Here is a 57,671-nt window from a genome sequence, read left to right on the forward strand (position 1 = left end):
AGTTGCGTAGTAACTTTCATCGTTGAGTACAATAATTTGAAGTTAGTAACTATAACTACAAAAATATCAATTATTCAATACTTTGCGAAAGTCCTGTGCTGTTCTATTTGCGCCTTGAGCTAGTAACATTTCAACGATTTTTTTATTGCCTTTACGAGATGCATAATGCAGAGGCGTGAAGTTATATACTGGATCTACTTCATCATAGTTTAATGATTGACCGCTATCCATCAAGTCACGAATAACACCGGTATATCCATCCTTAGCAGCCCAATGCAATGGACTTAAGCCTTCATAATCTTTTTCGCCACAACGACCAAGATGTATTAAGAGTATTTCTAAGATGGATTTATCTATATCTATATCCATCAAATTATAATATAATTTATAATTATGTGTTCCACAGAATCTAATATGAGCTCCAGCCTTAAGCAACAATGTAACAAGTGCTTTATTATTCACGTCAATAGCTGCATCAAGCGGATAATATCCATTTTCATCCGGAATATTTGGATTGGCTCCAGCCTCAAGCAGTAACCGAGTTATTTCTGGATTATTATTTTCAATAGCAGTGAGTAGTGCTTCAGCATTTTTATTTAAATCAGCTCCAGCATCTAATAATGATTCTACTAGGTTTAAATCATTATTTTTAATAGCCTCGCATAATTCATCTGTAAGGCAACCATTTGGCCTATTCTTTTTTTGTAGAGATATTTCATTTGAATATGATTTATTAGTAGCATTAAAAGATGTATTATCTAAATATGATTCATTAGATATATTACCTTCTGATAAATTTAATGGTAAGCAACTATGCTGCTTGCATCCTTTGTCATAACTAGGCTTGATTTTGCCAGCTAGAATGTCACTAGAATCATTTTTATTAGCTAGAATGTTACCAGTTGTTTTTCCTTTACCAGAATCATTTCCACAATTAGATCCAAGGCATAAAATGCCTATAAGGGATATATATTTTGTATTAATCATAAACATAAATTGTTTTTTTGATGTATAGTATACTATTGCTGCGATAATCTTTTCGAAGATCTATTTCACCAGATAATACTATTTGATAGTGAATTAAAAAATATATGATGCCTAGATAGGCTAAGTAGCTTTCTTACGTTTATATTGAAAATAAGTGCTGTAATTTTGTTTTTTATGCATATTATTCTTAATATTTACATTATTCTTGTATGTGTGCAAATTTCTTGCAACGTATTTGTTTAAACATAATTGATTGTTTTTTTTAGTAAGTATAAATAAATATGTTCGATATCAATTAATTATATCATCACATATTTATTTAAGCCTTTAACTTTAAGCCATCACCTTGTGAAAATAGAATTACATAGGAGAGAATGTGTAACAATGAGGTATTCATGCCTAAAGCATCCTTTTTTTAAACAGGAGTTATTTAGGGGAGATTACTTTACAATGAAGACATTCGTTTCCTATGGAATTCTTAACGCTCATATTGAATTATAGTAATTATAAAATTATTATGCAAGTAATGGCTAAATTTTTGGTGGTAGTTTAAATAAATATATGATGCTAAGTTGCCCAAGCATTTCCTTTATTAATACTAGCAATTACTATCATTAATTGCATTTGTGTGATTTTTTAATTGTTTTGAAAAGCAACAAGTTTTTCGAACCAAACGACTGATCCTATGACGAAATAGACAATTAACCCCTTCAGTCATTCTTGTAATATACTCTTTTAAAACTCATATTTTTTTCATATCTTTGGAATGTGCCTTGTTTTGTATTCAAGGCATTATGTTTTATACAATGCTCAAAAGTATCTTTGATATTATGCCTCTACAAAGGATACTATACATTGCAAGTGAAATATCTCCTTTTTTGGAAAATTCTATTGTATCAAGTTGTGTACGTAATTTGCTTGAAGCGATGCAAAACAAGCAAATTGATGTGCGTGTTATGGTACCTAAATTTGGAACTATTCATAACCGAGTAAATCGATTACATGAAGTACTGCGGCTATCAGGCTCTATTGTCTCTATAGATGATATAGGCCATACTATTTCTGTAAAAGTAAGTAGTATACCTAATACGCGTTTACAAGTCTATTTCATAGATAACGAAAGTCTATTTAGTGGAAGAAGATCCGTTTTCAACGATAATAACAATATCTTTTTTGAAGACAATGACATACGTATGATTTTTTTCTGCATGGGTGTTATGGGAACACTTAAAAAGTTAGAATGGGAAGCAGATATTGTACATTGTCATGACTGGATTACAAGCCTAATACCTCTTTTTTGGAAGAAGTTGTACAGTAACAATATCCTCTTTGAAAAGGCTAAAATTATTACTACCATTTATAATAATACTTTTTCACAGCATTTCCCTCTTTTAGCAGCAAAAATTATTAAATTAGGCATTTCAGATAAAGATGCTACATTACTATCTTCTGGAAGTCTCTATGATATACTTAAGGTTGCTATTCAGTATTCTGATGTTGTATTACGTGGCGAAGTGCTTGATTTAGAGCTATTTAATGCGGTCTCTGATTTAAAAACGCCTGATTTAATCAATAATGATGATGCATATAATGATGCCCATCATAAAATATATGAAAATATGTTTCAGGCTGGTAATGCAAAAACGCATTTAGCTTGAACCTCCATGTATACGACAATTATAAGGCATGATATCTATTGTAGATAATAGAAATTATCTGTTCTTTTTAGCGAAAAATTTGTTTTCCAAAACAACAACAGCGATAAACCCTATCCAGCAACGCAACCATGCACAATTTTTGCCATTTACATTGTCATACAGAATATTCTTTACTGGATGGTGCTGCTAAGGTACAGCAATTAATAGCTGCTAATAAACAGTTGGGCATGAATATGTTAGCTATAACAGATCATGGCAACATGTTTGGAGTTCCTCATTTTGTAGCTGCTGCAGCAAAGGAAGGTGTAAAACCTATAATCGGGTGTGAATTCTATATGGCACCCAATATGCACGATCATAAAGATAAAACACGCTATCATCAATTACTACTGGCAAAAAATGCTGTAGGCTACCAGAATATTAGTAAGCTCTGCTCCCTAGGGTTTTTAGAAGGATATTATTATAAGCCAAGAATCGATAAGACTTTACTACGAAAACATAAAGAAGGATTAATAGCTACCACCTGTTGCCTAGGTGCAGAGATTCCTAGAACAATTATCCGACATGGTGAAACCATAGCAGAAAAGCTCTTTCTAGAATGGTTAGAACTGTTTGGAGACGATTATTATATCGAAATTCAAAGACATGGTATTGAAGAACAAGATATTTGTAATGCAGTGCTACTCCATTGGGCTAAAAAATACAATGTAAAAATTATTGCTACCAATGACGTGCATTATGTTACACAACAAGATAGCCTGGCCCAAGATGTTTTACTATGCCTACAGACTGGAAAAGATTATAATGATCCCAATCGGATGCGGTTTAGTAATAACCAATTCTTTTTAAAGTCTCCAGAGGAGATGGCACTACTTTTTGCAGATATACCAGATGCACTCACGAATACAATAGGATTAGCAGAAAAAGTAGAAACACCCTCCTTAACTAGAGATGTACTTTTACCTATTTTTAAATTACCAGATGGTTTTACAGATGCAAATGCCTATTTACGACATTTAGCTTTTTCTGGAGCTATTGCTAAATTCGGCACTATTTCTGCAGAAATAGAAAGCCGACTAAATTATGAATTAGTAGTAATTACCCAAACAGGTTTTGCTGGTTATTTTCTTATTGTCCAAGATTTTATTGATGCAGCTGCAAAATTGAATGTTATAGTAGGTCCTGGAAGGGGATCTGTAGCAGGCTCTTTAGTGGCTTTTTGCATAGGCATTACAAAAGTAGATCCTATACGGTATCAACTACTTTTTGAACGTTTCTTAAACCCAGAACGGGTGTCCATGCCTGACATAGACATTGATTTTGATGATGAAGGGAGAAAAAAAGTAATTGATTATGTGGTAAAAAAATATGGAAAAAATCAAGTAGCTTCTATTATTACTTTTGGTAGCATGGCTGCTAAATCTTCTATCCGTGATGTAGCACGTGTGTTGGGTATCCCGTTAGCAAGAGCCAATTATATAGCAAAACTTATTCCAGATAAAATAGGTATTACATTAGCAGAAGCCTTTGAGGAGGTACCCGAGCTTGCTGAAATAAAAAGAGCTATCGATACAGTAGAAGGGAAAACACTCGCTTTAGCTGAGACACTAGAAGGTGCTGTACGTCATACTGGAATTCATGCAGCAGGAATTATTATTGCCCCCAACGATTTATTGGATTATATTCCTGTTAAAACAGATAAAAACTCTGACCTTTTAGTGACCCAATATGATGGTTCTGTATTGGAAGACATGGGTATGCTCAAAATGGATTTTTTGGGTTTAAAAACCCTGAGCATCATCAAAGAGACCATACACTTAGTGTATCAGAATTGGGATATTGTTATAGATATAGATAAGATTCCTTTAGATGATCCTGCTACATTTTATCTCTATCAAACGGGCAATACAAAAGGAACCTTTCAGTTTGAGTCAGAAGGTATGCGGCAATGGTTGATTAAGCTACAACCCAATACTATGGAAGAACTTATTGCGATGAATGCGCTTTATAGGCCAGGTCCGATGCAATTTATTCCTAACTTTATTGCCCGAAAACATGGTGTAGAGTCTATTGAGTATCCCCATCCACTCTTAGAATCCATATTAAAGCCCACCTATGGCATTATGGTTTATCAAGAACAAATCATACAAACAGCACAAGAAATGGCTGGTTATACGCTAGGTGGAGCTGATTTACTACGCAGAGCTATGGGTAAAAAAAAGGCAGAAGAGATGGCTATGCAACGGGGTATTTTTGTAGCAGGAGCAGCTAAAAAACATGATATTTCTAAAGAAAAAGCATTAGCTATTTTTGATATAATGGAAAAGTTTGCGCAATATGGATTTAATCGTTCTCATGCAGCAGCCTATTCTTTAATCGCTTACCAAACTGCCTATTTAAAAGCCAATTACCCTACAGAATATATGGCTGCTGTATTAACAAATAACCATGGAGATATTGATAAAATTTCTTTCTTTATGGAAGAGAGTCGTCAGCAAGGACTCGCTATATTAGGGCCTGATATAAATGAAAGCCAGGTGAATTTTAGTGCAAATACAGATAAAGAAATCCGGTTTGGGCTAAGTGCTATTAAAGGAGCTGGTGATGCTGCAGTTACGACTATTATAGAGGCTAGAAAACAAAAAGGTCGTTTTAATGACATTTTTGATTTTGTAGAATCTATACCATTAAAAATGGTAAACAAGAAAACTATGGAATGCCTTGCGCTCTCTGGTGCATTTGATGTTTTTAAAGACATACATAGAAAACAATATGTCTATGAAGAGCCTAGAAATGGAGGAAGCTTTATAGAAAAAGTTATAAACTATGGGCATCAAATTAAAAAAGAACGTGCAGAAGCAGTTCAGTCTCTCTTTGGTTCCAGTTCATATAGCCAAATTAAAAAGCCAGAACCAGCTGAGTGCATTCCTTATACATTATTGGAACAGTTATGTATTGAAAAAGAGCTGGTTGGGTTTTATATTTCTGGACATCCGTTAGATTCTTTTAAAAAGGATATTGAAAGTTTCTGTAATGTACATACGCAAAATATATTGTCCTCTAGCCGTAGAGAAGCAACCATAGCAGGTATGCTCACAGAGTGTATCATAAAACAAAATAGCAAAGGGAATTATTTTGCATTATTAACACTAGATGATTATCATGGATCTCTAAAGTTTTCTCTTTTTGGGGAAGACTTTTTAAAACATAAACATTTATTAGAAACAGGAAAGCTACTGTTTTTAACAGGAAATGTTGGAATGCGTTATAACAATAAAGAGATACTTGAATTTAGACCACAAATGATTAACCTACTGGAAGGTATACGAGAAAAAATGGCTAAAGGAATTCATCTAAAGTTGGAGCAACGTAATATAAACGAGCCATTAGTAAACGAATTAGAAACTTGTATAAAACAGTATCCAGGTAGGGCTTTTGTAAAAATATCCATCATAGACGATGAAGCGCAAATATCCATTCCCACATTTTCTAAACAATACCGTGTACAGTTACATAATGAATTATTTACATCACTGAACAAGCTTCATCTTGAGTTTGTATTATATACTTGATGGGTAAGATTTCGAGTCGAGTCTTTCGAAACTAACCTGTAACCTTATGTTTCCGACATTCTGCGTTAAGGATTGAGATTTTTTAGTTGAAATGTCAGATTAAAATCCTTGTAAAACACAATCAGATTGCCCCTTTTAAGTTGTTTTCTTTAACAATAGATATAATTTCCTCTTTAGAAAGTGTAGTAATATCTGCTATGGTATCTATATCTATATTTAATTGTAGCATCTTTAAGGCAGTAGTATAACGTTCTTCTATTTTACCTTCTATTTTCCCTTTTTCTAAACCAATCTTTTCTCCTTCTTCCTTACCTTTTGCTTCTGCAGAGACTAAATAATCATGTTCTTTCATTACAGCATGCATATAAGCGTTATATCTTTCCAGTTCTTCATCTGACATCTTTAATACATTAAGACGCTCTGCTACTTTTTGCATATAAGGTGATTTAAAGTCTTCTTCTACTTTAGAATGCTTCATTACATATAGCCATTCATCCAGTTCCTGTTTTATAACATCATCAAAAAGGGGTATAGATATCACAAAGTATTCAGGGAAAATATTATAGGCATCAAAAGTGCACATGCCTCTGTCCATGAAATGCATGTCTATGGGATGATCCTTGTCTATTTCATGAAATACTACTTTACCATGATGAAGCGGGGATTTAATGTCTTTAAATGAAAAGTATAATAGATTGATATGAAACACCTTCTTTATTTCTAAGAATTTTTGATTGGATCCAAGATGATCCACAATAAGATGGGAGGTATTAAAACAAGCCTTATGTAAAAATGATTTGGTATAGGAACGATCAATTTCTATGATATAATTGTTACCTTGTTCATCTTCTACGATAGCATCTGCAATACTGCGTTTTAACAATTTGCTTTCTCTATTACTTTCACTTTCTAGTAAGGATTTAATTTTAACTGGCTTATATCCCTGAGAACCAATAATAGCTGAAATAAATCCTTCTACTATATCGTAGTCATTTTTATCTTTTAGAAGATACTTGATAGCGTAATCAAAACTTATAATATCTTTCATAAGCATTATCTATTATGTATGGTTATACTAAGATTGCATGTTTTTTATTATAAAGCAAAATTAGTCTATTTTTAACTAAAAATGAATTAAGTTATTAGAGCTTTTTTATGCTCTATAAGATATCATTTATATGTCTAAATAGACGTAGGCTTTACAAGGTTAATAGGAGCAAGTATGATAATATGTCTTCTAATATTTTCTATATAATACTCACTTCCAAAACAAAAATATAAAAACTGATTTGGGCAATTTAGTATCATATAATTTAATCATCTCCTAATTTTATTAGCAGCTTACTCCTAAACCATTAGCACACCACGGTAAGCTTCAATATTTTTTAGTGCAACCGCAGTCCCACGTACAACAGCTTGTAATGGTTCTCCTGCAACATAAACAGGGAGTTTGGTTATATGATGTAGTCGTTTATCTAAACCACGTAATAAAGCCCCTCCACCTGTTAGATGGATGCCATTTTTATATATATCAGACGCTAATTCAGGCGGAGCCATTTCTAATGCTTTAAGTACTGCATTATCGATTTTTACAGCGGACTCTTCCAATGCACCGGCTATCTCTCTGTAATTAATAGATATAATTTTTGGAATGCCTGTCATAAGATCTTTTCCATGCACTTCATAGTCAGCTGGTGGTTCTGGTAAATCTGGCCAAACTGCTCCTATAGCTATTTTAATTTGTTCAGCCGTACGTTCACCGATAAGCAAGTTATGTTGCTTGCGCATGTAATCTAATATATCATTATTAAAAGCATTGCCTGCTATTTTTATAGATTGGTCACATGCAATACCGGCTAGAGCTATAACAGCTATTTCAGTGGTTCCACCTCCAATGTCAACGATCATACAACCAATAGGATCTGCAATATTCACTCCTATGCCTATAGCAGCAGCAATCGGTTCATAGATCATAAAAACCTCTCTAGCACCTGTATGAGCAGCGGAATCTCTAACTGCTCTTTTTTCAACATCGGTTGTTCCAGATGGGATGCAAACTACGATTTTGTTAAAGAATGGGGAAACAAAATTTATCTTTTGCTTGTTGAGCATCCTTATCATACCTTGAATCATCAACTCTGCTGCATGGAAATCTGCAATCACACCATCCTTAAGTGGCCTAATGGTTTTGATATTATCATGCGTTTTCTCATGCATTTGCATAGCAGCTTTGCCTACTGCAATCATCTTATTGGTATTTCTATCTATTGCAATAATAGATGGTTCATCTATAACAATTTTATCATTAAGTATGATTAAGGTATTGGCCGTTCCTAAATCGACGGCAATGTCTTTATAAAAGTAACTAATTAAGCCCATATACTATATACTATATATCAAACAGATTGGTGAATGGAGTAATGATAAAAAATATTTACAATAACAATTTTAAGAAAATAAAAGCGATACACTTAATCGGTTATTTTAAAATTTGCACAATGAGATTTTGAATCCATCAAAACAGCCATATGTATAGTTTGAGATCCAATCTCCAGTATTGCAGTAACTGCTTGCCTCATTGATCTGCTCTATAAATGGAGCATGTGTATGGCCAAATATATAAAAATCATGATGCATAATGGGTTCTATGTTATCTCTACAATATCGAAATATACGGTCATTTTCTATGAAAAACGAATTATCCTTTATAGTATATGTTTTTTTTTTCAAAAAAAAGCACATTGCACCATAGAGCCAATCAGCAGGTATGGCTCTTACAATTGGGAGCAATAAACTATTATTGTATAACTTACGTATCATTTTATACCTGCTGCTAACCCCAATAGTATCGCCATGTCCTATAAAAAACGATTGATTAGAAATCATAATAGATTGGGGATGGTGTAATATTTGGACACCACATGTTTGCGTTAAATAATCTATAGACCAACAATCTCTATTACCAACAAAAAAGTATACAAAAATGTCTTCTTTATAAAATTCTAAAAGCTTTGCTTGGAATTTTAAGCATCCTCTTGGAATAAGGTATTTATACTCAAACCAAAAATTAAAAACGTCTCCTAATAAAAATAATGCCTGCGCCTGTGGTTTGATATAATCAAGCCAATTTACTATTTTATCCTCTTGATATGTAGCAATGCTACTGCCACTTGCTTGGATAGGTAAATGTAAGTCCGATATAAAAAAAACTTTTTTATTATCTTGGAGTTGTTCTATCTGTAGCAAAGTTGATTCAATTTTAAGGTATTGGTTTACGTATTTGATTGCCCACTACTTTGGGCATTTTAATCTTCTTCAGTTCAGCACAATTTTAATTTCGATATTTTTTTGTATGGATCAAAAAAAATGTTCAAAATAATTAAGAACTAAAGAAAAATATTTGTTTAAGTAAATGGGCTTCCACATCAATTATATCCCCAGTATGCCCTCAATTTCGGTGCTTTTTAGCAAAAAATTTTGTTTTTCTGGTTAAAGAATTTTATATTTCCCTGTTCATGTATTAACTTCTACAAGTTTACTTCGCTACTGTTTTTGCATAAGTGATTGATCTTAGGATTACTTGTTGTTTATTCCATGATGTTTTTCGATACTAGTGATAGGATGCTAATTCTTTATAAATTTAATTTATGGCAAATGTTGTTGCAATTGTAGGTAGGTCTAATGTTGGAAAATCTACGTTATTTAATAGATTGATTGAAGAGCGCAAAGCCATCATGGATGGATCTATCAATACTACGCGTGATCGCCATTATGGCTATGCTCAATGGAGTAACAGGTATTTTACTGTTATTGATACTGGGGGATATATTCATGGCACAAATGACATTTTTGAAGAAGGTATTCGTGAGCAAATTCAGCTTGCCCTTAATGAAGCTAATGTGGTTCTCTTTATGGTAGATTGCAAAGATGGTCTAACAGATTTAGATAAAGAGTTTGCCAATGTATTGCGAAAGGTTAATAAGCCTATTTTGTTAGTAGCTAATAAGTCTGAAAGTTTAACAACAACTATGGTTGCACCTAGCTTTTATGCTTTAGGTATTGGTGACCCATTCCCAATAGCAGCCATAAATGGATCTGGAACAGGTGAGCTTTTAGATGCTTTATTGCCTTATTTAAAAGAAGAAATAGCTACAGAGCACATACAGCAATCGCCTGAAGTTCCGAGAATAACCATTTTAGGACGTCCAAATGTAGGGAAATCATCTTTTTTGAATACATTATTAGATGAAAAAAGAAGCATGGTGAGTTCTGTAGCGGGAACCACTAGAGATGCAGTAGACATAGCATATAATCGATACAATAAAAAGTTTATTCTTACCGATACAGCTGGAATTCGTAAAAAATCAAAAGTACAGGATGCCATCGAGTTTTATTCTGTATTGCGTGCAGTAAAGGCCATGCAAGATGCAGATATTTGTTTGATTATGATAGATGCCCAATATGGGATAGAAGCACAAGATATTTCTTTAATTTCACTAGCACAACGCTATAAAAAAGGAATGGTTTTAATTGTTAATAAGTGGGATTTGATCGATAAAGATACAATGACTGCCAATAATTACAGAAAACATTTACTACGTAAGCTAGCACCACTTGACTACCTGCCAATTATGTTTGTTTCTACCTTAAAAAAGCAAAGAATTTATCAAACAATAGAAAAGTCGATAGCTGTTTATCAGAATAAAATAAAAAAAATTTCTACTTCTGATTTGAATAAAATCATGCTGCCTATTGTTGCAAACACGCATCCCCCTGCAGTTAAAGGCAAACATATTAAGATTAAGTATTGTACCCAAGTTACTGGTAATGCACCTACATTTGCCTTTTTTTGTAACCATCCACAATACATCCAACCCAATTACAAAAGTTATTTAGAAAATCAGTTAAGAATCCACTTTGGGTTTGAAGGAGTGCCTATCCAGGTGGTTTTTAAGAAAAAGTAGTATATTGCTACAAATAATTTGCAAAATTGGTTGCAAAAAACTGTACTGCTACTTAATTGTAAATGAATGATTTGAAATAGTGTGTTATAGGTTAAATATTTCATCAATAATATAGTATGTTGAATATGCAGATAAATAAGAGCTATAAGATAGGATTCCTAACCATATGTTGTATGGTTATTTTTTATTATGGCCTTTGGTTTTTAAAGGGACGCAATGTGTTTTCCAAATACAATGCATATCAAGTTTCCTATCCTGTAAATAGGAATTTACCGGTTTCTGCTCCAGTAAAACTCAAGGGCCATGTTGTGGGAATGATTACCAAAATAGAAATTCTCCCGAATGCTAATTACAGTACCCTTGTTACCATTGAAGTAGACAAACAGTTCTCTTTGACAGATAAGTCTAAAGTAATGCTTAATAGTGCTGGTGTAATGGAAGGGAATATTTTAGAAATTGAGTTGTATGATGGTAGGCCCCTAACAAGAAAGGATATTATTGTCGGAGAACTACATCCTGATTTTAGTGATAGTGTCGATCTAAAAGCAATGACGACACAGATTTCTATTATTACGAACAATCTCATAAAAACTTCTGAGAGTGTTAACATAATTTTAGAAACTATTCATAAAACAACGCATTCTCTAGCTAATACGATTAATGTGCTTGAAAATGATCTAACCATCATTACAAAAAACGTTATTCATATTTCTACTCCATTAGCTGACTCCTCAAAAGGTATTCCTAGCCTACTTCCTCCTATGCATAGGATTCTTTCTGAAATTGAAGCTATGCCTATTAAAGATGTGTCTTGTAGAATGGTGCGCGTACTGAGTGATATGGAAAACTTATTGAGAGACATTTCTCACAATAATGGAACTTTGGGGTTATTAATGCATGATCAGGAACTCTATAAAAACCTTAATTCCAGTGCAAAGAACTTAAACACACTGTTATTTGATCTTAGAAAAAACCCATCGCGTTATATGCATTTCTCTCTATTTGGTGCTCATAAGAATAAGCCAAAGAATTTAGAAAAACATTAAAAGATATATGGTGTTGCACAGCAACATATTATTTCTTACCTTCAATGGAGTACATCTTCTAAAATATTAATAAATTAAAAATAGAAAAATCATGAACGATTACGTAAAAGCTTATGGAGCTTCTCGAAAAGTTATCGATAATGGACTTCAACAATATATGGTAAAAGTATATGCTTATGTGGCCTGTTCGCTTTTAATAGCCGCGATAGCTGCTGCTGTTACTTTGGTTTTTTCACCACTGAAGAGCTTACTTTTTACATTTGATATTTTTGGCAATGCTATAGGGCTTACAATGCTTGGCTATATAGTGCTTTTTGCCCCTTTAATTATTTCAGGATATCTGGGAAGGAATTTTTATAGTAGTTCTATAGCAAATTCGAGAATACTTTTAGCTGTTCATGCTGCATTAACGGGAATCTCTCTCTCTTCATTAGCTTTTGTTTATACTATTGATTCTATTCACAAAACTTTTCTCATTACAGCTATTACCTTTGGAACTATGAGTATATATGGATATACAACCAATCGTGACTTAAGTTCTATTGGATCCTTTTGTAGGATGGGGCTTTGGGGCCTCATTTTAAGCTCTTTGATAAATATTTTTTTTGGTAGTGAAGTGATTGATTTTGTAATTAGTTTCGTGGGCGTTATTATATTTATTGGATTTGTTGCATATGATACTCAGAAATTAAAAGCCCTATATTATCAATTTCAAGGATCAAATGTATCTGAAAAAATTGCAGTTATGGGCGCCTTTTCGCTCTATCTTAACTTCTTGAACCTTTTCCTTTTCCTTTTGCGATTTCTAGGACAGACAAGAAGAAGAGACTAAGCGTAGAGAGGAGGTATCTAAAAAATACTAGAATTTGATTCAATGCTTTCATAAAATGATTTTGCTCATGTGCAACTTATATTTATTTTTAGCTATAAAAGAATTAAATCTGAATGTCAAAAGAGGATTATAGATAATAGTTTTAAAATAAATATGCCATACAGTAGCTCGTAGCTTATGGATATTTTTATTTAAAAAAATTGTTATGCAACATAAAACAAACTAAATAAGATAATTCTTTATGTTTTGTATGTATCAGCGATCTAATAGTAGACAATAAAACCCCAGGTGTTTTTAATAGGAAGTCGTGGTTTTTATTAGACAATCAGGTATATACTTCGTATATTGTCCTCCTTTTGGGAAGGAACCAGATAGAATAGATGAGAATGTTTTCATCGATATAATCGAAACCATTCTTCAGTTATACTAATTATTAGGTTAGGTATTTAACCTTATAAAAAGCTATAGTTTTAAATAAATAGAGAAAAACGTCATGAAAAGCGTTTTGCTTGTCTTTTTGATCAAGAAGTGATCTGATTTTTGGGAAAAAGTTACTCCTTACAATAGCATAACTTCATAAATAGTAGCTTCAAGCGTTTAGGATTACAGGGTATAAATGGTGTATAAAGGTATGGACAAAATGCTCAATTCTTTTCTATAGAAATAAATTTTTCGATAAAATCGAGTCAAAAAGTGATCATTCATGCATAATAAGAGTAAGATTGTTTGGGATAAATGTCTTCTGTATATTCGAGGCCAAATAAGCGAGCAAACCTATAAAACTTGGTTTGCGCCTATCTTAGCCAAAGATTTTAAAGATAGCGTGTTAACCATTCAAGTTCCTAGTCAATTTTTTTATGAGTGGCTTGAAGAACATTACTTTTCTTTACTTAAGCAAGCAGTTCAGCAAGAAATAGGCCCTAATGGAAGATTAGAATACGCTGTTGTAATCGATCAAGGAAACAAAAAACAGAAGCCATTAACCATAAATTTACCTACTTATCCAGGACCAGCTTTCAGCGGAGCCATACCTGCTGAAAAAACATCTAACTATGGGAATAATTTTTTTCCCCTAAACCCAAATTATTTGTTTGATAACTTAGTGGAAGGTAGTTGCAATCAGCTAGCAAAATCTGCTGCACAAGCTGTTGCTAGTAATCCAGGAGGTACTGCTTTTAATCCACTTATGCTTTATGGAGGGGTAGGTTTAGGAAAAACACATATATCACAAGCTATTGGTAATGCTGTTAGAGTTGCCTCCCCAAATAAAAGGATAATATATATTTCTTCTGAAAAGTTTACTACACAATTTATAGAGGCATTGCGTAACAATAATGTTAAGTCTTTTACAGAACAGTATTTAGCTACAGATCTACTTTTTTTAGATGACATACAGTTTTTATCTGGTAAAGAAAAAACACAAGAAATATTTTTCCATATTTTTAATCACTTGCATCAATTTAAAAAGCAAATCGTAATTACAAGCGACTGTGCTCCTCGTGACTTAAAAGGACTTCAAGAGCGTTTGTTATCACGATTTAAGTGGGGCTTAACAGCAGATTTACAACGTCCTGATTTTGAAACTCGGATTGCTATTATACATAGTAAAATTGCCGCTGATGGGATAAACTTTCCTGAAAATCTGATTGAATATATTGCTAAACATGTTGACACAAATGTTCGGGAACTAGAAGGGGTGCTTATTTCCATTATAGCACACGCCTCATTGGCTAAGAAAGATATCAATATAGAACTTGCTAAGCAGGTTTTAAAGCATATTGTACAACATCATGCTACTACTAAAACTACTATTGAATTGCTGCAACAACAAGTTGCTGCTCATTTTAATATTTCATTAGACAATTTAAAAGGGAAATCACGTAAAAAAGAGATAGTAGGAGCTCGACAGATTGGCATGCATCTTGCCAAAAAATATACGGCTCATTCTTTAAAATCTATAGGTGAATATTTTGGGGGAAGAGATCATACAACTGTTATGCATGCCATACAGGTTGTAGATGGTCAATTAAGTAAGGATTCCCATTATGTTATGGCATATAGGTCTATTGAAAATCAAATTAAAACACATGCATCTTTCTATTAGATCTGTACAGATCTAATAGAAAACAGTGCTAATATCTCTTAGTAGGCATTTTTTGAACCAAAATAGCTAAGACATCCTCTTTTTATGCGTTTGCTTTGAAGTTTTGTATTTGGTTTCTAATGTATTAAAACGTTGTTTAAAGTGGTTGATATTGTGCTTTAAAGAAATATGAGGAACAGTTTCTGAAGAAGTTATGTCAATAATGTTGATAATACACAAAATTAATAAATACCTAACTCATTTGGAATGAGTTCAGGTTTTTGATGTAGTACAGCACGTGCTAACATAGCACCAAGATACCCATGATACATTAATCCACGTGAACCGAGTGCTGTAAAACACCATATTTTATGATCTAATTGCCCAATCATTGGATAGAGTATACCTGAACTACGATGTACCCGTATACCTGATTTATAACCAAGTATTTTAGTATTTGTTCTAAACCACACGTTGGTTTTACTCAAAATAAGGTTGGTAGCCTCTTCTAGCGAAATTTCTTCTAAATTTTCTCTAGAAGTTGAGCCTATATAACATAGGTTAGGATCTGCACTTAAACTAAAATAACCGTTACCAATAATGCCATACTTAAGTTGTTTTTCACATAATAATACTTCACCCCTTTTTAAAACTAATTTTAGGTTAGGATATAGTTTAGGAAGTTCAGCACCACAGCAAAAAATTACTATATCAAAGTATGCATAGTCCTCTGGACCGAAATCTTTTGATACGAGTTCAGCTCCATTGCGTTGACACAAAAGCCAAAGCCCTTGTAGATAAATATCTGAATACACACTAAAACCTTCAGAAATAAAAATAGATGGTTTAGCAATGCCAATGCGTGATGCTGTATATTTTTCTTCCCACCAGAACACACTAGGGTCATTTTGACATATTTTTTTAAATGTTTGAATTTCTTTTTGGTGCATAATGCAGCGTACCACTCCATTAGCTATATATGTGTCTTTTCCAATAGCTTGAGCAGCTAGCTTGAGTAGTTTTTTAGCAAATTGAATGCCTTCATATTCTTTCCAATGTGGTTGTTCAAGGTTCCCAACATAACCATGTAATAATCCAGCAGCAGCTCCTGATGCACCTGCTCCTATTCTATTTTTTTCGAACAATTTTATCTGAAGGCTACGATCTTTTTCTAGAAGATGATAGCTTGTAGCTAATCCAGCGAAGCCCCCACCTACTATAGCTATACGCATTTGGATTATGTTTCAAGTGTCATGATAGCCTAATTATAAATGATTCGTAAAAATTATTGTAATAGGTAAGTATAACAAAAAATAATTTAATTCTCCAGGAAAATAAAAAGTTTGGTAGTGGTTTTAGTGTGCCAAGAACACAGATGAGATAAGAATCTCCTCTACGGTTCTGTGAGTCACCCAAGTGAAGTTCTGATTTGGCTTACTTATGACACTTTTAGGTTTGTTTTTCGTAAAAAAATGATATTTTTGTATTTAAAAATGGACAATCAAAAGCGTCAAAACTGAAAAATTGTATTCTCGATTCTACATTTATGACAACAAGGAGTTTTTTATATAACATTATTGCGGTTGTGTTATATGCATGTACTGTTAGTTGTAATCAATCAAGTACTCTTTCAGTTAAGCTAAAAAAACCGATAATTAAACAAAAAGAACGGATAGTTAATCTAAAAAAACAGAATGAACATAAAATCATCATAGTTAAAAAGACAAAAACAGACTCTTTTCCATTATTATCTATACTAGATAGAATAAAAAAACATGATTATAAAACATTAGCAGATAGCATAGTATTATCACATAAATCAAAAAATGGCAATTATGATCATAATGATATTATACGATTGTTAAAACAGATGCTTGCAACAGACCATTATTTAGTAGTACTGCAATTAATTATTGACTATAAATCAAATTACACATCTAATGGTCATTGTAATAATATTGAAAAAGACGATTCGGTAGTACTTAAAGAAATAAGAGAAGTAATTAAATATCTGAAATCATATAAGATATCTAGTGACAATTTTAAAGAGATTTATTTACAAGATCTTTACATTATTTATTCAAAAATAGTTAAGGAAATATTATCACATAAAGATATTAATCCGAATATAAGAATAAATAATGAACAAGATACGCTTCTGCATATGGCAGTAAAACAAGGGAAAAAAGACACAGTTGAAATATTGTTGTCTATTGAATCAATTAATACAGATTTGACTGATAAACAAAGAAATACCCCTCTTCATATAGCAGCTGGTAAAGATAATATAGAAATCATTCGAATATTATTAAAAGCAGGAGCAAAGCAAGTTATTTATAATAACAAGGGAGAGTTAGCAATAGATATGTGCACTCCATCTTTGGAATTTGAAAATTTGTTTAGTTCTACCAAAAAGCAGGAAGTAACTCACCAGTTATATCAAGCAAATTTACTAAAATTTCTTAATATTCAGCCAATATTTCAATTCAAAAGATAGAGATGTTCGTGAAGCACGAGTAGAACTGAAATTCAGTAGATTTATTGCGTACGTACCAGACTACCTGAAATAGAAAATCGGGGCTTGCCCTTTATTTCTTCAAAACATTTTAAAGGGCAGCTATACTTTTTTACCAAAAACCTAATCAAATTTTTATGCTCCATAACTTATTACCCAATCTATATATTTGAAAATCAATTAAAATGATTCGAATCGATGGTTTGTTTCGTCATATAGTAAACTACTACTAGATTATTTTCAACAAGTGATCATACCGAATGCTGCACTTAATCAAAAAAAGACCAATGTATTCCTATATCTGCTGCCTTTTTTTGTCCAGGATAGAATGGTGTTGTAAAGTAAGCTTTGGGTTTCATAAGCTCATCATTAATAAAACTATATTTTATAGAAATTTTTAAGTTGCTAATTCTAAAGTTAACGAAAAGATCAATAATCGTTTTACCTTGTACAACGAACTGATTCTGTCTAAAAAATTGTCGTGCAATTATGTCGTAGCCGTCTGCATAATAGAGCTCTTTAAAGTGCAGATTGATACCTGTTTCTATATCTAATTTCTTATTAAATGGCTGATGTGCATAGTAATATCTTCCTGTATACATCCAAGGTGGCATATATCCTCTAAAAAAATGGGTTTTGCTACTAATGTCCTTGAAGAAGGTAATTGAATGATCTAAATGAAAGTAAGAAAAAAAGCAAAAGTCCAAGTTTCCACCATAAGCAAATAGATTAACAGGAGTAGAAGCTTGCATGGGCTTGGAAATACAATGGTCACTTATAGTAGGTATATTTGATTTACTGTAGTAAATATAATTATACATTCTGCTAAAAGATAGCATAGGATTCATTCTAACAAAAGATAAATCATAATCTACTTCTGCAGTAACCTGTTTGGCATGTGGCGGCGAAAAATTATTATTCCATTTACGATAGCGGCTATATCCATACTTTAGTATATAGGGCGTTTTGTGTTTTATAGCATGGTAGCTAACTTTAATAAACCTATTTTCGTAGGCTATACCTAATTTATAATACCATTTGGAAATTTGTTCAGGCAAACATTCACCATATACGTTTACCTTATGGGGTGTATCTTTGTCCTTACTGCAATTAAATCGAGTTTTAAATCCTATATAGTGCTCATTTTCATATATATTTCCCATAATAGATGGGTCCATTGTGCTTTTTTCTTTTCTATTGATCAAACGGATTATCGTGGGATCTGGTATGTTATCGGTTTGTCCGTTAGAAAAATCATATGTTAAACGAATATTTTCTAGTCTATAATATAAACTATAAAATAGTTGTAAGTAGGCGATGTCTCCTTTTATGCCTAATTCATTACCAAGAGCGTGTATGATTACACTACTTTTTTCCGGCTGTTTTTTATTTATTTGGTTTTCGGTAATATTATTTGGATCGGCTATAAAGCTATGTAGGTCATCACTTGTTGATTTAATCTTAAGCAAACTGTTTTTACGATTATAATCAAGCTCATGATATAATTGAAATTGTTCACTAAATTCATAATGGTGATAGATGTAAAAATTACGTCTATGGTCTTTATGAACAACCTGGTTCTCTTTTGGAATTTTATTCTTCATATATTCCTCTTTCAATAGGGAAAAAGAGGATTTATAACGTCGAGCCGGATCTTGTTGCCCAAATGCGAATGCTTCATTTTTGTTGGAAGAACGTACACCTCCTGTTTCTGTAGTCACATATCGCATATTAGAAAAACTGGTGAATAGGTAGTAACGTGCATCTAGAGCGTTAAAATGGGTGAAAATATCAACATGTGGGAGGGCATCAACAATTTTATCATCTTTACTATGAGGCCACTCGTTTTCTGTCATTGCACTGCGTACATGTATGCCTACCTGCCAATTCTCTAACAAACGATGTGTATAGCAACTGTCAAAAACAAAGCTTCCTAAATTTGCCAGAACAATGCTAAAGTGTGCATATGCTTTTGAGGAGGTGTAGTAATAGCATATATCTCTAGGATCTTTAAAGTAAAAGTCATATACCGTTAGGCCATAGGTTGCACCTATACGTTTTGGTAAAGTATAGAATGTATACTGAGCAGCTGTCCAATTATTCCCAAGATTCTGGAGATTATAATTGTACTGTTCTACAACAGTAAAACGATCCATCCTTCTTATTGATCGATCAATAGGGTGATACTGCCTATGATTTTGTTTTACATCATTTGGTGTTATAAAAAAAGTAGTATTTGCTTCTACTTTTTCTTCTGGATCTTTTTCAAAAATATCTTCGGATTTTTCACCATAGCTGCTAAAAGGTAATCCCAAGAATAAAAGAAATAGACTACGTTGTAACCAAATAGGAATGCCCACCATTATTTATATATATCATTTTATATCTACATTTGATGTAAATGTACCAAAAAATCAGGTGGTAATGCAAAAAGTTTCTAAAAAGTGATGGCTTAAACAGATGGATAAGTTTTTATTATGCTGTATACTAATAAATAAATTAAAAATTTAAATGATCTATAACGGTTTGCTCAAAAACTATTTTGTCTGTTTGCATAAACCCTATCTCAATAGGGATATAAAACGTGGGTATGGTTTTTAACAGGTATTTTGTATGGTTGTGTACGAACCTTACACTGTCTTTTTCAGTTGTAACTATTGCCTTTTCTTTATCTGATATGCTTGAGAAAGTATTGGAAATTTTTAAAACATCCATATCATTAAACCAATGATGATCTGGAAATACAAGTTGTGTTACCGAATAACCATTGCTTTCCAAGTATGTTCTTAGTGGAATAGGATTTGCTATGCCAGTAACCAATAATATAGAACGAGGAAGTTGGTTTTTTATATTTCCCCACATTAGAACAGGTTTATTATAAACAATATGTGTAAAAAATATAGGTGGCTTATCTAAAGCATGATAATATTGATTTATTTCTGATCGTATTGTGCGTATTTGTGATTTGGAGAGATTTTTAGGGCTTTTCGTTACCAATATTATGTCAGCACGTGTTACCCCTGTTTTCGGCTCACGTAAATTACCTAATGGTAATAAGTGGTCAGTAAAAAAAGGTTGATCAAAAGTCGTTAACAGCATACTTATTGTAGGGTTTATGCTAAGATGTTGGAAAGCATCATCTAAAAGTACCAATGTTACATCTGGCCTATGCATTATAATTTTTTCCATGCCCTTGACTCTGTCTTCGCAAACGGCAACAACTATATTGCTATTATATTTGAATCTTTGATACACCAGATAGGGCTCATCACCTGCTGTTAGAGGGGTGTCTACCTCATTTATGAGTTTAAATCCTTTTGATGAACGTTTATATCCCCTGCTAAGTACAGCTACTACTTTATGTTTAGAAAAAAAATTTAGTAAAAATATTACTAATGGTGTTTTTCCAGTACCGCCTAATGATAAATTTCCAATGCCAATAACGTTGGGCTTTGCATAATATGTGCGCTTTTTTATTTTCCTTTGGTATAAAAAATTACGCATAGCGACCACTATCCCATAACACCAACTGAGCGTTCGTAACAATAATGTAGGCATTAAATTTCCCGAAATATAAAAAAATAATTTAATCTTACAAATTTACAAATATCAAAAAAATTGTTAATTTTCGTAAATATTCATTCATTTGGATGCTTAAAGGGGTAATTTGGGTAGATAGTTCAAGTAGAAAAAAAACAATATAGTTGAATAAATGTACTTTTTCAGATTGGGATATCTATTTAATGGTATGAAAAGTTTTTTTCCAACTTTGCAGGTGAATGGGTATTTTACCATACGATTTTGCATGAAGAGATGGAACTAATTGGTAAAAGCATTATGGAAATAGAAGATATGGCATATAGTAATTTAATTCCTATATCCGAGGTTGTACATTATTTGGAGCAAACAATACGGTTGTGTTCACATCATGATTTATATCAATCTGGTCTTGTAGTTGGTAACATGCAAAATATAGTAACCGGGATCTTAATTTGCCTAGATATAACAGAAGAATTACTCGATGAGGCTATTGAGAAAAATTGCAATTTTATTATTGCTAATCAGCCACTTTTAATTGATCCTTTACATAAAATAACCCCTGAGACTTATGCTGGAAAATGCGTTATAAAAGCGATACGTCACGATTTGGCTATTTACATTTTTGGTACCAATTTAGACTATTTAGGTTCTGGGGCTAGTCATAGAATCGCAAAGTTTCTTGAGCTTCAAGATACCTGGCCTATAATTTGCGAAAAACAAATATTGTACAAACTTACCACTTTTGTCCCATTTCAGGCTAAAAAAGATCTAATAGCTACTTTGAGTGGAGAGGGCGCTTTATTGAATAACGAAAATGTTATGGATCACTTAAGCGATGCGCTTGTAAAAGGTGGATCAGAATCAGAGTTATTTACCAATTGGAACACTAGGCTTAGTTTAGAAAAAGTAGAAGAAATACAACTTACCTTTACATTTCCTGTTGTTTATAAAGAAAAAGTTATTCAAGCATTATTACGTGCACATCCCTATAGGAAGGTTTCCTATTATCTAGAGCCTATAGAAACAATAGTAGAAAATAGAGGAAGTGGTGTAATAGGGACTTTGCCTGTAGAACTACCAGCAAAATATTTTTTAAAATATGTTAGGACAAAGTTAAATTTAGTGAATTTTCAATTTGCTAATACGCATCATACAAATATTTCAGAAAAGCCTATCAAAGTAATAGCCATTTATGCTGGCAATGGCAGTCAATTGTTAAACAATGCATTAGATAAACAAGTTGACGTTTTTATTACAACGGGTTTGCGTTATGAACAGTTTTTAGAAGCTAGTGGAAGGCTATTAATGATAGATATTGGTTATTATGCTGTCCGTTTAGGTATAAAAAAACTGATTCTTGCACTATTATCAAAAGAATTTAATAATATTGTAATACTACGCTGTAAGACTATTACCAATCCTATTCATTATATTAACGATTAACCTATGGATAAAAACATTGCGATTAAATTAACAAAACTTTCTGATATACAAGAAGTTGATATACATCTTAATGATATTATTAAGCTCAGAGGAACGTTGCCAGATGAGGTGAGTGCATTGCAACGGTATATAAAGAAGATGAGTGAGAAAATAGTAGAAAATGAGGATTTATTGGCTACATTACAACAAGATATTGTAAATAAAAAAGAGTTTCTCAAGACAACAGAAAAAAAGGTTCAGCGATACGAAGCACAACAAATGGAGGTGCGTAACAACAGAGAGTATGATGCGATAACTAAAGAGCTTGAATTGTCTAAATTGGATATGCAGCTTGCAGAAAAATTCTTACGTACTGCTTATGAGAAAATAGAAAAAGGGAATATTGATTTAGAGGAGCTAAATAAGCTTTTAAAAATAAAAGAAAATGAGCTAACTTTAAAGAACCAAGAGCTAGAAACAATTCTAAAAGCAAGTAAGACAGAGGAAGATAAGCTGAATCGAAAAAGAGAGAATATAAAAAATACCCTTGGAGAGATGCTCTACAATACTTATGAAAGAATTAGAACAAACGTTCCGAATAGTTTAGCTGTAGTATCTATTAAAAAAGGAGCTTGTGGTGGTTGTTGTATAGTAATTCCTCCTCAACAGAAATTAGTAATATATGAACGTAATAAGATTGTATCCTGCGAACACTGTGGTAGAATGATTATTGCCTCAGAGGAGGCTACAGATTAGTCATCTTTTTTTTAGTTAGATTACGACATTATTGATTTTTTGAGGTCAATAAATTGACAAAGATCTTTCTAAATATTAACTTAAGGTTTAGTACAGTTAGCAACTGTAAAAAATGGTTATTTATAGTTATACAATGGTGATTAGCAGCGATACAAATAAGCAGTCAATATAAAGATTAATGGTATTGTAAAACTTTTTAAAATTTTTCAACATGTTTTGATAATGAATGGAATGTGGCTTAATAGTTTACAGGCAGTTTCAATCTATCCATTACCTAAACTTTAAGTTAAAAATAATTATGACACAGGAAGCATACTCACCTGAGGATTTAAAATTTTTCCAAAAAATTCTTTTAGAGAAATTAGAAAAAGCTAATCACGAGTTACAAGTTTTAGAGAAAATTTTGAGCCGTCAGGAAGCTGGTCTTGAACCTCCTGGTAAACTATTTGAGGAAAATGCAGAAGTTATAGAAACAGAAAACATAGGTCAATTGGCTGAAAGACAACAAAAATTCATAAAACAAATCGAACTTGCGCTTCAACGTATTAAGGATGGGTCTTACGGAGTTTGTGTATTGACTGGTCAAATAATAGATAGAGAACGTTTAAAAGTGGTTCCACATACTATGTATGCAGTCGATGCTAAATCAAAGATAAAAAAATCATGATATGGGCTGCATGCTGAACCATATATTATGCAAAAGCACTTTGTGAAGAATGCTTCTATATCGCTTATACGATTAAATAAATTTATAAGTAATGCTGGTGTTTGCTCTAGAAGAGAAGCTGATAAATTAATTGTAGCAGGCCATATTACCGTTAATGGCAAAGTAATGTCTACAACAGGAAGTAAAATTCCTGTTAATGCAATTGTTCTATATAAAGGGGTTCGTTTATCTGCTGAGCGGTTTCGTTATGTACTATTAAATAAGCCAAAAGGATACGTTACGACCTTCAAAGATCCAGAAGGTCGAAAAACGGTCTTAGATTTGATTGGTAAAAAATATTGTCATGAACGTGTTTATCCTGTTGGACGGCTCGACTATAATACAACAGGCTTATTGCTATTAACCAATGATGGCTTGTTGGCTCAGAGATTATCACATCCTACTAGTGGTATTACAAAGCTCTATCATGTAGTATTAAATAAAGCTATTAGTACGGAACATTTTAAAAATATTCAAGATGGCCTCTTGTTAGAAGATGGAATTGCTCAAGTGGACAATCTTGCCATAGTTGATCAGGATCCATGTCAGATAGGTATTTCCATTCACATGGGTAAAAACCGAATCATCCGAAGAATTTTTGAACATCTCGGCTATGGTGTAAATAAATTAGATAGGGTAGGATATGCACACCTCACGAAGAAAAACATAGCACGTGGTCAATGGATCTTTCTGAAAGATCAAGATATACTCCGATTGAAAAGTATAGTCAAAAATGTTCCCGTTTGAAAAGATGTTTGTTTGTATAAAACAGATACTTCTGTAGTAAAGAAATAAACGTTTTTATAATGTTGCTGAGAGAATCAAATGTTGATCTGGACAATTATTACACATTACAGGTATATACTTACTTCCTATATGCTTTGTTTCCCAACCCCAAACAATTATCATTGTATTTTTATTTTTAGTAATTATAATTTAAAAAATGCTTCTCCATAACAAGGTAAAATTAGGTATTTCTTTCTTGGATGTAGGCATAACGACATAGCGTCTAGTTCTAAGTTAATTTTCTTTACCAAGAAATGCAACAACGGATTTATTGTGCATGAATCATAATAAACAAATTAGTTGCTAGCTATTGTAGAAAAGCGTATTTTAGTATAAAATGAGTGTATAAAATGCATTTTATGCCTGATCTACTAATTTAACGTTCTATGTTTCGTGTATTCTCTATGTTTATGTGTGACGAGGGCTGCGGCATGTATGTCATATATTAATTGTTGCTGCCAGTAGAAAAATTTTAATAGTCATATCATATAGATTTAATTTGTAGATCATACAAATATATGGATCAATTAGGAAAATATGCGGACTTTGTTTTGTGGAATTTATCTGTAATTTTTATTGTTTAAATATGCGTCGTTTATTACTATTAACCATCTGTTTACTAACTACCCATATCCTCCATGCTATCCCTCGTGATGTTGTCCTAGTGAACCAGCATCAATCTTTTAGTGAAAGAGATAACGAAGCCATTAAAGACTCATTTCTTAAATATGGCCTAAAGCAACAAGAAATGGACCAAGAAGCCACTGAGTGTTACACCTATTGGGGAGCGTGCTTGGGTTATCCATTTGTTTCATTAACAGATAAAAATAATAATATAACAATACAAAAAGAATCTGCTGTAGCGTCTGAAATACGTGGCCTATATGGTATGAAGCTTTGGCGTTTTTCAGGGGAGCTTTTTTGTGGTGTGCGTACACTCCCTTCTTATCTAAATGCAAAAAATGAGAAAGAAACAGACTCTTTGTTGTTTGCAGGTGGGGACATAATGGGTATTATTATAGACAAAGCTAATTTTCAGTTATTTATGCTATTTGGGTTAAAATGGGCATTATTCGAAAATGCAGTTGCCCCAGAATTAGGATTGGGGTGCTTTATAGGAGGTGAGAGACTTGGCATAACCCCTAATGTTACCATTGACCTCATCGCTTTGAATAAAAAACACGCTACTTATACCTGGTCTAGAGCAATCGTTCTTAATCTGGGTATTAGGCATATTATAAAGTCTGTATAAAATTATACTTAGTAAATTATTTAACTATATGAAACATTATTTCAAGCATTTATGTGTTTTTATATTTTGTATAGGCACCTCTGTAGGGCATGCTAAATCACCTAAAGAGGCTACTGTAACTAAAAAACAATTGTGGAAAGCAATTTTAGAGCAGGATATGTCGTTATTGCAGGACAAAAAGATTCCCTTAAAATATTTTAAAGATACCAATAAGGAGCGATATACACCACTGACAGCTGCTATTGACGATACACAAAATGTAGCATTGATACAGGCATTGCTAGAACAAGGGGCTGATCCTAATGCAAAAGACCGCAAAAAAAGGCTTCCTTTGCACCTTGCCGTATTGACGGAACAAAAAGATTGCGTAGAAGTTTTACTTCGGCACAAGGCAGACGCGAATCAAAAAGATGTAGACGGAGATACTCCTCTTGCAGTAGCTATCAAAAAAAACTTGCAAGAGATAGCCTTATTACTGGTAGAACAAGGGGCTGATCCAGAATTGTGTTCAGGTTCATCAGGGGTAACACCATTGCACCTGGCCATTAAAAAAAGAAATCTTACGCTCACTGAGATATTGGTTAATAAATATAAGGTGGATATCAATAATAAAGGGATTGTTGGACTCTATCCTGTAGTTTACGCTGCTTCACACAGATGCCATGATATTATGGACTTTTTGTTGCAAAAAGGAGCCCTTGTTGTACCAAAAGAACCCGCTATTACTATTTTGCATGCCATGAGCATGTATGATTATATCAATTTAAAGCATAATGACGGTGAAGCATTGAAAAAGTTTTATGATAAGTATAAACCTTTTATAGCAGAAGAGGATCTATCGGTTTTCACAGCCCATACCTTGAATGCAGCTCAAAATAAAGATATTACTCCTTATCTAGATCAGATAGATGTACAAACACAAGATGAATATGGGAATACGCCATTGCATTATGCCGTCGAATACAGGTCGTTGTTTAACGTAATCAAATTATTGGAAAAGGGAGCCAGTGTGCATAGTACCAATAACAATTTAGACACACCTTTATATCAGGTTATTATGAATGAAGGAGAAGAAAATGCACTGGATATATTGATGGCAAGAGTATTGCTTGAAAAAGGTGCCAATGTTGACCACTTTGACAGTCGTTATTCTGTGTTAGCAAGGGCTGTTATGAAAAACAAACCTCGACTATGTAAATTGTTATTAGAATATCATGCAAACACAAATCTTGTGGTTTCTCCATTGATCAAACCACATACATTTACATTATTACCGGATGAACGGCCATTTTTAAGTCATGGCAGTGGATTGTTTCATATAGCTGCGATCTACTGTGTTGATTTAGATATTGTCACACAGCTTATACAAGCTGGTGTAAATGTTAATGCAAAAGATTCATATGGGTCAACAGCTTTACACTATGCGGGACATTACGACAATATTCCTTTACTTACCATTTTACTGGCCAATGGTGCCCTCTTGATAAAAAATAAAAAGGGGCATACGCCCTTGACATTTGAAGTCCTTGCGAAAAGAGAGTGGAGAACCGAAACGTATTATATTTGTGGAGACAGAGCAAAGGCGTTCTTAAAAGCATGGATAAAAAATCAGAAAAAAGCTATAAAAGAAGCTAAAAAAAATCCGAAGAATAAGGATGCAGTAACTTCTTAATTTGAATAGAAATAACTACCATCAGGTAACCAAATATAATATTTTACGATAAAGGGATAATAGATTTTAGGCATTGTGATGCTCTACAGGAATGGTAGGTTTTATGAACAGATCTATTAAATTGATTGTGTCAAATGAAAAAAACTGTTTCTATAGTAATAATTTGGTGCAAAAATGGAGTTAATTCCCAAGCATTTGGTTGTTATAGTGGGGCCAACAGCTGTAGGTAAAACAGCACTGTCTATCCAATTAGCTGAATATTTACAATGTGAAATACTATCTGCTGACTCGAGACAGTTTTACTATGACATGGCTATTGGAACTGCACAACCTACTAAAGAAGAAATGCGTGGTATTCCTCACCATTTTTTATCTTTTTTACCCGTTCAAGAATTATATACTGCAGGCAAGTTTGCTAAAGAAGCACGACAAAAGTTAACCAGCCTTTTTATAGATCACGATATAGCCATACTTATTGGAGGATCAGGTCTTTATATAAAAGCGTTATGTGAAGGACTAGCAGATTTCCCTCCTGTAGCACCCAATTTGCGTGCCATGTTAAACCTTAATTTTAAGGAACGTGGGCTTCATTATCTTACTGAAATGCTCGCACAAAAAGATCCAGATTACTATCATATAGTAGATCTAAAAAATCCTAAAAGAATCATTAGGGCTTTAGAAATATGTTTGAGTACAGGGGTTCCCTACTCAACATTACGTAAACAGCTGCCAAGTGTAATAAAGACATTTAACGTTATTCCAATAGGCATCACTCAAGAAAAACATCTACTATATGAAAGAATTGAACTGCGTGTGGATATAATGATGCAGCAAGGTCTATTGCAAGAGGTAGAAAAGCTCCATCCCTATAAAGAACTAAATGCCTTGCAAACGCTGGGCTATAAGGAGTTATTTGACTACATAGATGGAGTGTCTAGATTAGATGAATCTATAAATCAAATAAAAATTAATACAAAAAAATATGCTAAAAAGCAGATAACATGGTTCCAAAAAGATAAAAGTATTGCATGGTTTGCTCCAGATGATATCACAAAAATATATGCATATATACAGTCTATAGTAGAATTGTAATAATGCTATAATTTCAACGAAAAGTGCGCAAGTATTGACATCTATAATTATATACACATTTTTTAAGAAAATGTGTAATACATACACAAAATTGTATTTTTTTATGAAATTTTATATATTACCTTCATAAGGTGAACCTAGTTACTAGGTAGAATTTTTAGTATTATGTATGTTTTTATTCTTGAAATCGAATAGGTTTGTGTGTATAGCAGACTTAAATATAATTCATTATGATTAAATTCAAATTTTATACTTCTTTGAAGCATGTTAAGCGTCTTTTATGTTCCATAATAATTTGGTGGTGGTACAAATATATGATACTAAATTACTCAAACTAGATTTTATATTTTTGTTTTGATAATGAATATTGTATTGATTTTTTTGCATAAATAATTCTATTTTTTGTCTTTGTTAAAGCCATTATTTACTATATCTATGTTAGTGAGGCATTCAGAATAGCTTTCTGTAATGTGTTTGCTTAAAAAAAATTAACCACTTCTTATTAAACGATATAAAATACACTCAAGATCAAATACTTATTCCATCATATATTTGTACCACCACCAATAATTTTAGTACATGGTACTAGCTGTACAGGGAGTTTGGCAGATATGCAGGGCATGAAGAAAGGAGATAATAATAATACCTGTTTAATAGTAAGTGAAGGAGTCAGTTCAATAGATTCGGAATCGGAAGGGAAAAATGAAGAAGTTTCTTCAGAATCAGCAGTATCTATTTTGAGTCGCTTGAGCTGTTTCAGTTTTTTCCGTAGTAATACTAAAAGTAAGGGTATATCAATGGTTAATAATTCAGATGTGTACATATATGTTAATAATACAGATACAACTGCTAATTCTAATGTATGGCATGCTGATCGGAGTGAATCTCGAATAATCTCTGACGGTAATGGTTTTCCGCATATTTTGATTATATAAACGGTAACCCTCTCTGAGTTATTCTGTGATATTTCCACATAACAACATAATAAAGAACACACTATAGTTATAGAAACTACCCAAGTGCCCTATGTTCTGTATAAAAAAAGTATTTTTATAGCTGAATTATAAGTCAGCTATAAAATTATACAGTAAAGCTTTAGTAGCACATTTGCACTAATCGTTTTTTTCAACTCCAACACAAGGTTCCTGGATAGCTACATTTCCCCAAATCCAAAGTCCAATCTCCTGTAAAAAGAATCTTTTTGCAATAATCTATATCCCATGTGCTATCGGAAAAATTACAAACTTATAACTATTGATGCTCAGGCCTCATTTGTGGAAAGAAAATAACATCTTGAATAGAATGTACATTGGTCATAATCATAGTTAAACGATCTATCCCTATGCCAACCCCTACCGTCGGTGGCATGCCATAACGCAAAGCCTTCAAAAAGTCATGATCTACTACCATAGCTTCTTCGTCCCCTCGTTCTCCCAAAGAACGTTGCTCTTCCAGCCTTTGTTGCTGATCTATTGGATCATTTAGTTCAGAAAAAGCATTGCATATTTCTTTCCCATTGCATATAACCTCAAACCGCTCTGTTAAACTTGGATTATCCCTATGTCGTTTGGCTAAAGGAGACATTTCAACCGGATAGTCTGTTATAAAAGTAGGTTGAATAAGATATGGTTCACACTTTTCCCCAAAAATTTCATCTATAATTTTCCCTTTTGCGATGTTGTCCTCTAAAGAGATGTGAAGCTGGTGTGCTATCGTTCGTAATGCTTGTTCATCCATATTGCTTACATCATGGCCTGTAAAATGTTGAATGGCTTCAAACATGGTAAAACGTTTCCATGGTCTCTGAAAGTTAATGGTATGGGCACCAACTTGGATCGTTGTTGTACCATGCAAAGCCAGCGCTACTGTTTCAATCAACTGTTCCATAAAGTCCATCATCCAGATGTAATCCTTGTAGGCTACATAAAGCTCTACTTGTGTAAATTCTGGATTATGAAAACGCGACATTCCCTCATTCCTAAAATCTTTAGCAAATTCATACACCCCATCATATCCACCAATAATCAATCGCTTTAGGTAAAGCTCATTAGAAATACGCAAATAGAGTGGTATATCTAATGCATTGTGATGTGTCTTAAATGGTCGTGCCGATGCCCCCCCATAGATTGGCTGCAGAATAGGTGTCTCTACCTCTAAATAACCCTGTTGGTTTAAAGTATACTTAATGGTATCAATCAATTTTGTTCTTTGTTCAAATACTTTACGAACATCTGGATTGACAATTAAATCAACGTATCGTTGACGATACCGTTGTTCTGAATCTGTAAAAGCATCATAGGTCTGTATGCCTTCTTTCGTAACTGCTTCTTTAACAATAGGTAATGGTGTTAATGCCTTAGTTAATAATCGAAGATGGGTAACATGTACTGCAATAGCACCTACTTGAGTAGTGAAAACAAATCCTTGTACCTCAATGATATCACCTATATCCAGTAATTTTTTAAAAAAAACATTGTAATAGCTTTTATCTTCATCTGGAGCAATGGCATCCCGTTGCACATAAAGCTGAATACGCCCTGTTGCATCTTGTAGTTCTACAAACGAAGCTGCTCCCATAATTCTCCGGCTCATAATACGACCGGCCAATATTACATGGCTATAATCTTCTTTATTTTCTTCCTTATAATTTGCAAGGATTGTTGAAGCCTTTACATTAATGGCATTAACAGAAGCTGGATATGGAAGAATACCCATTGCTTCTATTGCTGCTTTTTTCTGGGTTCTAATAATTTCTTGTTCACTAAGTTGATGCATGGCTTTGAATAAATTTTTACGCAAAATATGTCTTAATTTTCCTGCTCATTAGACTTCTTTCTGTAATTCCATTTCATTATAGTCCTCAAATACACGTCTAAAAATTAGCTTCGAAAGAAGTCTATTATACAAGTGGGTTATGTACATTAAGTTTGTTTCCTAATTGTAAAATTATGTCTAACGTAGTCCTAAAGTGATCTTTGATGCCATATTCCGCCATTAGAAATAATCCTAATTGGATAAATTTAACATATTTTACATTGATAATAAAGAAAATGATAATTATTTATCCTTCTATTTATATTTCTGTCTTGATATAAAGGTATCAAAAATAAGATTTGTATAAAAAAATTCCATACAGGTATTGCTGAAGTGTAACGTCAGTTCGAAATTACATCCGTACTGACGTTAACGAGAAAACATTGGATAAGGAGAGGCTTAATTGGCAAAATTATGTGGTGTTAGATCAAATTTTAACCAATAACATCTCAATGCTATTACTGGGTTCTATTTTTTTTCTTGCCTGGAGAAGCCGCTCTTTTATTATCAATTAATGCTTTCGCTTCCTTATAGTTCTTTTCTGCTTGGTCTAAATAACCTTGAATAGTATGATTAGTCAGGTTTTTTTGAGTATCTTTCGCGGCATTTAAACGAGATAAAAAGTTATTCAAAATACCATTGTTGTTTGCATCCCATTCGGCTAATTTTCGTTTTAGTTGCTCACTTCCATTGGGCATTTTCTCAATTTTCTTCACTTCATCTAACATTCTTTTTGATTCTGTTAAGAGATCACCTGTTTCTTGCTTTTGTTGTGCTTGGTTTTTCAAAAACTCTTTATTATCAATATTTTTTTTGTCCTCTACGGCTTGTTTCGCTTGCGTATAGTTCTTTTCTGCAGATTTTAGATTATTCTGAGCATTTGTTAATAAGGTTTGAATCGTATTAGCATCCTCATCTGTAATTTCTTTAGCTTTATCGGTCAAGCTGTTTTGAGTAGTTTTCGCTGCGTTTAAAGTAGATAAAAAATCATTCAATTTATTCTCATCAGGAATTGTTTTTAACATTCTTTCGGACTCTGTTAAGCATTCTTTTGTACTATTAACGTGGTTTTCATATGCTGAAATTAATGTAGAGAAATCTTGTTTTTGATGGAGGGGGCTTGCAGATGTAGATCCTATAGGTGGTGTATTAGAATTTCTTATAGGCTTTTGATTTTCTTCAGATTCCTTTTTCACAGTTTCTGCATCATTATTATGATAACCATTACCTGTCTTTTCTGTCTTTTTGTTATGTTGAGTATTTCCACTTTGCTGTCTTGTGAAGACATAGGTATGTTTGGTTCCATTGCACCCATCCATAGCCGATATAGTTAAGGTAAATAGAAAGATAGCTATATTAAGCAATAGACTTTTTGTTTTATTTTTTTTCATATAAATATATTTTTTGTGCATTTAAATACTATAACAACCAGATTAAAGCACTAGACATGTGCATATGTGTCATTATTCCCTATGTATAAGTGTAATTAAATTTTGTTTATTTTCCTATTATTTGTTACCTATAATTAATATTTTGAAATCATTAAAAGTGGGGGTTCATGGGTGTTCCCTTTCTGTACAAGAGGAATTTTTCTTGCGGTTATATTGATGCTATAGGTGATTATCTTGCTTTTTTTTATATTTAGCCAGCAGTGATCTATTTGTGTTTAAAATACGTATACAATAAGATGTCCAAAAAAACAATCTACTTCATTTTTCTTTCACTATTTTTAATAAGTCTGCATTTTGCAGTATCCGCTGATGAAAAATCTGTTACTTATACAGCCCAATCTTTAGAAGCCGATTTGTTAAATAATAAGCCTTGTAAACGATTAGAGGGCAATGTGCGTTTTACTTTTCATCAAACTGGCATTGTATTATCCGCAGATAAGGTTTATAAATATGATGATGAAGACTTAATAGAAGCTCAAGGGAATGTCCAAATGGTAGATAAACAGGGCCGTCTTATAAAAGCAGACCGACTAACTTACTATTCAGAAACAAAGCTGGCTACTTTGCAGGATAATGTGATGTTTGAATCTGAAAATGTTACTTGTTATACACAACAATTGGTCTATGATATGGAGAAAAAGCAAAGCAGCTTTTCGAATGGTGTTAAATTATTGCAAAACGAAATGATTTTAACCAGCACAAATGGAATGTATAACGGAATAACCCATACAGCCACTTTTTTAGGAGAGGTTGTCCTTTCAGATCCTAGGTACGTAGTATATTCCAATCAACTGAGTTACCATACCACAACAGAAACTGCTTCTTTTTCAGGACCTACGAAAATTACTGCAGAACAAGGTATGTTGACAACAGCTCATGGAGGAATCTATCAAATAGCTAAAAAATACCTTTTGTTTAACCAGGGGACGCTAGATATTAAGGATCTTTCTCTTTTTGCAGATCGTTTAGAGCTATTTGATGCAAAAGATTGTGTTGCTACAGGACATGTGTCACTTCGTAGTAAAGTACACAATATGGTAATCACTGGAGAAAAAGCTACTTATTCTGCAAAAGACAAGAAAACAGAAATTACTGGACAGCCTTTACTAACAAGTACGATTAATGATGAGCTGATATATCTTCGTGCAGATACGTTTATTGTTTTAGAAAAAGAAAATATAAAAGAAAAGCATAATCCCATTCATGAAATTCATGCATTAAATAATGTTAGGCTCTATCAAGAGCTTATACAAGGCATTGCGGATGGTGCTGTTTATAATTCGAGTGATAATACCATTCGCTTACAAAATAAACCCGTCGTTTGGTGTGGGAATTATCAAATTACAGGGGAAGATGTACATCTAGCTATATTAGAAGATGAACAAGTTAAAATGTTTGTAAATAAAAATTTATTTATGGCATCTGCTGATCCTGTGGGTAACTACAATCAAGTAAAAGGTCATAAGATGACTGCAGATTTCCAGAAAGGAGCCATCGAAAAAATGTCCGTAGAGGGTAATGGTGAAAGTCTCTATTTTATTCTTGCGGAAAATAATGAGCTGGTAGGCATGAATCATATGAAGTGTAATCTCATGGAAATCACTATAAAAGAAAATCAATTAGAACGGATGGAATTTAAGCCAAAACCTAATGGCGTGTTTTATCCAGCAGAGAAAATAAAAGAAGAACAAATGAAGTTAGAAGATTTTGTTTGGTATGGTGAAAAGTGGCCTACTAAAGAAAATATTTTAGCAATGAATCCGTTAAATGAAATATAATCGGTCTTCAAATATTTTTTATGAATATAGTATTGCTAATATCTGTTCATAAAACTTCCTTACTGTAAATCGTCTACTAACAAAAATCTCTTTTTTAGGGGGTAAAAAAGCAAGAAAGAAACCCCTTTCTTCTCAGAAGGAGGATATCTTGTTTGTGTTTATATATTTTATTGGCTGTTAATAAAAAACAGGCTTGCCTTTTTAATTCAGACAAGCCTGCATACAGGATTAGCATTCCAAAAAATATTACCGAAGTTCTATTTCCTCTTGATTTTTATCTAAAAACTTGTAATCCGTTATGGCCATTGAAGAGTCCTTCACTAGTGTAACCCATTTCCCATATTTCAGAAACCATTTGAGGCGTTTAGATAACCAATTTTGTGTAAAATAGGCATAAAGATAAGGATGCAATAAGAGCTTTATATTTTTCTCATTTTGGTTCATTAAGATAAGAGATAAATCTGATTCAATTCTTTCTGATACCAACAAAGAAGCATCTATCTTTCCAGTTCCATTACAAGAAGGACAAAGTTCTCTCGTAACTACATTCATTTCTGGCCTTACCCTTTGTCTTGTGATTTGCATTACTCCAAATTTTGACAATGGTAAGACAGAAGCTTTAGCACGATCTTCTTTCATAAATTCCTTCACCTTTTGATAAAGGAGCTTACGATCTTCAACATCTTTAAGATCTATGAAGTCAATTACAATAATGCCTCCCATATCACGTAAACGTAACTGTCTAGCAATCTCTTTAGCAGCAGCCAAGTTTGCATTTAAGGCAGTCTTTCCTTGTCCTTCCTCATCTAAAGCTCTATTTCCACTATTTACGTCAATGACATGCATGGCTTCGGTATGTTCTATAATTAGATACCCTCCCCCGTCTATGCCAACTGTTTGACCAAATAATGTTTTCAACTGTTTTTCTATACCTAACTGTTCAAAGAGTTTAAACCTACTTTGGTGCAGTTTAAGAATCTTTTCTTTCTCAGGTGCAATGGTATGTATGTACTGTTTGACTTCAGCATAAAGCGATTTATCATCCACTATAATGCTATCGAAAGACTCATTAAGCATGTCCCGAAGAATAGTATAGGTTCTATTTACTTCTCCTATAACTTTTTCGCCAGGAAAGATAGTTGCAAGCTGTTTCATCCCTTTTTTCCACTTATCAACAAGGTCTTTAAGATCCCTATCTAGCGTAGCAACATCGATACCTTTCGCCACTGTACGGACAATTATGCCAAAGTTTTTCTCTTTTATTGAAGCAATTAGGCGATGCAATCGATCGCGTTCCTCAGGATTCGTAATCTTTTTGGAAATACTAATTGTATCCACAAAAGGTATTAGTATCATATAGCGACCAGGGAAAGCTAATTCCGAAGAGATGCGTGGTCCTTTATTAGATATCGGCTCTTTTACTATTTGAACCAATACCTCTTGTCCTTTCATAAGGACATCTCCAACCTTACCCAGTTTATCTATAATGGGCTCAATCGAAAAATTTGCGAGACTGTCTACATTCCCGTGTCGCTCTCTGACAATTTTAATAGCTTTTTGTAGAGAATTGAACTGTGGTCCTAGGTCCAAATAATGCAAAAAAGCATCTTTATGATACCCTACATCCACAAAACAAGCATTTAAACTGGGGACTATTTTTTTAATAATGCCCAGATAAATGTCACCTACTGTAAATCTATTATCTTCTTTTTCTACGTGGTATTCAAATAGATTTCCATCTTTAAGCAATGCTATCCTGCAATCATCATTTATACTATTAATCACTAATTCGTTACCCACGCGTTCATTCTTTGTTTATGTTTTTACAGAAACCTAAAAACAGAAAGCAATTAGTAGCGTATCTAGGCATTATAAATAATCAAGCAAAACAGATAATAATATCTTTTTCACTTAGTGCTATCTATTTTTCTTTTTATGTCTATTCAACCTAAGGCGTTTTTTACGCTTATGTGTAGCTACCTTTTGTCTTTTTCTTTTTCTACCACAAGGCATTTTACTCAGATTTCGTAAGTTAATAATTGTATTACCACCGAACAGCTATTCTCTTTGACAATATATTTCCCTTCAATAAGGAAAAATATACAGCAAACCTTCACCATTATTTTAAAATCAAAAAATAATGCATACAAAAGAATTATATACATTACCTTACTCCCACACTTTAAAAATTTTAGGAGTACATTTTTTCTAATTTACTGTTTTTTTTCTAAATTCCACTTATTGTGATCTGTTCTTTCTTAAAAGAACTTACATTAAATTTGTGATTTTAACTCAGATTGTGTACACATAATATTGTCCTTCTATGAAATGAGATAAACTTGATAAAAAAAACTGTTTTGTAAAGCATATAAAATGTTTAAAACATTAAACGATTAAGTAACATCAGTTAGCTATTTATAGATTTGCATAATGTTTTTGAGGCGATAACAATTTAATGGCTATGAGTACTGCATAAACACCTCAGAACCGCACAGAATGTGTAATGAATGTGGGCGGTTGTTTATTGCATATATGCTTATTATATGTATATAATATAATATTAATGGGAAGAAAATCTAAATCAACAATGCGGTCATATACTTCTAAGGTGTATTTCCAACTTATAGGCAGTATTATCATCGGAATTGTTAGTGTAATAGTCAATTATTCATCTTGTAGTACATTGCATCAATCTGATTTTAGTTCAGATGTAGATGTAAAAGTAGAAGTCCATTTTACACCCGATGACCCTTGTTTGAATATAATTATACATAATATTCTGTCTGCAAAAAAAATGATTTTTGTGCAAGCATACGTTATCACTTCTAAAAAAATTGTGGACGCGCTGATACAAGCACACCTAAAAAAAGTAAACGTTCAATTATTAGTAGACAAGAATGCCCCAACTACAAAGGGCAGCCAAATAAACTTTATATTAGAACATGGCATTCCTGTTATAGTTGATAAAACCATTGGACTTGCGCACAATAAAATTATGATTATTGATGATTCGTGTGTGATTACAGGTTCTTTTAACTGGACACATGGCGCCCAAAATAGAAATGCAGAAAATATAGTCATTATAAGAGGGAAATGTCATAATGAAAAATTTAAAAAAAATTGGTATAGGAGAGCTGCGTTAGGAGAAAAATTAAAAACAAAAAATGGCTTTCATTAGCTGAATGCATGTCATGCATGCTTATTCTTGAGAAGCCTTATCTATTAGTTGTGCATCTAAGATCTTACTTGTACGGGCGCCCAATGTTCTCATCTTTTGTGCTCTAGATACGAGGTTCCCTTTTCCATCATAGAGCTTCTTAGTTGCTTCTGAATAACACTTTTGCGTTAGATCTAATTGACGACCTATATTTTTAAGATCTTCTACAAATCCAACAAATTTGTCATATAGAGCTCCTCCTTGTGCTGCAATTTCTATAGCATTTTGATTTTGATATTCTTGACGCCATAAATTTGCAATAGTACGCAAGGTTGTAATAAGATTTGAAGGGGATACTATAATAACATTTCGCTCATAGGCCTCATTAAAAAGCGTAAAATCTTCTTGCATGGCTAATGAAAATGCTGGTTCAATCGGTACAAACATTAAAATAAAGTCTAATCCTTGAATATTATAAATGGACTGATAGTTTTTTTCACTTAGGGTTTTAATATGGCGCTTAATAGATTGAACATATTGCTTGAGATAACTGCTGCGTTGAAGTTCATTTTCTGTATTAAAAAATTGTTCATAGTGTATTAGAGATACTTTTGAGTCTATGATAATATTTTTATCTTTTGGTAAATTTACAATTATGTCTGGTTGAAGCCTTTGGCCTTCTGCTATTGTAATGGATGGTTGGACTGTATATTCCCTGTTTTTTACCAAGCCAGATCTTTCTAATATTTTTTCTAAAATAAACTCACCCCATCCACCTTGCAATTTAGAATCTCCTTTAAGTGCTTTAGTTAAATTTTCAGCTTCTTGGGTAATTTTTACATTAAGGCTGTGTAATTGTTGTAGTTCTGTGCGTAATGCTACATTCCTTTCTAAACTTTGTTGGTTAGCGTGTGCTACTTGCTTTTCAAAAGCACTGATTTTTTCCCCCAACGGCATTAGGAGACGTTCTATTTGGAGCTGACTATGGTCCGTAAGCTTACGACTTTTCTCCTCCAAAAGTTCATTGGCTAAATTTTTAAAATGAACAGACAATTGTGTTTGAATATGATTCAAAGAATGTCCCTGCTCAGCTATTTTTCCCTCCAAATGTTTATGCTCTGCTAAAGAAATAGCTAGTTCTTTGTTTAAGTCAAGGTATTTGTCTTGATATAATTTAGCTTCTTTTTTAGTTTCTTCTAACTCTTTTTCTAAATGAGTAATGCTGTTTGTTAACAGTGTAGTCGATCCCTTATGCAGAATTTTTGCTATTATCCATCCAATAAAAAAACCAAGCAATAATAAAATTAAGATAAACGTGGCGTAAATAACAATAACCATAGCAGTCATATCTGAATGAAAGTTTTATACTTCTAAAATTACTTATCTATAGTAAGCAAAAAAAGCATATTATACCGAATAATAGTTCTTTTTCTAGATTTATATATTGAAATTGGCTTCTTCAATCTAATTGTGGTATATTTGTCCTATGTCTTTTTGTTGGCTATATAATAAACGCATTTAATCCAATGATATATTTTAACTACAAACATAAGTTACTGTTCTCTTGCCTAGTAGTAGCTGCTAGCCATAATATAACTATGGCAAAAAAGATTGAGGATAATAACGAAACATCTTCCAATGTATCTACATCAAATGGTATAAATAATAATGATGTAGATATGCGTGCTGAACTGGAAGCTGAAAATGCGCTTCGTAGAGCTCGTTTAGAAAAACAACTTTCAGGTATTGTTGATAAGATTGAACGACTTCGTCTTGAAAGAGAACATGCACGTCTGCTTAAAGATGTAGAGGACGAAAAGGTCCGTGAGGAGCATGACAAGGCCATGCGGTTGCTACATATGGAAAAAGAAAGACTTGTCGTTGAAATGGAACTTGAACAGGTTAAGTTCACAAAGCAGATGAAGGTACATCATGTTCAAATCGCTGAACTAGAAATGAAAGCAAATTTAGAACGAAGTCATACCCAACTATTACAAGAACAAAGAAACAGACTACAAGCAGAAATTCATGCTCTACAAACAGCAGTAGATCGGGAAAAGTATACGCACAAAAAGCCTGTTTACCTTAAAGAGCCACTTCGCAAAGCAGATAATATTTTAGTTGTTTCTGATAGATGTATACCGTTAAATGGCAGCATCATGCCTTGGAGTGCCAATCACATTGTAGACCAAATTCAATATTTTAATAACAAAGATAGCAGCAGCCCTATATTTATAATAATTGGAGCATCGCCCGGCGGCTCTGTTGAAGCAGGATACCATATTTTACAAGCCATGCATGCTAGCAAAGCACCTATCTATGTAGTGGTAAAGCAGTATGCGGGTTCTATGGCTGCTATTATTGCTACATTAGCTACTAAATCTTATGCTTGTCCGGATGCTGAGATATTGCATCACCATCCTTCTATGAATTACTTTTTTGATTCCCGAAATCTACCAGTGCTGGAAGAAGACTGTAAAATGCTTAAAGAAATTTGGGAACGTTTAGGGGGAAAAATAGCCAAAAAGATGGGTATATCATTAAAAGAATTCAGCAAAAAATTATATGAGAAATCCGTAACGGGAGATTGGCGTGAGTATGCAGATGGTGCTAAAAAACTTAAATGGGTTGATTATGTTATACATGGTATTGAAGATACAGGTATCAATGCTTTGCCCAACCCAGATAATTATACTTGGAAAAAGTATTTTGAGGATTGCTACGGTTTTGATGCGTCCAGTAACGCCCCATTATCTGCTGAAATAACAGCCTATTATGCATCCGCACCACATGATTTTGACTATAGTTATAGACCAAGCCAGTCTAAACAGAATCAACAAGCTCAGGTTGTAAGTAAACTTAACCATTAGTTGTTGCGCATTTCTGCAGTTTAGGGCAAATTTTCCCATAGTACTAAGTACTATTTCGCTATTCTGTAGAAAATAGAAACATTACGTGGATTCATGGTTAGGTGATATTGTTAGTAATATCAAAAAAGCATATATTGCCCTAATTATGCGGATGTGGGATGGTTCCTTAAATGGTATCTGTTTGTAGCTTTCTAGTTTTTTTATAGAAAATAAAAAAAGTTATTACTTTTTTATTATTATGTATTATTATGCAAACAATGTTATATAAAAATTATTTGTAATATATACCCTCTTATGCTTTTTAGTTTTAAATATTTTAGATCATCCCTCTCAATTATAATTAGGTTTGCTAGGCACGGTTCATCGAGGCTATTTTTATCGACTTTAGTTTACTTAATTGTAAGTGGATTTGGTACAGTACACCCCAATCAAAATGGAGAAATTCTTGGTCGTAGTAACAAAAAAGGATGGAAAAATGATGCGCCAGCTGGCATGGTTTTGGTTCCAAGTGGCACTTTTTTAATGGGTGGGGGAGTTAATCAAGGCGTTATTGAACGAACCAATATTATACAACGCAAGACAATTACTCAATTCTATATGGATGAGACCGCAATTACAAATGCACAATATCGAGAATTTATATCTATTGTTCGTTCTAATCCAGAACTATATGGACTAGATGAAACCTATATCGATGAAAAGTTGATGCCTGATAAAAATGTGTGGAAAAAAGATTTTGGATCTAGGTTTATGGGAGATGAACTTACTGAAAACTATTATGACAATCCCATTTTTGACAATTATCCAGTTGTGGGCATTACTTGGGAAGCTGCTAAAGAATATGCAAAAGTGCGTTCGATCTATAAAAATGAATATTTAAAAAAGAAAGGACTACCTCTTAGTCCTAGTTTTAGGCTTCCCACAGCAGCCGAGTGGGAGTATGCGGCAAAAGGAGGTCAAGAACATGCGCAATATCCATGGGGAGGCCCCTTTGTAAGGGATGAACAAGGTAAATTACTAGCTAACTTTCAGGCGACGAAAGGGAATTTTGCGGAATGTGGTTACACATACACTTCGCCGGTGAAAGCCTTTCCTCCCAATAGCTATGGACTGTATGATATGGCTGGAAATATTGCAGAATGGTGTGAAGATGACTATACCCCTTTACTTGCACAAAAAAGCTGCTCGATTAATCCAGTGTATAGGGAAGACGGCGTTGCTAAAGTAATTAAAGGGGGCTCTTGGAAAGATATTTCTTATTTTTTACAGACAGGTGTTTTTGATTGTGAACACAAGGATAAGTCCCGTTCATTTATTGGCTTTAGGTGCGTTATGCCAGTTATGTAATAAACAGACAATAAAAATATATTATAACTTAAATTCACAATAATGAACAATAATTTTAGTAGTTTTAGAGATAGGTTTTATACCTCTATCATGCCATTTGTATACAATATTGGTGCAGCCATTGTAATTATAGGGGCTATGTTCAAGCTGTTGAATTTACCTGGAGGGTCATTAATGCTGGGGGTTGGGCTCTCTACAGAAGCATTGATTTTTGTTTTAAGTAGCTTTGAACCTAAACATCCAGAAGTAGATTGGACGCGTGTATATCCCGAACTTTCCACTAACTATAGGGGTGATACTCCGCGTCGTAATGAAGTCCCCACACCGGGGATGGCTCAAAAATTGAACGAATGCTTGGAACAAGTAAAAATAGATACTACTTTGCTGGAAAACTTAGCAAATTCTATTCGTGGTTTTTCAGATAATGTTGCAGCAATACCATCTTTTGCACAACTTGGTGAAGTGACAGAAAACTATATCAGAAATGTAGGGCAGGCAACACAAGTCATCGGGGACGTTGCTAACGTAAGTGATTCGATTAACAGCATGCTTCATGGATTTAACAAAATAGCTTCCAAAGATGGATTGGTAAATTATGCCAATCAAATAGAAGAAATGAATAACATGTTGGCTACTATGAATGGGCTTTACAAAAGAAAACTCCATAGTATGGAAGAACAGACTAGTAGTTCTAACCTCTTGCATGAGCATCTAAAAAATGTACTTTCAGAAATGGAAATTGCGGGCAATGAGGTTGTGAATTTTAAGAAAGAATTGGCTTTGCTGAATCAAAAAGTAACTTCTCTTAATGAAATTTATGCGAAAACACTAACTGCTTTTAGAGGTTAACATGTCAAGCAAAATACTTTAGCATAATACATAATTAATTATTAACATTAATGGCAGGAGAAAGGTTAAGTTCTAGGCAGAAAATGATAGGGATGATGTATCTGGTATTAACAGCGATGTTAGCCCTACAAGTCAGTTCTAGTGTATTGGATAAATTTATCTTATTATCTATAAGCATTGATAAAAGTAGGAATTTACAATTGCAACATAATAAAGATGCCATTACTTCCCTGAAACGGATGGTGAGTGATATGGGTAACCGTTTAGGAGATGTCCAAGTATTTGACCAAGTATTAGACATACATAACCATACTTTAGAGCTCGTCCAATATATAGATGGACTAAAGAACCAATTAATAGATTTAGAAGGTGGTATAGATGCTACAACTAAATTGCCAAAAGGGTTAAAAAGTGATGCTCAAGTAGCCCATCTTATGATCAATAATGGAGAAGGGAGTGTTTTAAAAAACAGATTAAATAAATATATAGAACAAGTCTCTTTTGTAACAAAAAAAAAATATCCCTCTATTGCTTTTGATGCAAAAGACCATGATTTCTTTAGTCATGATCCAAATCAATCTGGTAAAGATTTTGTTACATTGAATTTTGACCATATCCCTCTTGGTACAGCCCTAGCAACATTAAGTCAGTTTGCGTCTGAAGTTGTCACTGCAGAAACAGATTCTATTAATATATTGGGTAGTAGTATAGGATCCTCTGATGTTAAATTTGACACACTTAAGTTACTAGCCAATACAAAGTCTCATATTGTTGCAGCTGGAAGTAAATATGAAGCCGATTTGATTTTGGCAGCTTCTTCCTCTGCAGTTTCTCCAGATATGTTTGTGGATGGCAAGCCTATTAGGGTTGAAGATGGAGTCGGAAAAATTGCATTTACAACTACCCCTGGAGCATATAATAATGATGGATTTGCAAAAAAAACCTTCAAGGCTGAGATTAAATTAAAGTCTACCGGAGGTCAAGAGTCCATTATTACAGAAAATATAGAATATCTAGTAGCACAACCCGTTATTCAGATTAAATCAGCTGCTGTACAAGCCTTATATCGAAATTGTGGTAATGATTTAGATATTCAAGTTCCATCCCTAGGCATTGCTTACAAGCCTCGTTTCACTGCATATGGTGGTGAAATAATACTTGGTAATAAGAAAGGAGTTGTTACTATAATTCCTAAAAATAAAGAAGTTAAACTAAGTGTATATAATGGAGACTGTCTAATAGGGACAGAATCTTTTCTAGTAAAGGATATTCCAGACCCAGTAGTCTGTATTACAAGTATGAATAAATCCATTGATATGAAGCTTGGCGTACCGGCACCTGGCCCTAGAAAGTTAGAAGCTAAAGTGATTCCTGATAAATATTTTCAAGAGTTTCTCCCTAAGGATGCTAGATATAAAATATTCGAGTGGGTCGTGACATTAGCTCGTGGTAGTCGTCCTGTAGAAAAGATAGAAGTAAAGGGAGAAGTAGCTGATTTACGTAAAATTTCGTCTTTAGCGAAGCCAGGTGATCGCTTATTGATTGAAATAAAAAAAATAGCAAGAACAAACTTTAAAAATGAAGTTGAAATAACTAGTAACAGGTCTTTCTTTAACATTCCACTGAATTAAATGTATAATTATGTCCCTTAGGAATCTTCTTTTTATATTAAGTATTTGTCTATCATTTTCGTTCGATGCTTCTTATGGAGCAGAAGATGAATTGTCAAATAAGGAAGAAAGTGTGTTACCAAATGGAGGAGAAGATGCTTTATTAGAATCTTACAGTAAAAATGCAACAAGTGCTATACCAAGGGCTTATGTCCTCTATAAGAAAAAGGTTTGGAGAGAAATCTATCTAGATGAAAAACAGAATAGGCCATGCTTTATGCGAGATAAGGAAATTTCTAAAGTGATCATAGATGGTGTGAAAAAAGGCTTACTTGTTCCTTATAAGGATGATAAACTCGTAGAGGTTATGCCCATGTCAGCGTTTTTAAAAAATTTACTTATGGACGAATCAGAAGATGCATCACAAGATACTACTGGACACGAGTTTTATGGGCATGATATTTCTACCCTATGTCTAGTAGAAAATGTTATTTTTAATAAAATTTCATCTAAAAAAGAATATGATATTGAATCTATTCAACTTATTGTTCCTAGTAAAAAAAATTACCCTTTCTTTCAGTTAGATCGTCCAATAGCTACGTTTAAGTATAAAGATCTATTAGCATACTTTAATAAGCTTCCATTAGAAGAAGTATGTTGGTGTAATCCGTCAAATACAGCAGAAACGTTAACATGGATGGATGCTTTTTCACTCAGACTATTTGGCGGTAAAATTATAAAAATTGAAACCCTAGATGACGCTAACTTGGATGCATTATACCAAGATAGTTATACAAAGGAAATAGGTCCAGATGCATCTCAAAAAATAGCTGAAAAAATAGATGTGGAATTTGAATATCTCTTGTATGAATACTAGGTGCAAGTTTTTTATTTACTAAGGTATTCATGTTACATAAACATTACATCAACTTTGCCAAAATATAGTAATCGTGTGTGTCTTAAGTTTATGCTTTAATCCTTAGAATGATTCTGTAAAATTCGTTCAAAATCATTGTATTAGCAATTAGTGTAGTTTTTATATTTGCCATTAGATAATTTTATTTGTAATTTTGTTTAGGGGTAATTTTATCCCTGGCTTTGCCTAGGTTTTTTAGTAAAAAATATGAAGTTAACAAATCAAGATAAAACAAATCTTTTTAAGACTTTTGGATTCAAGCAATCTGAAAAAGATAGTGGCTCACCAGAATCTCAAATTTCTTTATTTACACACAGAATTAAACATTTGACAGAACATTTAAGTGTTAAAAAGAAAGATTATGCTGCAAAATTAGGACTTTTAAAATTGGTAGGCAAACGCAAACGTATGCTTGCTTATCTTAAGGAAGAAGATCTCAATCGTTACAGGAATATTATTACAAACCTTGGGCTAAGAAAATAATTCATTTTTAGTTTTCTTTTTTATTTAAGATCAAAGATTTTCCTATGCATAAAAATGATGGGGAAATCTTTTAGAATTTCATGACTTCCTACTCCAATTGAGGAGAATTAACGCTTTTTTATATTAAGCTCATCATATTATATGCTCAGAAAAATAGTTTCAAAAACAATAACATTACCCGATAATAGGGTTATTACTATAGAAACTGGGAAGTTGGCTACCCAGGCTGATGGTTCGGTTGTTGTTCGGATGAACAATACGATACTTCTAGCAACTGTGGTTGCAAAAGAGGGGCCAGAAGAAGGTTTTAGTTTTTTCCCTCTTTACGTAGACTACCAAGAAAAATTTGCTGCTTCAGGTAAAATACCTGGAGGGTTTTTAAAGAGGGAAGGTAGATTGGGAGACCATGAAATACTAGTTGCTAGGTTGGTAGATCGTGCCATTCGTCCGCTTTTTGACGATAGTCTAAATATTGAGGTTCAGGTAAATATATCTCTTATATCTGCAGATAGTGACATTGCACCAGATGCACTTGCTGCTTTAGCTGCTTCGTCTGCTTTAGCCGTTTCTGATATTCCCTTTAATGGTCCTATTTCTGAAGTACGTGTTGCACGTGTACATGGTGATTGGCTCATTAATCCTTCATCTAGTTTGATGCCGTTAGCAGACATCAACATGATTGTAGCTGCTACAGAAGATGGTGTACTCATGGTTGAAGGGGAAATGAATGAAGTACAAGAATCTGAAATGGTAGAAGCCATCCGCTTTGCACATGAGCATATCAAAGTGCATTGTCAAGTTCAAAGGGAGTTTATGGAAGCTGTTGGTATGCAAAAAAGATCTTTACAGTCTACTGCTACACTAACGAAAGCAATGTATGATCCTGCATTACGCCAAGCTATTTATGCTGACATGTATGCAGTAGCTAAAAAGAATATCCCTTCTAAGCGTTTGAGAAAAGAAGCTTTTCTAGCTGTAGAAACAAATTATAGTGCGCAGCTCTCTACAAACCTAGCAGAAGAAGAAGTGTCCTCTGTGCACCAAGGGGAGTTTCTGCTTGACATACAAAATCAAGCTATTAGAGATCTGATATTGAATGAAGGTATACGTTTAGATGGTCGTAAGTTAGATCAAGTTAGGCATATTGAATCTGAGGTAGATTATCTCCCATCTGCCCATGGTTCTGCCCTTTTTACAAGGGAAGAAACCCAATCACTTACTACTGTTACCCTTGGTAGTAAATTTGATGAACAAATCATTGATCGAGTTACAGAAGATGGGTATAATCGCTTTATGCTTCATTATAATTTTCCTGGATTTTCTACAGGTGAAATTAAGCCGAATAGGGCACCTTCTCGTAGAGAAATTGGACATGGACATTTAGCCATGAGGGCACTAAAATCCGTTTTGCCTCCTGATGAAGAAATTTTATATACTATACGTTTAGTTTCTGATATTCTTGAGTCCAATGGGTCTTCTTCTATGGCAACGGTTTGTGCTGGCTCTTTGGCACTTATGGATGCTGGCATTCCTATTAAATCCCATGTTGCAGGTATTGCCATGGGGCTAATTACAGATCCTGTTACAGGAAGATTTGCTGTGTTGTCAGATATTTTGGGAGAAGAAGATCATGTGGGAGATATGGATTTTAAAGTAACGGGCACATGTAACGGTATTACAGCATGTCAGATGGATATGAAAGTTGCCGGTATATCTTATGAGGTATTGGAAACAGCCTTATTGCAAGCAAAAGAGGGCCGGTTACATATTTTTCAGAAAATGGTTGAGACCATTGATGTTCCTCGGTTACAACGTAAAGAACATGCTCCAAGCATTATGAGTATAGAAGTAGAAAAAGAAATGATTGGGGCTATTATTGGCCCTGGAGGAAAAATTATTCAAGAAATTCAAAAAGAGACAGGTACAGATATTGATATTGTTGAAAAGAATAATGTAGGTATTGTTACAATATTTGCTGGTAATCAAAATACGCTACAAAAAGCGCTTAGTAGAGTAAATGCTATTGTTTCCAAACCAGTGGTTGGTGAAATCTATACGGGTAGAGTGAAGGCGGTGCTCAAGTATGGTGCATTTATAGAATTTATGCCTGGTAAAGATGGATTATTGCATATTTCAGAAGTTCGTCATGAAAGAATTGAAGATTTAGAACAGGTATTAGAGGTGGGAGAAGAACTCCAAGTAAAACTTATTGATATAGACTATAAAACAAGTAAATATAAGTTATCACGAAAAGCCTTACTACCTTCTAAAGAAGCTGCTAAAGCAGCCTCCGGTGGGTAGGTTATAGCCATTCTATAGGAAAAATAAATTATGCATGTTCGTTTAACCTGGTAAACATATGAGACAACTTAAGATAAGCAAGCAAATTACAAATCGTGAAAGTCAGTCATTAGATAGGTATCTCCAAGAAATTGGTAGAGTTCCTTTACTTAGTCCAGACGAAGAGGTGGAGCTTTCCAAAAAAATTAGAATGGGAGATAGGGCAGCCTTTGAAAGGTTAACCAAAGCAAACCTTCGTTTTGTTGTTTCTGTTGCTAAGCAATACCAAAATCAAGGGTTATCTTTAAGTGATTTGATTAATGAGGGTAATCTTGGTTTAATTAAATCTGCTCAACGATTTGATGAAAAAAGAGGATTTAAGTTTATTTCTTATGCCGTCTGGTGGATTAGACAGTCTATATTACAGGCTTTAGCTGAACAAGCTAGGATTGTTCGATTGCCATTAAATAGAATTGGTTCTCTGAGTAAAATTTCCAGAACTTTCTCTAAATTGGAACAAAAGTATGAGAGAGAACCAACAGTAGAAGAACTTGCTGAGTTTTTAGAAATAGATCCAGAGGAAGTGAGAGATGCCTTAAAAGTCGCAGGGCGTCATATATCTATTGATGCCCCTTTTGTTCAAGGGGAGGAAAATAGTTTATTGGACGTTTTAGAAAATGATGTAGAAAAAAAGCCAGATAGTGAGTTAATGAATGATTCTTTGTGTAGAGAAATTCAACGCTCATTGATGGTGCTTACACCTAGAGAACGTGATGTATTATGTTCTTATTTTGGTCTTAATAATACGCCAATATTAACCCTAGAAGAAATAGGGGCTAGTTTTGGGTTAACTCGAGAACGTGTTCGTCAAGTAAAAGAAAAGGCTATTAAAAAATTAAAAGCAACACTTGGTCACGAAACATTAAAATGTTATCTAGGGTAGGTAATCAATTATAAAACATTCATTTTTAGCTATAAAAAATTTATACGTTTATGTATAGTGTGCATAAACGTATAAAACTTGCAAGTTAAAGTTTTTTTTAGTTAGCTATAAATATAAAACCAGCATTTTGCAGGAAAATAGGGAAAGAAAATAGGTGTAAAAATACAACTAGCGTCAGATGCTTGTTTTAAACTACAAAAGAGCCTATTTAGTTGTCTCCAAATTTTTATACAGATTTTAGCATTTATCTTATTTTTAACACTATACTATGCTAACTCAACCTACGCAACTAATTATTATTGGAGGAGGACCAGCTGGTTATACTGCTGCTATCTATGCTGCTCGAGCAGGTTTAAACCCTGTGGTATATACAGGACCACAGCCAGGTGGGCAATTAACCATTACGGGGGATGTAGAAAATTATCCTGGATATAGAAATGGGGTACTAGGTCCATCTATGATGGAAGACTTCAAAGCTCAGGCAGAGCGATTTGGAACAATTATTAAAGAGGGAACTATAGTTAAAGTAGATTTTTCTGTTTACCCACGTTTATTGATACTGGATAATGGTCAACAAGTTACAGCACAAGCCATTATAATTGCTGCTGGTGCATCTGCAAAATGGTTGGGATTACCCTCAGAAAAAAGACTTTATGGTAGAGGGGTCTCTGCATGTGCTGTTTGTGATGGCTTCTTTTTTAAAAATGAAACTGTTGTAGTAGTGGGAGGTGGAGACACGGCTGCTGAAGAATCATTGTATCTATCTAAACTTTGTAAAAAAGTACATCTCCTTGTGCGAAAAGGTCAAATGCGCGCTTCAAATATTATGCAGAACCGTGTCAGTAGCAAAGAAAATATTCAAATATGGTTTCATACAGAAGTTAAAGATATCTTAGGACAAGAAACTGTAGAGGGCGTACAGGTTATCCATGTCAAATCCAACCAACTTGATGTAATAGATGCTACAGGTATATTTGTCGCTATCGGTCATCAACCAAATTCGGCTCCATTTTTACCCTACATAGCGGTAGATGATCATGGATATATTCAGGTAACGCCAGGAAGAACGCATACCAACATTTCTGGAGTATTTGCAGCTGGAGATATTCAAGATATTCGATATAGACAAGCCGTAACAGCTGCTGGAACAGGTTGCATGGCAGCACTAGATGCGGAACGTTTTTTACAAGACCAATCTGTAGATTCTATATTTAAAAATCTTTAAAATTGACAATGCATCCACAGCAAAACAATTATTGTCAATCATTAGTTTGGTTATTTTTTAGTATGCTTTCAAGTTGCTTAAATGATGTGGTTACCAAATATTTAGCAGTAGGGCTAACCTCTTATCAGATCTGTTTCTTTCGATTTGCATTTGGCAGCTTGTTCTTGATACCTATTATGATATATCATAAAGGAATCCATGCGTTTAAGACGAAATATTTGGTGCTTCACTTCTTCCGTGGTACATTTTTGGCTATTGGTATGGGGCTATATTGCTATGGCCTTACCCAGGTGGAGATGAGTACAGTTACTGTAATAGGGTTTACCAATCCTATCTTTATACTTATTTTAGCTAGAATTTTTCTTAAAGAACGGGTCGCGTGGCCAATATGGTTGGCTACATTATGTGTTTTTATTGGCATGTCCTTGGTATTTCGTCCTGCTGTAATAGGGTATAATACGCCTGTTTTGGGCTGTATACTATCAACTATTTTTTTTGCATCATTAGATGTTATTAACAAAAAATTTGTAGCGCATGAGGCAATCCTTTCTATGCTCTTTTTCTCTAATTTAATGGCCTCTTTTTGCATGTTACCAGTAGCAGGTTATACCTGGCATACACCAACCTTGTACCAACTATTGGTGTTAAGTATATTGGGTATTGGTAGCAATTTGATCTTATATTTTTTATTAAAAGCATTTCAATTAGTAGATGCCTCTACTTTAGCGCCTTTTAGATATACAGAACTTATATTCTCTATTTTATTTGGTTATCTATTTTTTCATGAGTGGCCAGCTTTTACCACATGGCTGGGTGCTGGAATTATTATTTCTTGTACTTGTTTTATTGCCTATTATCAAAATAAATAATCTATAGTTGATAATTATTTAGTATAAAATAGTTTTAGTTTCTATTTTAGTGTAATTTTATTTATTAAATATTAATAAAGATGAAAATAAGATTCTTTCAAATACCATTATGTATCATATGGTTGTTTTATACATCTCCATGCCTTTTTGCAAAAACCAATTATAAATCAACCACTATACAAAATGCTAAACAGTCTATTGTTGCAATTAACGTACAGACTTCACTAACGGCATATACGCCTCCTAATAATTGGCTAGCAAATGGTATAGTAGCAAATAAAGAAAAAGGGTATATACTAACACTTAGCTATAGTCCAGTAACTGTTAGTACCTATACAGTTACATTTTTTGATGGCCAGCAAACAGATGCAAAGTTTTTGTATTACGACCCTTGGATAGGTTATGCTTTCTTAAAAGTAGATCCGAAAACCATTCCTGAGGCAGTATCCCAAACGATTTGGAGTAGCGAAGGGGCATCTCTTAATCAGGCCATTTTTACTTTTAATAGTGGAGAAAATCATCAACATACCCTGCATGAAGGAACTATTAGTGCAATAGAGACTTGGGATTTTCCAATGCCACAAGAATCCTTTATTGTCAATACAGATTCAACACTACGGAAATCGAGTGGAGTTGCAGTATGGAATCGTAAAGGAGAAGCACTAGGGTTGGCTTATGGTTCTATGGATACTTCTATTGTAGTTTTACAAGGAATTTACATAAAATATGCCCTTTCTTTTTTGGAAAGAGGAGAGATACCTATTCGAAAACATATAGGGGTTCTGGTTGCAGATTATCTCTTGACAGAGGCAGTACGGTTTGATGGATTTCCTAATGAAAAGGTGAAAGCTTATCGAAAAAAATTCCCTACAGCCAATGATAAAATTTTACGCGTTCATACTACATTGCATGGCTCTCCTGCAGCAAAGTTTCTACTATCGGGAGATATTATATGGGAGGTAGATGGAAAACAAATAGGGCATCTTATTGACTTTGATATGGCTATAAATGCTGCTACGAAAGAGACTGTCCGTCTTACTCTTTTTAGAAAAGGAGAGTGGCATAATATAACAATTCCCATCTATGATCTAGAAACCCATAAAATAAAAAAAATGGTTCAATTTGGCGGAGTTACGTTTTTTGAGCTAGATGACCCATCTAGTAGATATACAGGTATGTCTGCAGGAACTGTAGTCTTTTGTGCAGGACATCCAAGTAATATATTCAAGTCTATATGCTCACTAGAGCTAGAAAAAGACTCCATCTCTTTCTTCAGAAGCCAATTGTTAACTTGTGCGGATCAGCCAATAGCTACTTTAAATGATATGGTTAGATTGGTCCCAATTTGCATGGCGAAAAAGTATTTTACGATCGAGTATATCAATTATTTACATACTTCAACTCCTTTTGGTCCTGTTACAGGACATAATCGATATAAACAAAATATAACCTATGATGAAAATAGTCCAGAACCTAAATTACTCACCTGGGATGCTATTCATTTAGAATGGGTGGTAACCTCTATTATTGGTAATTAAATAAAAACACTATGAAACGAAATTATAATCGGTATGTAATATGGATATGCTTCCATATGCTACTCTCTGTTTGTGCTCAAACAGCTTTTGCTAAGCCTTCTATTACCCCTACCGTCTTAGAACATGCAAAAAAATCAGTTGTTACCATACAAGTAACAACTTCATTATCAGCTTATCAACAAGAAAGTAAATGGTATGGGACGGGTTTTGTGATTGATCGAGAAGCAGGATATATTCTTACAAATCAACATGTCATTGGCGCTGCTGTAATAGGGACGTACGAGGTTACCTTCTACAATGGAATACGGATGCAAGCAAATCTAGTATATTATGATCCTTGGTTGGATTATGGATTCCTAAAGGTGGACCCTAAAATGATTCCTAATGACGTAAAAGCATCCTCTTTTAGCCTAATAGACCCCTGTCCAGATCAGCCGATTTTTATCATTGGAAACAATGAGGGTAACAGTCTTTCCCTACATACGGGTACGGTAGCGAGTATATATCATGTTATTGGAGCCATGCCCCAGCATGCTATTCGGTTAAGTCTTAATACAAGAGGTGGATCCAGTGGCTCTCCTGTTTTTAACAGTAAAGGACAAGCAATTGCTTTAAATTATGCAGGCAGTAATACATTCGCCTATGCATTGCATCCAGCCTATATTCGCTATGCTTTACCTTTTATTAAAAAAGGACATACCCCAATCCGAAAACATATAGGAGCTTTTGTAGATACCTATTCATTAACAGATGCTATGCGTTATAATGATTTCCCTGTATCAAAGCAACAAGCATACTTAAAACAGTTTCCAAATTCTTCTAGTACTGTTATTCAGGTCACAAACACATTGGCAAATACACCAGCAGCCTCTCAACTGCTACCAGGAGATATTCTTTGGGCTATTAATGGAAAAGAGATTGGTCCTAGTTTAGTAGATTTTGATCTAGCCTTGAATAGGGTCAACAAAGGAGATACAATACAGCTGCTTATTTTTAGAAAAGGCCAATGGAAGGAATTGACTTTACAAGTGTATGACCTAGAGGAACATAAAATTAAGAAAATGGTCCGATTTGGTGGAACTGTCTTTTTTGAAAGCGATGATTTTTTTAGTCACCAGGGGGGCGAAGTCCCTAAAACGCTTACATTCGCGTTTACAGAACCTTATACTATATTTCATCAGGTAAAGCACTGGGCAGGATATGGACAAAGATGTTTTAGGCTAAAAGTCCTATCTTTTGATGGAATTCCTGTAAAAAGTCTAAATGATTTAGTGCAACGAATTCCTCTATTGATGGCTAAAAAATATTTTACTATGGAATACATCAATACAGCTCCTATTTGTACATATGGTTCTTTTTTTAGTGATTATCAAACAGGCCATAATCATTATATAAGTAATGTAGCTTACGATAGTGGTCTTGCTGAACCCACTTTATATATATTTGATAATCAAGAGATGCAATGGGTAAAAAAAACTATTAAATCTGTTGTGCGTGTTGGTGCTGGGTCTTGACACACTATACCACTACCAATAATTTTCTCATTCAAGAACCATTTTTTTGCTTTTTCGAACTTAATTTCGGTTATTTGTATTTAGACAGTTATGGGAATTCTTGATCCAGATCCAGGTTGTGGACATGTAATGTTTTATGGTGAATGTAGCTCAGTTGGTTAGAGCATTGGTTTGTGGTGCCAAGGGTCGCGGGTTCGAATCCCGTCTTTCACCCTCGCTTTTCCATGGTATGTTATATTCTAATTTACCTGCTTTCTATTAATATTCAGTTATATGTATTTTTCGCTTAGGGCTACATGCCTCTTGAGTTTCCATTCAAGTATAAGGAAGGAGTATCTACAAGACTGCTGTTTTAAAGCGTATCTCGGGAGTATGTAATTTATGTAAACCATACATATATTTTATATATTGATGTAAATGCTGATCATAATCCTTAAATTTCCTAAATTTAAATACATAGAATATCATCAATTATTATTGATTGCACAGTACGATAAGAGGTTGAAAAAATGCATTATGGATTTTGCATGTTAGATCTAAGATGGGATTGTCTAAATAGATACATGCCCTTCTTGCATTTAAATTGAGTTTTTCAGAAGTATCAACACATCCATTACATACCATTGTAGCAATGAATAAAATTCATATTTTATCTGACTTACTGATAAACCAAATAGCAGCAGGAGAAGTAGTACAACGTCCTGCTTCTGTAGTCAAGGAGTTGCTAGATAATGCCATAGATGCAGCAAGCAAAACAATAAAAATTATTATAAAAGATGCTGGAAAACAACTTATACAGGTTATTGATGATGGTATAGGCATGAATGAAATAGATGCACGTATGTGTTTCGAAAAACATGCAACTTCTAAAATTTCCACTACAGATGATCTATTTCAAATTCAAACAATGGGTTTTAGAGGAGAGGCAATGGCTTCTATTGCAGCTGTAGCACAAGTAGAAATGCAAACAAGGCTACATGACGAAGTGATTGGAAATGCTATAATTATAGAAGACGCAAATATCAAGAAACAAGAACCTGTTGCAACAGCAGTAGGAACAAATGTAAGCGTTAAAAACTTGTTTTATAATGTTCCGGCACGGAGAAACTTTTTAAAATCCAATCCCGTAGAGTTTAAACACATTTTAGAAGAAGTACAACATGCAGTACTTGCTAGGCCAGACATATCTTTTATACTTTACCACAACGATACAGAAATATACAGATTGTCACCAGAGAAATTAAGTCATAGAATTGTACACCTCTTTGGAGATAATTATAAGAAACAGCTGATTCCCTGCAGTGAAAAAACCAATATAGTAACTATAGAAGGCTATATAGGCATGCCTGAACAAGCAAAAAAAACCAGAGGAGAACAGTTTATATTTGTTAATCAGCGTTTTGTTAAAAGTGCATTTCTCAATCATGCTATTAAAAACGCATATAACTCCCTTTTACCAACAGATAGTTTCCCTTTTTATGTTATCTATTTGACCATAGATCCCAAGTTAATGGATATAAATGTACACCCAACTAAAACGGAAATTAAATTTCAAGATGAAAAAACACTTTATGCTATTTTAAAAGCTGTAGTAGTAAGAAGTTTAGCTACACATCATGTGGGTAATGCTTTAGACTTTGAGCAAAATATCAACGTATTTCCCCTTCAGTTGAGTACTCCAGTTAAAGTAACAACGAGCAATGCTAAAGAGAGAGACTATACACATTTTAAAGATGATACACATTCATTTTCATCTCAAAATTGGCAAGCTTTATTTCCAGAAAAGTCACCGACAGATCCCCTTTTATCTCGTAAACTATCAGAACCATATAAAAATGAAGTGGGGCAAGCCGTTCAGCTGTATGCTAGTTATATTGTTACCCAGGTTCAATCCGGCTCTCTTCTTATCGATCAGCAAGCCGCACATGAAAGAGTTCTGTATGACAAATTTATAAGCCACTTTAAAAATAGCAGCGGCGTATCTCAACAATTACTTATTCCTGAGCAAGTAACTTTAAGCCTTATAGACTGTACTGTTTTATTAGAGTACAAAGAAATTTTGAGGACCTTGGGGTTTATTATTGATTCCTTTGGCCCATCTACGATCATTGTACACGGTTGTCCAGCAGAGCTAACTCAATATGCACTTAAATCACTATTGGAAGGCCTTATAGAGCAGTTTAAGTTGAACAATGACAAACTAACAGTTCCCATTGCAGAAAGCCTAATAAGAGCCCTAGCTAAAAAGGCAAGTATTCCTCATAATAAAAAACTAGATGCTATGGAAATAGATTCCTTATTGGCCCAGCTATTTTCTTCTAGTAACACTATGTATACTCCAGATGGAAGAAAAATATGTGTTATGTTATCACAACATATTTTAGAAGATCTGTTTAAGTAGATATAACAGATGAGTGATGGTTAAGTTATGTTATGAAATAAACATTTGATATTGATTTTGATTCGTTTTAAACAAACATGTTACAGAAATCTGTTCTAAATGGAGATCTGTGCAAAAGCCTCTTTTATACCCCTTTATTTCTTGTTTTCCCTTTCCGTGTAGTTGTTTTATTGGATAATACAAAATCCCCATCTTTACGTTCAAAATATTGCTTATTATCTTGTAAAAACCTTAAGCTATCATTGCTTTTTTTGCGTTTTACTACTATAGAGGATTCATTTATATTGCGATGGTTAGGGTTTTTATTGATTGTTTGCGTATCAAAAATGCAATTCAATCCCATATTGATCACCCTTTTATAATCTTTATGATATTTTTTATCGTAGTTTCTATCTTCTATTTGTTGCAACGCTTCATTAGCACTTCCATTCTTTTTTAGTTCTAAAATATAAACGGTTTTATGATTATGGTCATTAATTACTATATCCGGACGTCCACTACCTGAATGTTCTTCTACAGAAACCGTTATGCCATCTTTATCATGACAAGCACCAACTAAGAATAAATAAAGCGCACGATGAAAACTTTTTTCTTCATTTTCAATAAATAAATAACTGGTATTAGAAAAACAACGATTATATAACATCAGTAAAAAATCATGCCACTTTTCTTTATGTAAGCTCTTTAAAATGCTGTCGCTCCATTCGGCACCATATTCTTTTTGTTTCTTCAAAGCAACCTTT

42 protein-coding genes and 1 tRNA gene (1 of these 43 running past the window's edge) are annotated in these 57,671 nt (G+C 33.6%); 30 read left to right on the plus strand and 13 right to left on the minus strand.

Features of this window, described 5'->3' with window-relative positions:
• Positions 1–66 precede the first annotated feature (66 nt).
• Entirely contained in the window at positions 67–987 is a 921-nt protein-coding gene (locus tag CCPUN_RS00005; protein WP_165941857.1) for an ankyrin repeat domain-containing protein, read from the minus strand.
• 806 nt (positions 988–1,793) lie between these two features.
• Here CCPUN_RS00005 and CCPUN_RS00015 point away from each other — a divergent pair.
• Entirely contained in the window at positions 1,794–2,645 is an 852-nt protein-coding gene (locus CCPUN_RS00015) for a glycogen/starch synthase (protein ID WP_165941858.1), read from the plus strand.
• 128 nt (positions 2,646–2,773) lie between these two features.
• Positions 2,774–6,217 (plus strand): DNA polymerase III subunit alpha, encoded by a 3,444-nt coding sequence (dnaE, locus tag CCPUN_RS00020; protein ID WP_133281544.1) that lies wholly within the window; start codon positions 2,774–2,776, stop codon positions 6,215–6,217.
• A gap of 121 nt (positions 6,218–6,338) precedes the next feature.
• Here the strand turns inward: dnaE and CCPUN_RS00025 are convergent, their stop codons facing one another.
• The 3 genes from CCPUN_RS00025 to CCPUN_RS00035 form a co-directional block, all read right to left on the minus strand.
• On the minus strand, positions 6,339–7,265 hold the full coding sequence (locus tag CCPUN_RS00025; protein ID WP_133281545.1) for an Rpn family recombination-promoting nuclease/putative transposase: 927 nt from the start codon (positions 7,263–7,265) through the stop codon (positions 6,339–6,341).
• Positions 7,266–7,564: 299 nt separating this feature from the next.
• Positions 7,565–8,596, minus strand: coding sequence for a rod shape-determining protein (locus CCPUN_RS00030; RefSeq protein ID WP_133281546.1), 1,032 nt, complete (start codon positions 8,594–8,596; stop codon positions 7,565–7,567).
• Positions 8,597–8,701: 105 nt separating this feature from the next.
• Positions 8,702–9,463: a UDP-2,3-diacylglucosamine diphosphatase gene (locus tag CCPUN_RS00035; protein ID WP_165941859.1), complete on the minus strand. Its 762-nt coding sequence runs from the start codon at positions 9,461–9,463 to the stop codon at positions 8,702–8,704.
• Positions 9,464–9,864: 401 nt separating this feature from the next.
• Between CCPUN_RS00035 and der the strand changes: the two genes are divergently transcribed.
• The 4 genes from der (at position 9,865) to dnaA (ending at position 15,163) form a co-directional block, all read left to right on the plus strand.
• Entirely contained in the window at positions 9,865–11,181 is a 1,317-nt protein-coding gene (gene der / locus CCPUN_RS00040; protein ID WP_133281548.1) for a ribosome biogenesis GTPase Der, read from the plus strand.
• 125 nt (positions 11,182–11,306) lie between these two features.
• Positions 11,307–12,227, plus strand: coding sequence for an MlaD family protein (locus CCPUN_RS00045; RefSeq protein WP_204594620.1), 921 nt, complete (start codon positions 11,307–11,309; stop codon positions 12,225–12,227).
• 91 nt (positions 12,228–12,318) lie between these two features.
• Entirely contained in the window at positions 12,319–13,059 is a 741-nt protein-coding gene (locus CCPUN_RS00050; protein WP_133281550.1) for a Bax inhibitor-1/YccA family protein, read from the plus strand.
• Positions 13,060–13,762: 703 nt separating this feature from the next.
• On the plus strand, positions 13,763–15,163 hold the full coding sequence (gene dnaA, locus CCPUN_RS00055; RefSeq protein WP_133281551.1) for a chromosomal replication initiator protein DnaA: 1,401 nt from the start codon (positions 13,763–13,765) through the stop codon (positions 15,161–15,163).
• A 221-nt stretch (positions 15,164–15,384) separates the two neighbouring features.
• Here dnaA and CCPUN_RS00060 read toward each other — a convergent pair whose 3' ends face one another.
• Positions 15,385–16,374 (minus strand): FAD-dependent oxidoreductase, encoded by a 990-nt coding sequence (locus CCPUN_RS00060; RefSeq protein WP_133281552.1) that lies wholly within the window; start codon positions 16,372–16,374, stop codon positions 15,385–15,387.
• Positions 16,375–16,688: 314 nt separating this feature from the next.
• Between CCPUN_RS00060 and CCPUN_RS00065 the strand changes: the two genes are divergently transcribed.
• Complete coding sequence (locus tag CCPUN_RS00065) at positions 16,689–17,639, plus strand: ankyrin repeat domain-containing protein (RefSeq protein WP_133281553.1); 951 nt, start codon at positions 16,689–16,691, stop codon at positions 17,637–17,639.
• Positions 17,640–17,926: 287 nt separating this feature from the next.
• Here CCPUN_RS00065 and CCPUN_RS00070 read toward each other — a convergent pair whose 3' ends face one another.
• Entirely contained in the window at positions 17,927–20,020 is a 2,094-nt protein-coding gene (locus CCPUN_RS00070; protein WP_133281554.1) for a putative porin, read from the minus strand.
• Positions 20,021–20,156: 136 nt separating this feature from the next.
• A complete protein-coding gene (gene lpxK / locus CCPUN_RS00075) occupies positions 20,157–21,215 on the minus strand; it encodes a tetraacyldisaccharide 4'-kinase (protein WP_133281555.1) in 1,059 nt (352 codons plus the stop codon).
• Between the two features lie 255 nt (positions 21,216–21,470).
• Here lpxK and CCPUN_RS00080 point away from each other — a divergent pair, with 255 nt between their 5' ends.
• The 7 genes from CCPUN_RS00080 (at position 21,471) to miaA (ending at position 28,883) form a co-directional block, all read left to right on the plus strand.
• Positions 21,471–22,640 (plus strand): Nif3-like dinuclear metal center hexameric protein, encoded by a 1,170-nt coding sequence (locus CCPUN_RS00080; RefSeq protein WP_204594622.1) that lies wholly within the window; start codon positions 21,471–21,473, stop codon positions 22,638–22,640.
• 3 nt (positions 22,641–22,643) lie between these two features.
• Positions 22,644–23,375 carry a zinc ribbon domain-containing protein gene (locus CCPUN_RS00085; protein ID WP_133281557.1) on the plus strand — a complete coding sequence of 244 codons (732 nt, stop codon included), beginning with the start codon at positions 22,644–22,646 and terminating at the stop codon, positions 23,373–23,375.
• Between the two features lie 298 nt (positions 23,376–23,673).
• Positions 23,674–24,042, plus strand: a complete 369-nt coding sequence (locus CCPUN_RS00090; RefSeq protein ID WP_133281558.1) for a TraR/DksA family transcriptional regulator — start codon at positions 23,674–23,676, stop codon at positions 24,040–24,042.
• A gap of 27 nt (positions 24,043–24,069) precedes the next feature.
• Complete coding sequence (locus CCPUN_RS00095; protein ID WP_240034328.1) at positions 24,070–24,828, plus strand: pseudouridine synthase; 759 nt, start codon at positions 24,070–24,072, stop codon at positions 24,826–24,828.
• A gap of 625 nt (positions 24,829–25,453) precedes the next feature.
• Positions 25,454–26,119 (plus strand): hypothetical protein, encoded by a 666-nt coding sequence (locus CCPUN_RS00100; RefSeq protein ID WP_133281559.1) that lies wholly within the window; start codon positions 25,454–25,456, stop codon positions 26,117–26,119.
• A 28-nt stretch (positions 26,120–26,147) separates the two neighbouring features.
• The gene (locus CCPUN_RS00105) at positions 26,148–27,791 is read left to right on the plus strand and encodes an ankyrin repeat domain-containing protein (RefSeq protein ID WP_133281560.1); all 1,644 of its coding nucleotides are present in this window, start codon (positions 26,148–26,150) and stop codon (positions 27,789–27,791) included.
• Between the two features lie 174 nt (positions 27,792–27,965).
• Positions 27,966–28,883 (plus strand): tRNA (adenosine(37)-N6)-dimethylallyltransferase MiaA, encoded by a 918-nt coding sequence (gene miaA, locus CCPUN_RS00110; RefSeq protein WP_133281561.1) that lies wholly within the window; start codon positions 27,966–27,968, stop codon positions 28,881–28,883.
• A 544-nt stretch (positions 28,884–29,427) separates the two neighbouring features.
• Here miaA and CCPUN_RS00115 read toward each other — a convergent pair.
• The 3 genes from CCPUN_RS00115 to CCPUN_RS00125 all read right to left on the minus strand — a co-directional run bounded on the left by CCPUN_RS00115 (position 29,428) and on the right by CCPUN_RS00125 (position 33,088).
• Positions 29,428–29,856, minus strand: coding sequence for a hypothetical protein (locus CCPUN_RS00115; RefSeq protein ID WP_133281562.1), 429 nt, complete (start codon positions 29,854–29,856; stop codon positions 29,428–29,430).
• A gap of 278 nt (positions 29,857–30,134) precedes the next feature.
• Entirely contained in the window at positions 30,135–31,658 is a 1,524-nt protein-coding gene (lysS, locus tag CCPUN_RS00120) for a lysine--tRNA ligase (RefSeq protein ID WP_133281563.1), read from the minus strand.
• A gap of 497 nt (positions 31,659–32,155) precedes the next feature.
• Positions 32,156–33,088, minus strand: a complete 933-nt coding sequence (locus CCPUN_RS00125) for a hypothetical protein (protein WP_133281564.1) — start codon at positions 33,086–33,088, stop codon at positions 32,156–32,158.
• A 296-nt stretch (positions 33,089–33,384) separates the two neighbouring features.
• Between CCPUN_RS00125 and CCPUN_RS00130 the strand changes: the two genes are divergently transcribed.
• Complete coding sequence (locus CCPUN_RS00130) at positions 33,385–34,926, plus strand: OstA-like protein (protein WP_133281565.1); 1,542 nt, start codon at positions 33,385–33,387, stop codon at positions 34,924–34,926.
• A gap of 246 nt (positions 34,927–35,172) precedes the next feature.
• Here the strand turns inward: CCPUN_RS00130 and CCPUN_RS00135 are convergent, their stop codons facing one another.
• A complete protein-coding gene (locus tag CCPUN_RS00135) occupies positions 35,173–36,726 on the minus strand; it encodes an Rne/Rng family ribonuclease (protein ID WP_133281566.1) in 1,554 nt (517 codons plus the stop codon).
• Positions 36,727–37,513: 787 nt separating this feature from the next.
• On the opposite strand from CCPUN_RS00135, the gene CCPUN_RS00140 reads away from it, so the two are divergent.
• Complete coding sequence (locus CCPUN_RS00140) at positions 37,514–38,104, plus strand: phospholipase D family nuclease (protein ID WP_165941862.1); 591 nt, start codon at positions 37,514–37,516, stop codon at positions 38,102–38,104.
• A 21-nt stretch (positions 38,105–38,125) separates the two neighbouring features.
• On the opposite strand, the gene CCPUN_RS00145 is transcribed toward CCPUN_RS00140, so the two are convergent.
• On the minus strand, positions 38,126–39,430 hold the full coding sequence (locus CCPUN_RS00145) for a DNA recombination protein RmuC (protein ID WP_240034329.1): 1,305 nt from the start codon (positions 39,428–39,430) through the stop codon (positions 38,126–38,128).
• Between the two features lie 251 nt (positions 39,431–39,681).
• Here CCPUN_RS00145 and CCPUN_RS00150 point away from each other — a divergent pair, with 251 nt between their 5' ends.
• The 14 genes from CCPUN_RS00150 (at position 39,682) to mutL (ending at position 56,928) form a co-directional block, all read left to right on the plus strand.
• Complete coding sequence (locus CCPUN_RS00150; protein WP_165941863.1) at positions 39,682–40,953, plus strand: ATP-dependent Clp protease proteolytic subunit; 1,272 nt, start codon at positions 39,682–39,684, stop codon at positions 40,951–40,953.
• A 294-nt stretch (positions 40,954–41,247) separates the two neighbouring features.
• Positions 41,248–42,300, plus strand: a complete 1,053-nt coding sequence (porK, locus tag CCPUN_RS00155) for a T9SS ring complex lipoprotein PorK/GldK (protein WP_133281569.1) — start codon at positions 41,248–41,250, stop codon at positions 42,298–42,300.
• Positions 42,301–42,342: 42 nt separating this feature from the next.
• The gene (gene porL / locus CCPUN_RS00160) at positions 42,343–43,149 is read left to right on the plus strand and encodes a type IX secretion system motor protein PorL/GldL (protein ID WP_133281570.1); all 807 of its coding nucleotides are present in this window, start codon (positions 42,343–42,345) and stop codon (positions 43,147–43,149) included.
• Between the two features lie 50 nt (positions 43,150–43,199).
• The gene (porM, locus tag CCPUN_RS00165) at positions 43,200–44,780 is read left to right on the plus strand and encodes a type IX secretion system motor protein PorM/GldM (protein ID WP_133281571.1); all 1,581 of its coding nucleotides are present in this window, start codon (positions 43,200–43,202) and stop codon (positions 44,778–44,780) included.
• A gap of 10 nt (positions 44,781–44,790) precedes the next feature.
• The gene (porN, locus tag CCPUN_RS00170) at positions 44,791–45,636 is read left to right on the plus strand and encodes a type IX secretion system ring subunit PorN/GldN (RefSeq protein WP_133281572.1); all 846 of its coding nucleotides are present in this window, start codon (positions 44,791–44,793) and stop codon (positions 45,634–45,636) included.
• 246 nt (positions 45,637–45,882) lie between these two features.
• The gene (gene rpsO, locus CCPUN_RS00175; RefSeq protein ID WP_133281573.1) at positions 45,883–46,158 is read left to right on the plus strand and encodes a 30S ribosomal protein S15; all 276 of its coding nucleotides are present in this window, start codon (positions 45,883–45,885) and stop codon (positions 46,156–46,158) included.
• Between the two features lie 141 nt (positions 46,159–46,299).
• Positions 46,300–48,459 carry a polyribonucleotide nucleotidyltransferase gene (locus CCPUN_RS00180; RefSeq protein WP_133281574.1) on the plus strand — a complete coding sequence of 720 codons (2,160 nt, stop codon included), beginning with the start codon at positions 46,300–46,302 and terminating at the stop codon, positions 48,457–48,459.
• A 58-nt stretch (positions 48,460–48,517) separates the two neighbouring features.
• Positions 48,518–49,381: a sigma-70 family RNA polymerase sigma factor gene (locus tag CCPUN_RS00185; RefSeq protein ID WP_133281575.1), complete on the plus strand. Its 864-nt coding sequence runs from the start codon at positions 48,518–48,520 to the stop codon at positions 49,379–49,381.
• Positions 49,382–49,649: 268 nt separating this feature from the next.
• On the plus strand, positions 49,650–50,606 hold the full coding sequence (gene trxB / locus CCPUN_RS00190; RefSeq protein WP_133281576.1) for a thioredoxin-disulfide reductase: 957 nt from the start codon (positions 49,650–49,652) through the stop codon (positions 50,604–50,606).
• 8 nt (positions 50,607–50,614) lie between these two features.
• Positions 50,615–51,475, plus strand: a complete 861-nt coding sequence (locus CCPUN_RS00195) for a DMT family transporter (RefSeq protein ID WP_255414869.1) — start codon at positions 50,615–50,617, stop codon at positions 51,473–51,475.
• A gap of 80 nt (positions 51,476–51,555) precedes the next feature.
• Positions 51,556–53,013, plus strand: coding sequence for a S1C family serine protease (locus tag CCPUN_RS00200; protein ID WP_133281578.1), 1,458 nt, complete (start codon positions 51,556–51,558; stop codon positions 53,011–53,013).
• A gap of 11 nt (positions 53,014–53,024) precedes the next feature.
• Positions 53,025–54,527 (plus strand): S1C family serine protease, encoded by a 1,503-nt coding sequence (locus CCPUN_RS00205; protein WP_133281579.1) that lies wholly within the window; start codon positions 53,025–53,027, stop codon positions 54,525–54,527.
• Between the two features lie 138 nt (positions 54,528–54,665).
• Positions 54,666–54,741 (plus strand) — tRNA-His (locus tag CCPUN_RS00210).
• Between the two features lie 417 nt (positions 54,742–55,158).
• A complete protein-coding gene (gene mutL / locus CCPUN_RS00215; protein ID WP_133281622.1) occupies positions 55,159–56,928 on the plus strand; it encodes a DNA mismatch repair endonuclease MutL in 1,770 nt (589 codons plus the stop codon).
• Between the two features lie 124 nt (positions 56,929–57,052).
• Here mutL and CCPUN_RS00220 read toward each other — a convergent pair whose 3' ends face one another.
• Positions 57,053–57,671, minus strand: the end of a protein-coding gene (locus tag CCPUN_RS00220; RefSeq protein WP_133281580.1) for an AAA family ATPase. 1,379 nt of this gene lie beyond the right edge of the window; the window shows 619 of its 1,998 coding nt (coding positions 1,380–1,998); its start codon lies beyond the right edge, outside the window; it ends in the stop codon at positions 57,053–57,055.

It is taken from the genome of Cardinium endosymbiont of Culicoides punctatus (genome assembly GCF_004354815.1).
Classification (GTDB): domain Bacteria; phylum Bacteroidota; class Bacteroidia; order Cytophagales; family Amoebophilaceae; genus Cardinium.

What these genes read in the sequence shown, in the direction of transcription:
- CCPUN_RS00185 (WP_133281575.1), top strand. Translation starts at nt 48,518, where the DNA reads ATGAGACAACTTAAGATAAGCAAGCAAATTACAAATCGTGAAAGTCAG.
- porN (WP_133281572.1), top strand. Translation starts at nt 44,791, where the DNA reads ATGTCCCTTAGGAATCTTCTTTTTATATTAAGTATTTGTCTATCATTT.
- CCPUN_RS00195 (WP_255414869.1), top strand. Translation starts at nt 50,615, where the DNA reads ATGCATCCACAGCAAAACAATTATTGTCAATCATTAGTTTGGTTATTT.
- CCPUN_RS00050 (WP_133281550.1), top strand. Translation starts at nt 12,319, where the DNA reads ATGAACGATTACGTAAAAGCTTATGGAGCTTCTCGAAAAGTTATCGAT.
- CCPUN_RS00085 (WP_133281557.1), top strand. Translation starts at nt 22,644, where the DNA reads ATGGATAAAAACATTGCGATTAAATTAACAAAACTTTCTGATATACAA.
- CCPUN_RS00090 (WP_133281558.1), top strand. Translation starts at nt 23,674, where the DNA reads ATGACACAGGAAGCATACTCACCTGAGGATTTAAAATTTTTCCAAAAA.
- CCPUN_RS00025 (WP_133281545.1), bottom strand. Translation starts at nt 7,265, where the DNA reads ATGAAAGATATTATAAGTTTTGATTACGCTATCAAGTATCTTCTAAAA.
- CCPUN_RS00065 (WP_133281553.1), top strand. Translation starts at nt 16,689, where the DNA reads ATGACAACAAGGAGTTTTTTATATAACATTATTGCGGTTGTGTTATAT.
- CCPUN_RS00130 (WP_133281565.1), top strand. Translation starts at nt 33,385, where the DNA reads ATGTCCAAAAAAACAATCTACTTCATTTTTCTTTCACTATTTTTAATA.
- der (WP_133281548.1), top strand. Translation starts at nt 9,865, where the DNA reads ATGGCAAATGTTGTTGCAATTGTAGGTAGGTCTAATGTTGGAAAATCT.
- CCPUN_RS00180 (WP_133281574.1), top strand. Translation starts at nt 46,300, where the DNA reads ATGCTCAGAAAAATAGTTTCAAAAACAATAACATTACCCGATAATAGG.
- porK (WP_133281569.1), top strand. Translation starts at nt 41,248, where the DNA reads ATGCTTTTTAGTTTTAAATATTTTAGATCATCCCTCTCAATTATAATT.
- CCPUN_RS00060 (WP_133281552.1), bottom strand. Translation starts at nt 16,374, where the DNA reads ATGCGTATAGCTATAGTAGGTGGGGGCTTCGCTGGATTAGCTACAAGC.
- CCPUN_RS00145 (WP_240034329.1), bottom strand. Translation starts at nt 39,430, where the DNA reads ATGACTGCTATGGTTATTGTTATTTACGCCACGTTTATCTTAATTTTA.
- CCPUN_RS00070 (WP_133281554.1), bottom strand. Translation starts at nt 20,020, where the DNA reads ATGGTGGGCATTCCTATTTGGTTACAACGTAGTCTATTTCTTTTATTC.
- trxB (WP_133281576.1), top strand. Translation starts at nt 49,650, where the DNA reads ATGCTAACTCAACCTACGCAACTAATTATTATTGGAGGAGGACCAGCT.
- CCPUN_RS00095 (WP_240034328.1), top strand. Translation starts at nt 24,070, where the DNA reads ATGCAAAAGCACTTTGTGAAGAATGCTTCTATATCGCTTATACGATTA.
- CCPUN_RS00205 (WP_133281579.1), top strand. Translation starts at nt 53,025, where the DNA reads ATGAAACGAAATTATAATCGGTATGTAATATGGATATGCTTCCATATG.
- lpxK (WP_133281555.1), bottom strand. Translation starts at nt 21,215, where the DNA reads ATGCCTACATTATTGTTACGAACGCTCAGTTGGTGTTATGGGATAGTG.
- rpsO (WP_133281573.1), top strand. Translation starts at nt 45,883, where the DNA reads ATGAAGTTAACAAATCAAGATAAAACAAATCTTTTTAAGACTTTTGGA.
- dnaE (WP_133281544.1), top strand. Translation starts at nt 2,774, where the DNA reads ATGCACAATTTTTGCCATTTACATTGTCATACAGAATATTCTTTACTG.
- CCPUN_RS00100 (WP_133281559.1), top strand. Translation starts at nt 25,454, where the DNA reads ATGCGTCGTTTATTACTATTAACCATCTGTTTACTAACTACCCATATC.
- mutL (WP_133281622.1), top strand. Translation starts at nt 55,159, where the DNA reads ATGAATAAAATTCATATTTTATCTGACTTACTGATAAACCAAATAGCA.
- CCPUN_RS00080 (WP_204594622.1), top strand. Translation starts at nt 21,471, where the DNA reads ATGGAACTAATTGGTAAAAGCATTATGGAAATAGAAGATATGGCATAT.
- CCPUN_RS00030 (WP_133281546.1), bottom strand. Translation starts at nt 8,596, where the DNA reads ATGGGCTTAATTAGTTACTTTTATAAAGACATTGCCGTCGATTTAGGA.
- CCPUN_RS00015 (WP_165941858.1), top strand. Translation starts at nt 1,794, where the DNA reads ATGCTCAAAAGTATCTTTGATATTATGCCTCTACAAAGGATACTATAC.
- CCPUN_RS00150 (WP_165941863.1), top strand. Translation starts at nt 39,682, where the DNA reads ATGGCAAAAAAGATTGAGGATAATAACGAAACATCTTCCAATGTATCT.
- CCPUN_RS00200 (WP_133281578.1), top strand. Translation starts at nt 51,556, where the DNA reads ATGAAAATAAGATTCTTTCAAATACCATTATGTATCATATGGTTGTTT.
- lysS (WP_133281563.1), bottom strand. Translation starts at nt 31,658, where the DNA reads ATGCATCAACTTAGTGAACAAGAAATTATTAGAACCCAGAAAAAAGCA.
- CCPUN_RS00140 (WP_165941862.1), top strand. Translation starts at nt 37,514, where the DNA reads ATGCGGTCATATACTTCTAAGGTGTATTTCCAACTTATAGGCAGTATT.
- CCPUN_RS00005 (WP_165941857.1), bottom strand. Translation starts at nt 987, where the DNA reads ATGATTAATACAAAATATATATCCCTTATAGGCATTTTATGCCTTGGA.
- CCPUN_RS00125 (WP_133281564.1), bottom strand. Translation starts at nt 33,088, where the DNA reads ATGAAAAAAAATAAAACAAAAAGTCTATTGCTTAATATAGCTATCTTT.
- CCPUN_RS00045 (WP_204594620.1), top strand. Translation starts at nt 11,307, where the DNA reads ATGCAGATAAATAAGAGCTATAAGATAGGATTCCTAACCATATGTTGT.
- miaA (WP_133281561.1), top strand. Translation starts at nt 27,966, where the DNA reads ATGGAGTTAATTCCCAAGCATTTGGTTGTTATAGTGGGGCCAACAGCT.
- porL (WP_133281570.1), top strand. Translation starts at nt 42,343, where the DNA reads ATGAACAATAATTTTAGTAGTTTTAGAGATAGGTTTTATACCTCTATC.
- porM (WP_133281571.1), top strand. Translation starts at nt 43,200, where the DNA reads ATGGCAGGAGAAAGGTTAAGTTCTAGGCAGAAAATGATAGGGATGATG.
- CCPUN_RS00105 (WP_133281560.1), top strand. Translation starts at nt 26,148, where the DNA reads ATGAAACATTATTTCAAGCATTTATGTGTTTTTATATTTTGTATAGGC.
- dnaA (WP_133281551.1), top strand. Translation starts at nt 13,763, where the DNA reads ATGCATAATAAGAGTAAGATTGTTTGGGATAAATGTCTTCTGTATATT.